The sequence below is a fragment of the Variovorax sp. 10N432 genome (genome assembly GCF_056394465.1).
The window spans coordinates 166,972-221,316 of sequence record NZ_JBFTHX010000009.1 but is presented as its reverse complement, the minus strand read 5'-3'; the positions used below and the strand labels follow the sequence as shown (position 1 = coordinate 221,316).

The window sequence follows — 54,345 nt, the reverse complement described above, 5'->3', positions numbered from 1 at the left end:
GTCGCCGGCGCCCACGGTGTCGATCACCTTCACCTGCGGCGTCGGCACGTCGGCTCGCGCGCTTCGGGTCCAGGCGCTGGCGCCCTGGCCGCCGCGGGTCACCGCGACCAGCACCGCGCCCTGCGCCAGCCAGCGCGCCGCGACCTGCTCGGGCGCCTCGGCCGGATAGAGCAGGCCCAGGTCCTCGTCGCTGACCTTGACCAGGTGCGCGATCGAGACCATCCGGTCGACCAGCGCGCGCCATCGCGCCACGTCGGGCTCGACATTGAGACGCACGTTCGGGTCGTAGGCGACCAGCCGCTGGCCGCGCTCGCGGGCGGCGAGTGCCAGCAACGCGCTGCCGACCGGCTCGACCGCCAGCGCGTAGGAGCCGAACTGCAGCACGCGCACGGTCGGCGGCAGCGCCGGAAGCGTGTCGTGGCTGAGCTGCCGGTCGGCCGCGCCGGTGCCGTGGAAGGCATAGCGCGGCACGCCGCGGGCGTCGACGCTGACCACGCTGAGCGTGCTGGGCGCATCGCTGCGCACGATCAGCGAAGTGTCGACCCCTTCGGCCGCGAGCGAGGCCAGCAGCCGCTCGCCAAAGGCGTCGGTCGACAGCCCGGCCAGGAAGGCCACCGGCCGCCCGAGCCGGGCCAGGCCCTGGGCCACGTTGAGCGGCGAGCCGCCGATGCGGGCATCCAGCGCCAGGCCGGTGGGGGTGGCTTCGCCCGTGTAGACATCCATCAGGGCTTCGCCGCAGACCACGAACATGGGGATCCTTGAAAGTGAGGATCAGGAGATTACAGGCTGGCGCCGGTTCGAACCAGTCCGCCAGCACCGGGCGCCGATACGCGCTTGCAAACAGCTTCTCAGATGATCGGCCGCAGCGCCTCGGCCACTTCGCGCAGCACCGGCAGCAGCTTGTCGACCAGCTGCGTGTCGGGGTAGACCTGCCGCTGCACCGTGACGCTGAGCGCGTACTGGCAGTGGCCCTTGCGGTCCTTGAGGGGCAGCGCGAGGCCGCTGAGCCCGAAGTCGAGGTACTGGTCGGCATGCGCGTAGCCGAGCCGGCGCGCCACCCCCACGTTCTCGCGGAAACGGGCCGGGTCGACCACCGTGAAGCCGGTGAAGCTGGCGAAGTCGTGGGCGGCGAGCCAGGCATCGAGGCCGGCATCGTCCAGGGTCGAGAGCAGCGCCAGCCCCGGCGCCACCACGTGGGCCGGCACCCGGGCCCCCGGGTGGAAGCCGATCGACACCACGCGCGGCGAATTGCTGCGCGACAGGTAGACCACCTCGTGCCCGTCCAGGGTGGCGACGTTGAGCGATTCGCCGCATTGCATCGACGCCCGCTGGATGAAGGGCTGGGCGATGCGCGGCACCCGCGCCACCTCCATGAAGGCCTGGCCGAGCCGCAGCACGCGCGGCAGCAGCCAGTAGTACTTGCCGTCGGTCGCCGCATAGCCGTAGTGCACCAGGCTGAGCAGGTAGCGGCGGGCCGCGGTGCGGGTCAGCAGGGCGCGCTCGCCGGCCTCGGTGGCGGTCAGGCGGGGCCGGTCCTCCGAGAAGGCCTCGATCACGCGAAGTCCCTTGCCGAGGCCTTCGATGAGGAGCTTGCGGTCGATGGGCGGTGGCTCGGCAGGTGGGAGCATGGTTGGGGGAAACCCGGTTTTCGTGCGCGTGGTGCACGGGTGCGGTCGATCATCGCTCGCGACATGCGGCTTCGGCGTTGTGGAGAACCCTGAGGCGGTCCAAAGTCGCCGCCTCGGCCCGCGAAGCGCCAGCCGACCCCCCGAACCCCCAAGGAGAGACAAATGAGCAACCCCAACGACCACGAGCCGCAAGGCAGGCACCAGTCGAGGAAGGCCGCCGCCAGCGGCTGGATCGGCTCGGCGCTCGAGTACTACGACTTCTTCATCTACGCCACCGCGGCGTCGCTGATCTTCCCGCAGATCTTCTTTCCCTCGGGCAATCCGAGGATCGCGATCATCGCCTCGCTCGCGACCTACGGCGTGGGTTACGTGGCGCGGCCGATCGGCGCCTTCGTGCTCGGCCACTGGGGCGACACGCGCGGGCGCAAGCACGTGCTGCTGGTCTGCATGTTCCTGATGGGCTTCTCGACCATCGCCGTCGGGCTGCTGCCGACCTACGCCCAGGTCGGCCTGCTGGCACCGGCGCTGCTGGTGGTGCTGCGCCTGATCCAGGGCTTCGCGGTGGCCGGCGAGATCGCCGGCGCCAGCTCGATGATCCTCGAGCATGCGCCGTTCGGGCGCCGCGGCTTCTTCGCCAGCTTCAGCCTGCAGGGCGTCCAGGCCGGGCAGATCCTGGCGGCCGCCGTGTTCCTTCCGCTCGCGCACTTCATGCCCGAGGAGGCCTTCCTGTCGTGGGGCTGGCGCATTCCGTTCCTGTTGAGCTTCATCGTGATCGTGGCCGGCTACATCATCCGCCGCGAAGTCGACGAGACGCCGGCTTTCGCCGAGGTCGACAAGGCGCATGCGGCACCCAAGGCGCCGATCATCGAGGCCTTCACCAACAGCTGGCGCGACATGCTCCGCGTGGTCTGCGCGGCCCTGATGAACGTCATCCCGGTGGTGGCCACGGTGTTCGGTGCCGCCTACGCGGTGCAGCCGGCCTACGGCATCGGCTTCCAGAAAGACATCTTCCTGTGGATCCCGGTGCTCGGCAACATCCTGGCCGTGATCGTGATCCCGATGGTCGGCAACCTGTCCGACAAGGTCGGACGCAAGCCGCCGATCGTGATCGGTGCGCTCGGCGCCGGCCTGCTTTCCTTCGGCTACCTCTACGCGATCAGCATCCACAACGTGCCGCTGGCGATCGTCATGTCGCTGCTGATGTGGGGCATCGTGTACCAGGGCTACAACGCCGTGTTCCCGAGCTTCTACCCGGAGCTGTTCCCGACCCGCACCCGCTGCTCGGCGATGGCCATCTCGCAGAACATCGGCACCACCATCACGGCCCTGCTGCCGGCGCTGTTCGTCGCCGTCGCGCCGCCCGGCGCGGCCAACATCCCGCTGACCATCGGCGCGCTGACCTTCGGCATCACCATCGTCTCGGCCCTGGCGGTGCTGAGTGCCCGCGAAACCTACCGGGTCCACCTGAACGACCTCGGCAATGCCAATGCGGTGCCGGTCCCGAAGCCGGACTACGAGCGCATGCGGGCCCAGACGCTGGCCGATGCGAAGCTGGCCCGGGCCGCGGCCTGAGCTCGGCCGCGCACGGAAAGTCCCGGACCGGCCCAGGGGGTTTTTGAGAGAGCCGGCGACAGGCGCATACTGGCGCGCCATCGCCTGCAGGAGCGCGCCATGCTCGAATCGCTGCGAACCGATCCCACTTTCCACGCCTCGCCGCGGTTGGCGATGGAGGCTGAAGCCGAGCGCATCGCCTACACCGCGCTGCTGTCGCCCGATGCCTCCCGGCCAGATGCGCTGGCGGTGGTGGATGTCGACCCCGCTTCAGCCACTTATGGCCGCGTGCTGCACCGCCTGGACATGCCGAACCGGGGCGACGAATTCCATCACTTCGGCTGGAACGCCTGCAGCTCGGTGCTGTCGCCGATGTCCGGCCATGCCTTCCTGAAGCGGCGCTACCTGGTCATCCCGGGCATCCGGTCGTCGCGCATCTACGTGGTCGACACGCAGCCCGATCCCGTGCGGCCGACCATCGCCCGCGTGGTCGAGCCGGAGGAGGTGCTGCGCAAGACCGGCTACTCGCGGCCCCACACGGTGCATTGCGGTCCAGAAGGCCTGTACATCAGCACCCTCGGCGGCGCCGGTGCCGACGGGACCGAAGGGCCGCCGGGCGTGTTCCTGATGGACTGCGAGAGCTTCGAGGTCCTCGGCAAGTGGGAGATCGAGCGCGGGCCGCAGAAGCTGCACTACGACTTCTGGTGGAACCTGCCGCGCGACTACATGGTGTCGAGCGAGTGGGGCCTGCCGCCGCAGTTCGAGGGCGGGATCGTGGCCGAAGACCTGCTGGCCAACCGCTACGGGCACCAGCTTCATTTCTGGGACCTGCGCGGGCGCCGCCATGTCCAGAGCATCGACCTGGGCGCCAATCACCAGATGGCGCTGGAGGTCCGGCCGGCGCACGAGCCGACGCGCGAATACGGCTTCGTCGGGGTGGTGGTCGACACCACCAACCTCGAAGCCTCGATCTGGACCTGGTGGCGCGAGGGCGGCAAGTTCCAGGCGAAGAAGACGGCGGTGATCCCGCCCGAACCGGCCGATGCGGCGCTGCTGCCGCCGCTGCTGAAGGGCTTCGGCGCCGTGCCGCCGCTGGTCAGCGACATCGACCTGTCGCTGGACGACCGCTTCCTCTATGTGGCCTGCTGGGGCACCGGCGAGCTGCGCCAGTACGAGGTGTCCGACCCGATGAACCCGCGCCTGGCCGGCAGCGTCCACGTCGGCGGCATCGCGCGGCGCACGCCGCACCCGAACGGAACGGTTTTCGGCGGCGGACCGCAGATGACCGAGATCAGCCGCGACGGCAAGCGCGTCTATTTCACCAACTCGCTCTACAGCCGCTGGGACGCCCAGTTCTATCCCGACGGCGTGCCGGGCCGGCAGGCGATGTGCCACGTCGGTGCCGACGGGGGCCTCACGCTGGACCCGGGCTTCCTGGTCGATTTCGGCAACGACTACGGTGCCCACCAGATCCGGCTGCAGGGGGGCGACTGCTCGACCGATTCCTTCTGCTATTCGTCGGCCTGAAGCGAGGCCTCCGAGTCGCCGTGAGCCCCCTCGCTGCAGCCTCGCTCTGGGCCGGCGTGGTGGCGATCGGCCTCTACCATGGACTGAATCCCGCGATGGGCTGGCCCCTGGCCGTGGCCAACGGCCTCGAGCGCCAGCGCGGCGCGGCCGTCTTCGCCACCTGGCTGCCGCTGGGGGCGGGCCACCTGCTGGCCATGGCGCTGGTGCTGCTGCCCTTCGCGCTGCTGGCGAACCTGCTGCCTTGGGGCCGCGAGATCCGCATCGGCGTCGGGCTGCTGGTGCTGGTCTTCGGCGCCTGGCGCCTGGTCCGGCCGGGCCGCCACCGGTGGAGCCGGCGCCTTCGGCCGACACAGCTGACCCTGTGGTCCTTCCTGATGGCCAGTGCGCACGGCGCCGGGCTGATGCTGCTGCCGATCCTGGTGGGGCTGTGCGGCGTCCCGGCGGACCCGGCGCTCGATCCGCCGTCCACCCTGGCCCTGATGCGCGCGAGCGCCGCCACGGCGGTCGCGGTGTCGCTGGTCCACTCGGCCGCGATGATCGGCTCGGGGCTCTGCGTCGCCTGGCTGGTCTACCGCTACCTGGGTTTGAAGGCGCTGCGCAGCGCCTGGCTCGACCTCGACACGCTCTGGTCGGCCGGCCTGATGCTGTCGGGGGCGGCGGCCATCGCCACCGCCTGGGGCGGGGCGGCCGGGCATTGACGACGAAGGCTCAGAGCAGCCCGCGCATCGCCTGCGCCGTCTCGCGCAGCACCGGCAGCACCCGCGCCACGGCGTCCTCGCTGCCTTCGTGGCCCATCGGCATCGTGATGTTGAGCGCCCCCACGAGGTCGCCGTGGCGGTCGCGCAGCGGCACCGCGATGCCGCGCGAGTTGAGGTCCAGCTGCTGCTCCGACAGCGCCCAGCCCTGGGCCCGGATGCGCGCCAGCTCCAGCTTCATGCGCTCCTTGCTGGCGATGGTGTGCGGCGTGAAGACCGCGAGCTCATGGGTGTCGAGCCAGTGGCTGCGCTCGGCGTCGCTGCGCAGGGCGATCATCAGCATGCCCGAGGCCGTGACCTGGGCCGGGACCCGCGCGCCCAGCACGTAGCCGGTGCTCATGCTGCGGTTCGGCCCGTTGCGCGCGATGTAGACCACCTCGTCGCCGTCCATCACGCTCAGGTAGGCGATCTCGTGCGTGCCTGCCGCCACGCGCTGAAGAAAGGGCTGGACGATGCGCGGCAGCCGCGCCGATTCGAGGTAGGACTGGCCCAGCCGCAGCACCCGCGGCGTCAGCCAGAACAGCTTGCCGTCGCCGGCCACGTAGCCCATGTGCTGCAAGGTCAGCAGGTAGCGCCGGGCCGCGGTCCGCGTCATGCCGGTGCGCTGGCCGGCCTCGCTGGCCGTCATGCGCGGGTGCGCGTCGTCGAAGGCTTCGATGACGGCCACGCCGCGTTCCAGGCCGGCGATCCAGTCGCGTTTGTCGAGCTCTGGCGGGGTGGCGTCGTCGGTGGTCATCGTTCTCGGGGGAAACCCTGAATGCGTGCGATTATCGAACATTTGCGTTCGATGATCGATTTCTGCGCGACGGACGAACGATCGCGCCGGGCGCGTGGCGGCCTACATTAGCGCCGCTTCTTCGAAATCGCGCGATATTCGAACAATTTGAAGCGAGACACCACCCATGTTCCCCTCCATCGTCGGCAGCACCTCCGTCTACCTGCTCCCCGGTGACCCGGTCACGAACGTCCGCTTGCCGCGGATGTTCAACGCGGTCTTCGAGCGCTGCGGCATCGATGCCGTGATGGTGCCGGTCCAGGTGGCCAAGCGCGACCTGGCGGTGTTCGTCAAGGCCGCCTTCCTGGCCAAGAACGTGCGCGGCATGGCGATCGCGCCGCCGCACAAGCCGCTGCTGGTGGACCTGCTCGACGGCTGCGGCCTGTTCGGCCGCGTGGCCGGCTCGGTCAACGTGGTGCGGCGCATCGCCAACGGCGAACTCGAGGGCGACCTGTTCGACGGCGAGGGCCTGCTGGGCGCGCTCGACCACTACAACATCCCGTTCCGGGGCAAGCGCGTGCTGATCCTCGGCGCCGGCGTCAGCGCGGCGGCGATCGGCGTCGCGCTGGCCGAGGGCGGCACGGTCAACGGCGCCGAGCACATCGCCTTCCACGACATCGTGGCCGGCAAGGCGGCCGGCGTCGCGGCCCAGCTCGACGCCTTCTTCGATGCCACCACGGTGGCGGTCGACAGCAGCGACCCGGCCGGCTACGACCTGGTGGTCAATGCGACGGCGCTCGGGCTCAAGCCCGACGACCCGCTGCCGGTCGACGTCGCCCGCATGGAACCGCATGCGGCGCTGTTCGACATCCTGCTGCGCAACCAGCCGACGCCGCTGGTGCGCGCCGCCCGCGAGCGCGGCCTCCATGCCCAGGCCGGCTTCGAGATGCTGGTGCAGCAGATGCCGCACTACTTCGAGTTCTTCGGCCACCGCGATGCCGCCCATGCGCTGCGCCACGATGCCGATTTCCTGCGCGAGCTGATCTACCCCCCGGCCATGGCCGACGAGATCCGCCACCCCCTGCGCTACCACTCGGCGAGCGTGGCCTGAGCCAGCGCCCGACCATTCCAGCACTTCCCAAGGAGACAAGCACGATGGCCATCACCCTCAACGCGGCGGACGCGCGCGCGACGCAGCCGGAGCCCGAAGGGCTCAAGACGCCGCGCAAGGCCGCCTTCGCGAGCTGGATCGGCAGCGCGGTCGAGTACTACGACTTCTTCATCTACGGCACGGCGGCGGCGCTGGTGTTCGGCAAGATCTTCTTTCCGTCGATCGACCCGAAGCTGGCCACCGTGGCCGCCTTCGCGACCTTCGGCGTCGGCTACATCACGCGTCCGATCGGCGCCTTCTTCATGGGCCACGTGGGCGACAAGTTCGGCCGCAAGAAGGTGCTGACCTTCACCTTGCTGCTGATGGGCATCTCGACCTTCCTGATCGGCCTGCTGCCGACCTACAACCAGGTCGGCATGGCGGCGCCGATCATGCTGGTCATCCTGCGCCTGCTGCAGGGACTGTCGGCGGCCGGCGAGCAGGCCGGGGCCAACTCGATGACGCTCGAACATGCACCGGCGCACCGGCGCGCGTTCTACACCAGCTTCACCTTGAGCGGCACCCAGATGGGCTTCATCCTGGCGACCATCGTGTTCCTGCCGATCTCGGCCCTGCCCGAGGACCAGCTGCTCTCGTGGGGCTGGCGTATTCCGTTCTTCCTGAGCGCGATCGTGGTGGCGGTGGGTTTCTGGGTCCGCCGCACGCTGCCCGAGACACCGGCCTTCAAGGAAGAGGCCGATGCCAAGGAGACCGTCAAGCTGCCCGCGGCCGTTCTGTTCCGCGACCACACGCCGGCCGTGCTGCGCGTGATCTTCGGCGCCCTGGTGTCGGTGGTGAGCACCATCTTCGGACTCTTCGTGCTGTCCTACGCGGTCAACACCGTGCACATCCCGCGCGCCACCATGCTGACGCTGCTGGTCTGCAGCAACGTGGTGGCGCTGGCCGCGATCCCGTTGTGGGCGATCCTGGCCGACCGGATCGGCCGCCGGCCGGTCTTCATCTTCGGCGCGCTGGGCTGCGCGGTGCTGATCTGGCCGACCTTGTGGGCCATCAGCCGCGGCGACCTGACGCTGATCTTCATCTTCGGCCTGCTCACCTCGGGGATCGTCTACAGCGCCTCGAACGCGATCTGGCCCTCGCTCTACGGCGAGATGTTCGACACCCGCGTGCGCCTCTCGGGCATGGCCATCGGCACCCAGATCGGCTTCGCGCTCGGCGGCTTCGCGCCCACCATCAGCGCCGCGATCATGGGCGAAGGCCCGAACGGCTGGATGCCGGTGGCCGCCCTGGTGACGGCGTCCTGCGTGATCGCAGCGATCTCGATCTTCACGGCGCGCGAGACCTACCAGGTGCCGATGCACGAACTCGGCAAGAACGCGAGGGCCTTCGCCTGATGCGCAACGATCCGCAACAGCCGATGCAGCCTGCCGCCGCCGCGCCCGTGCCCGGCGCCGAGACGGTGCGCGTCGACGGCGGCCTGCTGGCCGGCGTGCGCGACGCCGCCACCGGCGTGCGGGCCTACCTGGGCGTGCCCTTCGCGGCGCCGCCGGTGGGCGACCTGCGCTGGCGCCCGCCGGCGCCCGTGGTGCCCTGGGACGGCGTGCGCCGGGCCGACCGCTTCGCGCCGCAGTGCGTGCAGCCGGGCCGTGCCGCCGATTCGGTCTACGCGGAATTCTCGGGCGTGCAGCCGATGAGCGAGGACTGCCTCTGCCTGAACCTGTGGACCCCCGCGGCAGCGGCCGACGAGGCGCTGCCGGTCATGGTCTGGATCCATGGCGGTGCCTTCCAGCAGGGCTCGGCCGCCAACCCGGTCTTCGTGCGCGGCGATCTCGCCCGGCAGGGCGTGGTGCTGGTCACGATCAACTACCGCCTCGGGCCCTTCGGCTTCATGGCGCATCCGGAACTGAGCGCGGAGGCGGGCGGCAGCTCGGGCAACTACGGCTTGCTCGACATGGCGGCGGCCCTGCGCTGGGTCCAGCGCAATGTCGCGGCCTTCGGCGGCGACCCCGCCAAGGTCACGGTGTTCGGGCAGTCCGCCGGCGGCCACGGGGTCGTGGCCCTGATGGCCTCGCCCGAGGCGCGCGGCCTGTTCAGGCACGCCATCGCGCAGAGCTTCGGCATCAGCCCGACCGAGGACCTGGCGGCCGGCGAAGCGAAGGGGCTGGCCTTCGCGGACGGCGACGCCATCGCCTCGCTGCGCGCGTTGACCGCGGACCAGCTGCTGCAGCGCTACCTGGCGCAGGGCACGCGCTTCATGCCGATCGTCGACGGCCGCTTCCTGACCCGCACCCTGGCCGAGACCTTCGGCGCCGGCGAGCAGCAGGCCGTGCCCTTTCTCACCGGCTGGAACCGCGACGAAGGCACGGCCTTCCCGGCGGCGGCCAGTGCCGAGGCATTCCGGGCCCAGCTGAAGCGGCGCTTCGGCGAGCGCGCCGGCGAGGCTGAAGCCTTCTACCCCGCCAACGACGACGCCCAGGCGGCGGCGTCGAGCCGGGCGCTGTTCGGCGACGGCCTCTTCGCCGGCGGCGTGCATGCGGCCGCGCGTGCCCAGGCCCTGCGGGCGCCGACCTATGTCTATCACTTCGCGCACCTGCAGCCCTTCCGGCCGGGCCAGCGCTATCGCGAGGCCGATCCGGCCATGGCGCTCGGCGTCTTCCACAGCTCGGAGTACCCGTACGTCTTCGGCACCACGCGCGAACTCACGCGCGACTGGGGGGCCGAGGACGACCGCATGACAGCCCTCATGCAGGGCTGCTGGATCCGGTTCGCCAGGACCGGCAACCCCAACGGCGAGGGCCTGCCGCACTGGCCCTTGTTCGATGACGGCCGGCCCACCGTGCTGGAGCTCAAGCCCGAGCCCGAACTCGTCGATGTGCCCCGGCGCGCCCAGCTGCGCTTCGTGGCCTGACAACCGAATCTTCCGAACCAGGGACTGCCATGGCCATCGCCCTCGACCGCTTCGGCTTCAACACTGTCACGATGGGCGGTGAGCTCGGCCACAAGCTCGAATGCATGAAGGCGGCCGGCTTCGCCGGCGTCGAGCTGTGGGCGCGCGACCTGATCAACCATCCGGCCGGGGTCGAGAAGGCGGCTCAGCTCGTCAAGCAGAGCGGGCTGAAGGTCACCGACTTCCAGCCGCTGCGCGACTTCGAGTGCGCGCCTGACGCGATGCGCCCGCACCGGCTCGAGATGGCGCGCGAGCAGCTGCGCCAGATGGCGCTGGTCGACACCGACCTGCTGCTGTGCTGCTCGACCACCTCGCCGCTGGCGATCGACGATCCGGAGCGCGCCGCCGAGGACCTGCGCACGCTCGCCACGCTGGCGACGCCGCTGGGCATCCGCATCTGCTACGAGGCGCTTTCGTGGGGCCGCCACGTGAACCGCTGGCACCAGGCCTGGGACATCGTGCGCCGCTGCGACCGCGAGAATGTCGGTCTCAATCTCGACTTCTTCCACATGTCGGTGCATGGCGACGACGGCGCCGAGATGCTGGCGCAACTGGCCGAGGTGCCGGTCGAGAAGATCTTCCTGGTGCAGCTGGCGGACTACTTCTTCGAGTACAGCGACCGCCAGGCCGACATGATCGAGCTGGCCCGCCACCAGCGCCTGTTCCCGGGCGAGGGCCTGCACGACGTGCGCGACCTGGTGCAGCTGCTCGAGGACAAGGGCTATCGCGGCCACTACACCTTCGAGGTCTTCAACGACGACTACGTCAACTCCGACCCGATGGTCATCGGCCAGCGCGCGATGAAGAGCGCGCGCTGGATCAGCGAATCGCATGTGGCTGGCGCGAGGCCGGCCGACCGAAGGACGACATCCCCATGATTTCCGGCAAGACCACCCTGATCGCCCACCTGGGCTACCCGACCGAGAGCTTCAAGGCTCCGATGATCTACAACCCCTGGTTCGACCGGCAGGGCATCGACGCCGTCGTGATGCCGATGGGCGTCAAGACCGAGGATTACGCCGGCGTGCTGGCCTCGCTGTTCAAGCTGACCAATATCCGCGGCGCGCTGGTCACCATGCCGCACAAGATCACGACCTTGTCGCTGGTCGACGAGGCGACCCCGACCGCGAAGATCGCCGGCGCCTGCAACGCGATCCTGAAGCGGCCCGACGGCAGCTTGCTGGGCGACCAGTTCGATGGCGCCGGCTTCGTGCGCGGCGTGCAGCGCAAGGGCCGAGCGCTGGAAGGTGCGCGGGTGCTGGTGTCCGGCAGCGGCGGCGTCGGTTCGGCGATCGCCGCCTCGCTGGCCGCGGCCGGCGTGGCGCAGATGGCGCTCTATGACAGCAGCGCCGCCTCGTCGGAGGCGCTCGCCGGCCGCCTGCGCGCGCACTACCCGCAACTGGTGGTCACGACCGGCTCCAACGACCCGGCCGGCTTCGACCTGGTGGTCAACGCCACGCCGCTCGGCATGAAGGAGGGCGATCCGCTCCCCTTCGACGTCGCGCGCATCGCGCCGTCCACCTTCGTTGGCGAAGTGGTCATGAAGAGCGAATACACGCCGCTCTTGCGCGCAGTGCGCGACAAGGGCTGCGCAGTGCAGGTCGGCACCGACATGCTGTTCGAGATGATTCCGGCCTACCTGGAGTTCTTCGGTTTCGGCAGCGCCACGCCGGAAGATTTGCGGGCGGTGGCGACGCTGGCTTACTGAACGTCATGAGCCTCTTCGAGGCGGTGCTTTCCACGTCCGAGATGCGCGGCGTCTTCGGCGATCGCAGCGTGGTCGACGCGATGCTGCGCTTCGAGGCCGCGCTGGCACGCGCCCAGGCCCGGCTCGGGCTGATCCCGGCCTCGGCCGCCGCGTCGATCGCCGGCAGCTGCAAGGTCGAGCTGTTCGACGTCGCCAAGATCGTTCGAGACAGCGGCCGCGCCGGCAGCATCGCGGACCCGCTGGTCCACAGCCTCAAGGAGGCAGTCGGCCTCTTCAACGCCGACGCGGTGCCTTTCGTGCATTTCGGCTGCGGCGCCCAGGAACTGGTCGACAGTGCGATGGCGCTGCTGACGCGCGAGGCCGTGGCGCTGGTCGATGCCGATCTGGCCCGCGCCGTGCAGGCGCTGCTCGCGCAAGCCGAGCGCCATGCCACCACGCCGATGCTCGCGCGCCCGCTGGGGCAGCCGGACACGGTCACGAGTTTCGGGCGGGTGTGCGTCGACTGGGCGGCGCCGCTCGCCCGCCGCCGCGAGCGGCTGGCCGGGGCCGCGCGCCGGGCGCTGCAGGTGCGGTTCGGCGCCGGCGACGGTGCGGACGACCGGATGCAGGGGCAGGGCGCGGCGGTGCGCCGGCAGTTGGCCGAGGCGCTCGGCCTGCGCGACCCGGGGGCTGACGGGCGCAGCGAGCGCGACGACTGGATCGCACTCGGCTGCGAACTGGGGCTCTTGATCGGCAGCCTGGGCCGGGTCGCCAGCGACATCGCGCTGCTGGCCCGATCCGAGATCGCCGAGTTGGCGGAGGCCGGCGATCCCGCCCGCGGCCAGCGACCGGCGTCGGTGGTCGCGCTGGCGGCCGCGCAGCGCGCGCCGCAGCGCGTGGCGGCGCTGCTGGCCGGGATGCCGCAGGCGCATTCGCCGGGCAGCTGGCAGGCGGAGCTGGCCGAATGGCCCCAGCTCCTGATGTCGGCGCACGGCAGCGCGCGGGCGCTGGCGGACGCCTTGCCCGGCCTGCAGGTCGATGCCGCGCGGATGCTGTCGAATATCGAACAGCTGCGCCTCGACCCGGCGCAAGCCGAGGCCGCCGGTGTGCAGGCACTGGCGCAGGTGCTGGTCCTTCAGTCAGCCCCCGAACCCGTCGATCCAAGCGACATTGCGGGATGACTTCCGCCGCAGCCCGCCGCGGCATCTCGTTCGCCCTGCTGCTGCCGCTGCTGCTGGCGGCGCAGCCGGTCGCCACCGACAGCTACCTGCCGGCACTGCCGGCGATCACGCGCGACCTGGGCCCGGCCAGCGCCAGCCTGACGGTTTTCGTGCTTGCCTTCGGCTTCGGCCAGCTGCCCTGCGGCCCGCTGTCGGACCGCTTCGGGCGCCGCCCGGTGCTGCTGGTCGGCCTCGCCAGCTATGCGCTGGCGGCATTGGGCTGCGCGCTGTCGAGCGGGATCCCGATGCTGGTGGCCTGCCGGGCGCTGCAGGGCTTCTCGATGGCGGCGATCCTGGTCTGCGCGCGGGCCGCGGTGCGCGACCTCTATCCGGCCCACGAGGGGCCGCACGTGATGGCGCGCGGCCTCACCGGACTCGGCGTGGTGGGCCTGCTGGCGCCGCTCATGGGGGCCTGGACGGTGCAGTCCGCGGGCTGGCGCTGGGTGCTGGGAGGGATGGCGGCATATGCATTCCTGCTCTGGCTTCTATGCTGGCGCGGCTTCGACGAAACGCGCGCCGACAGCGCCGGCCCCTCCGCGCCCAAGGGCAGCCTGCGCGAAGTCTTCGCCAGCGCGAGCTTTCGCGCCTGGGCCTCGCTGGCCGCCGCCACCTACGGGGGAATCTTCTGCTTCCTGCTGCTGTCGCCTATGGTCTACATCAGCTACCTGGGCTTCTCTCCCGCCTGGTACGGATGGATCCCGGCCGGCGGCTCGCTGGTCTACATCTTCAGCACCACGCTGTGCCGTCGCCTGCTGCGGCGCGTGGGGGCGGTGCGCGCGGTGCAGATGGGTTCGCTGCTGAGCCTCGCCGGGCCGCTGGTGCAGGCGCTGGGCTGCTGGCTGCTGCCGCGCACGGCCTGGCCGCTGCTGCTGGGCCATGCGATCTACTGCATCGGCCACGGCATCCACCAGCCCTGCGGCCAGGCCGGCGCGGTCGGCGACCTGCCGCATCTGGCGGGCCGCGCGGTGTCGTGGTCCGGATTTGCGATGATGGCGGTGGCCTTCGTTGTCGGCCAGGTGGCCGCCGGCTTCGTCGATCCCGAACTCAGCCACGGCGCCTGGCCCATGGTGGTGCCGATGGCGCTGGCCGGCGCCGCGCTGGTGCTGATCGCCCATGTCTGGCTGCCTCGTCTGCCGCTGTCGCATCCTCGAAAGGAAAGCCCATGATCCGCTTGAACCTGGTCCGCGAGGGCGGTGGCCCGATCGTCGTGCTCAGCCATGCGCTGGGCTGCGACCTCCACATGTGGGACGGCGCGGCGGCGCTGCTGGCGCGGGCCCACACGGTGCTGCGCTACGACCACCGCAACCACGGGGCCTCCGAGTCGCTGGCCGGGCCGGTCACGATGCAGGACCTGGCGGACGACGCGGCCGCGCTGATCGAGCGCGAGGCCGAGGGCGAGCCGGTGCATTTCGTCGGGCTGTCGATGGGCGGCATGGTGGCCCAGGCGCTGGCGGCCCGTCGTCCCGAGTTGCTGAAGACCGTGGTGATCGCCAATTCGGCGTCCCACTATCCGGATGCAGCCCCTTGGCGCACCCGCATCGAGACCGTGCGGGCGCAAGGCGTGGCGGGCATCGCGGAGGGCGCCGTGGCACGCTGGCTCACACCCGGCTACGTGGCGACGCCCGAAGGCGCCGCGGCGGCCCGGCAGTTGCGCGACATGCTCTTGCGCACCGATGCGGCCGGCTACATCGCGAGCTGCGAAGCCGTGGCGGCGATCGACTTCCGCGAGAGCAACCGGCGCATCCCCGTGCCGACGCTGGTGATCGCCGGCACGCGCGACGAGGCCACGCCGCCCTCGATGTCCGAGGCGATGGTGGCGGCGATTCCGGGGTCGCGTCTGGCCACCATAGCAGCCGCTCACTTGAGCGCGGTCGAGCGGCCGGAGGCGTTCACCCAACTGCTGGTGGATTTCTGGCGCAGTCTTTGATGCACTGCGGCGCTATCGCTCAGCTGCCGCGGTAGGTCGAGCAGCTCCACGGCGTGCACAGCATCGGCACGTGATAGTGCTGCTGCGTGTCGAAGATCGCGAAGCGCACGGGCACCGTGTCGAGAAAGGGCATGTCGTTCCCGGCGCCAGGCTGGCGCCGGAAGAAGTCGCCGACGTGGAACAGCAGCTCGTACTGCCCGACCTTCGCCGCGTCGGGCGCGAGCACCGGCTGGTCGGTGCGGCCGTCGGCGTTGGTGGTGAGGGTCTTCACCAGCTTCCAGCCGTCGCCGTCGCGCACCGAGAAATCGATGCGCATGCCGGCGCCGGGGCGGCCCGTGCCGCTGTTCAGGACATGCGTGGAAATGCCTGCCATGTGCTTGTCTCCTTGTCGGCGGATCAGCTGCCGCGGTAGTACGAGTAGCCCCAGGGGGTGAACAAGATCGCGAGGTGGATGCGCTCCGCCGGGTTCGTGATGCGGAAGCGCACCGGCACCTGCGAAAGGAAGTTCGGCTTCGGCAGCGGCGTGCCGCGCGCGGCGAAGTAGTCCTCCAGCTGCAGCAGCAGTTCGTAGCGGCCGGGCTGGTAGGCGGCGTCGAGCAGCAAGGGCTCGTCGGTGCGGCCGCCCTTGTTGGTCTCGAAGCGGCGCAGCAGGTGCAGGTCGTCGCCGTCGTATCTGGAGAGCTGCACCTTCATGCCGGCACCCGGCGAACCGTTGTGCGTGTCGATCGCATGCATCGTGAGGCGCGGGCTCAGGTCGACCTGCGACACCGGCGCGGTCGCGAGCGCGGTCGGCGCGTTCTGTGCGACAGCACCGCCGGCTGCGAGGCTGCCGAGTGCGAGACCCGCGGGCAGGAAGGCGCGGCGGGTGAGGGCGGGCGAAGTCATGGCGCGGCTGCTCCGTTCAATGGGCCAGCAGCCTGCCGAGGCGGAGGCGCGTGATGATCGAGATCTGCTCGAGGGCGGCATCGAGCTCGGTGTCGGTGTCGCGCTCGAGGCGCGTGCGAAGCGCCTCGAAGATCTGCCAGCGTGTGTTCTTGAGCACCGCGATGATGAAAGGGAAGCCATGCTTCGCCGCGTACGCCGCGTTGAGCCGCCGAAGCGTCTGCAGCTCGCTGCGCGTCAAGGCATTGAGGCCGGCCTGCTCGGCGGTCGAGTGGCCGGTCATGGTGCCGGCCTGGGCCTCCTTGCCGGCCAGCTCCGGGTGCATGCGCAGGAAGTCGATGCGCACCTCGCGCGACGTCGCCCGCACCACGTCGATCATCGCGCGGTGCAGATCGTCGATGCTCGCGAACGGCCGCTCGGCCCAGGCCTGGGTCGCGACCCAGGGCGAGTGCTCGAACACCCCGCCCAGTGCGGCGACGAAGCGCACGCGGTCGAGCTGGTTGATGTCCGACAGCGTCAGCGGGAGCGCTTCGGCGGTGTGCATGACGGCGCTCATCGCGTCACCGCCTTCTTCGCGAAACGCGGCACGAAGGCGATGATGAGGATCGCGGCGCAGACCTCGACCGCCGCCACGATGTAGAGCCCCGGCGAGAGCAGGCCGGTCGACGTCTTGATGGCGCCCAGCATCGAAGGGGCGCCGAAGCCGGCGAGGTTGGCGATCGAGTTGATCAGTGCCACGCCGCCCGCCGCGGCCGCACCGGCGAGGAAGCGGCCCGGCAGTTGCCAGAACACCGGGATCGCGCTCATGGTGCCGACGATCGCCAGCGTCTGCGCGGCCAGCGCGATCATCGGGCTCTGCTTCATGAAGAGCGCCGTGAGCGCGAGGCCGACCGCGCCGAGTGCCGCCGCGAAGGCGCAATGCAGCCGGCTTTCCTGCTGCCGGTCGGAGTGCAGGCCGTTGCAGATCATGCCGACGGCGCCGCAGAGGTACGAGGCGGCCATGATCCAGCCCACCGTCGCCGGGTTGGTGAAGCCCACTTCCTTGACCACGGAGGGGCCGAAGAAAGTCAGCGACGAATTGGCCGCGATGATGCAGAAGAAGATCAGGATCAGCAGCCACACGCGGCGGTCCTTCAGCGAGGCGATCAGGCTCTCTTCGCGATGGCCGAGCGCCTTGTTGTCGCGTGCCATGTCTTCGTGCACGAGGCGGCGCTGCTCGGCCGTGAGCCATTGGGCCTGCTCGGGCCGGTCGGTCAGGTAGAACCAGGTCACGAAGCCGGCCAGGACGGAGGGGATGCCCTCGATCAGGAACACCCATTGCCAGCCCGACCAGCCGTTCAGGCCGTGCAGGTTGTTCATGATGCCGCCGGCCAGCGGCCCGCCGATGACGCCGGCGATGGCCGAGGCCGACATGAAGATGCCGAAGGCCTTGGCGCGCCGCTCGCTCGGATACCAGTAGGTGAGGTACAGGATGATGCCGGGATAGAAGCCGGCCTCGAACACGCCCATGAGGAAGCGCAGGAAATAGAACATCGCCGGCGTCTTCACGAACATCGTGGCGACGCAGACGATGCCCCAGCCGATGGTGATGCGCATGATGGTCTTCTTGGCGCCGATCCTTTGCAGCAGCAGGTTCGACGGCACTTCGAAGAAGAAGTAGCCGAGGAAGAAGATGCCGGCGCCCAGCCCGTAGACCGCTTCGCTCCAGCCCAGCTCGTCGAGCATGGTGAGCTTGACGAAGCCGACATTGACGCGGTCGACCCAGGCCAGGACCCAGAGCGCGAAGATGAACGGAATGATGCGCCAGGTGATGCGGCTGTAGGCCGCGTCGAGCGCGCTGGCCGGCGCGGTGGGCACGGCATGTTGGGGAACTTCCAGGGTGGCCATGAACAACTCCTTGACGGGATGCGGGTGGGGCGTCGGATGCGTCCATGGATTGGGCCAGCGCACCCCCCCGGCTGTCGATACCGTGCCGGCATGCGAATCGCTATAGACTGCATCGGACATATCGATAGACGGGTAGGGCGTGTGCATACTATTTCCAGGGTCGCGAAGGCATGCCTTCCCTTCGGGTTGCCCGGCCAAGGGGCCGTCTGCGGCGTTGCCCGCGCTTGCAAGGCGTCAGCCTTGCTGCGCGCGGGCGCCTTGCATCCAGCCCCTCGGCCGGGCAACGCGATCCCTGGAAATAGTATGAACACGCCCTAAGGGAAAACACCATGCAACGCGGCGTCGATCTACTCGACGGCCATCTGCTGCGCGTGCTCGCCACGGTGGTGGAGGAGCGCAGCGTGTCGCGTGCCGCGGCCCGGCTGCGCCAGACGCAGCCCGCCGTGAGCGGCTCGCTCAAGCGCCTGCGCGAGATCTTCGGCGACGCCCTGCTGGTGCGCGACGGCACCGCGATGGTGCCGACCGCCCGCGCCGCCGGCCTCGCCGTGCAGGCGCGGCGTGCGCTCGGCGAACTCGAAGCTTTGCTGGTCGAGCCCGAAGCCTTCGTCCCGTCCGACGCCGAGCAGCGTTTCCGGATCGCCTCGCCGGACTACATCGCGCCCTCATGGATCGCGCGGCTGGCGCAGCACGTGGGCGCCGAGGCGCCGCGCTGCCGCATCGAGTTGCGCGCGCTCGGCCCGACCTTCGACTTCGAGCGTGCGCTGGGCGACGACGAACTCGACCTAGTGATCGGCAACTGGCCGTCGCCGCCCGAGCACCTGCACATCTCGCTGCTGCTGGAGGACGAGCTCGTCTGCCTGATGGCCCGCGACCATCCGCTGGCACAGGGCGCCACGCAGGTCAGCGAGGCCGATTACCTGGCGGCAGGGCATGTGGTGCCGGTGCCCTATGCGATGGCGCAGCGCGGCGTGGTCGAGACCTACCTCGGCGAGCGCCGCCTCGGGCGCGACGCCCGCGTGCAGGTGCCTTACTTCGGGCTGGCGCCGTCGATCGCGGCCAGCACGCGGCTCGTGTTCACCACCGCGCGGCACTTCGCCGAGTACCACGCGCGGCTGCTGCCGCTGGCGCTGCTCGAAGCACCGGCGGGCTTCCCGCGCATGCGCTTCTACCAGCTGTGGCACGACCGGGTCCACCATTCGGCGGCCCATCGCTGGCTGCGCGGCCTGGTGGCGCAGTTCGGGCGCGAGCTGGTCGCCCCGGCGACGCCGCAACGAGGGCAGGGGAATCCGTCGCCCGGCGCTTGAAAAAAGCGTTGCCGGCCCCATCATCGCAACCATGCCTACCACCCGACTCCACATCGATTTCGTGTCCGACGTCTCGTGCCCCTGGTGCGCCGTCGGACTCGGCGCGCTCGAAGCCGCGCTGCGCAACGTCGCCCCCGAGGTCACCGCCGAACTGCGCTTCCAGCCTTTCGAGCTGAATCCGCAGATGCCGCCCGAAGGCCAGGACACCTTCGAGCACCTGAACCAGAAGTACGGGTCGAGCCGGGAGCAGCAGGCCCAGGCCCGTGCCGCGATCCGTGCCCGCGGCGCCGACGTCGGCTTTGCCTTCAGCGAGGGCGGGCGCCCGCGCATCTACAACACCTTCGATGCCCACCGGCTGCTGCACTGGGCGGAGCTGGAAGACCTGGCCAAACAGGCGGCGCTCAAGAAGGCGCTGCTCAAAGCGTGCCACACCGATGGCGAGAATCCGTCCGACCCCGAGGTGCTGGTGCGCCTGGCCACCGAATCGGGGCTCGATCCGGAGCGCGCACGGAGCATCCTGGCGAGCGACGAATACGCCGCCGAGACCCGCGAGCGCGAGCGGCTCTACACCGATGCGGGCATCCATTCGGTGCCGGCGATCATCATCGACAACAAGCACCTGATCTCCGGCGGCCAGCCGGTCGAAGTGTTCGAGCGCGCGCTGCGGCAGATCGCGGGCGCCGAGCCGGCCCGCACGGCCGAAGCCTGAGGCTTCAAGCCCTGCAACCGAGGCTCAGGGCTTCTGCAGCATCTCGATGAGCCGGGCCAGCGCCACCGATGGCGTGCCCTGCCAGACCAGGTGCGTGCGGTTGCCGCGGATGCGCTCCGGCAGCGGGTGCTGGCGGACATCGGCGGTGGCGCGCAGCGCCTTCAGCACCGACACCGGCACGATCGCGAAGCCGGTGCCGGCGGCGACGCAGGCGATCATCGCCTGGTAGGAAGAAAACTCCAGCGAGCGCGACGCCGAGACGCCGCCCTTGACCAGCCATTGCTCGAGCAAGCGGCGGTACGAGCAGCCCGGCGCGAAGGCGATCAGGGTCGCATCGGCCAGGTCGCCGGCGCGGCTCACGGCGGCCACGCTGCGCGCCGTGATGAGCACCAGCTCCTCGTCGAACACGGGCATCGATTCGAGCTCCGGCGCGGCAAAGGGCTCGGACACGAACGCGGCCTCCAGCTCGAAGGCCCTGACCCGCTTGAGCAATGCGCCCGTGGTGCCGGTCGCCAGCTCGACCACCACCCCCGGATAGAGCCTGTGGAAACGTGACAGCACCGGCGCCAGCCGGCTGCCCGCCGTGCTTTCGAGCGAGCCGAGCCTGAAGGTGCCGAAGGGGAGGTCGCTGCGCAATTCGCTTTCGGCCTCGTCGGCCAGGCGCAGCAGGCGCTCGGCATAGGGCAGCAGCTTGTGGCCGGCCGGTGCCAGCGCGAGCGAGCGGCCCTGTCGATGGAACAGCTTCTGCCCCAGGCGCTCCTCCAGCTGCTGGATGCGGGTCGTGACGTTGGACTGCACGCGGTTGAGCTTGTCGGCGGCCCGGATCACGCCGCCTTCGGCCACGACGGTGCGGAAGATCTCCAGGGAGTCGAGGTCGATGGTTCTCATAACAAGAATGAATGTTCAGAATAATTCATTTGTCGAATGAGGCGATTTTGCGTCCAATCTGGAGCCATGTCGAACCCTTCCATCGCCTTCGGCCGGCCCTCCTTGTTCGCAGTCTGCGGCGCTGGCCTGCTGGCGCTGGCGATCGCGATGGGCATCGGCCGCTTCGCCTTCACCCCGATGCTGCCGCTGATGATCCGCGCCGGCAGCGCCGACGTCGGCGCCGGCGGCTGGCTGGCGGCGGCCAACTATGCGGGCTACCTGCTGGGTGCGCTCACGGCGGCGCGGCTGCCGCTGTCGCCGCAACGCACGGGCCTGCTGTCGCTGGCCGTGATCGTCGGGTCGACGGCGGCGATGGGGCTGGTCGATTCGCTCGCGGCCTGGCTGCTGCTGCGCGGCATCGCCGGCGTCGCCAGCGCCTGGGCGCTGGTAAGCACCAGCGTCTGGTGCCTGTCGTGGCTGGCGCGCCTGGGCCGGCCGAACGGCGCCGGCATGGTCTATGCGGGTGTCGGGGCCGGCATCGCGCTGGCGGGGCTGTACTGCTGGCGTGCCGGCGCGGCCGACATTGCGCCCGATCGCCTGTGGCTGCATCTCGGCCTGCTGGCACTCGTCGGATCGATCATCGTGGCGGCGCTGATGCCTCGCGAGGCCGGCCCCCTGGCCGTGGCGGCCGCTGCGCCGGGCACCGGACCCGCAAGCGCAGCGCCGGGCGATTCGCAGTGGGACCTGGTCATCTGCTACGGCATGCTCGGCTTCGGCTACATCCTGCCGGCCACTTTCCTGCCGGTGCTGGCGCGGGCGGTGGTCGACAATCCTGCGGTGTTCGGTGCCGCTTGGCCGGTCTTCGGCGCCGCGGCCGCGTTGTCGACGCTGTTGGCGGGCGCTCTGCTGTCGGGCCTGTCGCGCCGCCATGTGCTGGCGGGCAGCCATCTGCTGATGGCGCTGGGCTGCCTGCTGCCGGTGCTGCACCTGTCCGCGGGCACGGTGCTCGCGGCGGCGCTGCTGGTGGGCGGGACCTTCATGGTCGCCACCATGGCGGGCATCCAGGCGGCGCGGGCCGGCGCCACGGGCGATCCCGCGCGAGCGCTCGGACGCATGACGGCGTCCTTCGCGATCGGCCAGATGGCCGGGCCGGTGCTGTCCTCCGCCCTGAGCGGCGGCGCAGCGGGCTTCGGTGGCCTCTTCATCGCACTGGCGACGGGCGCCGTCACCTTGCTGGCGAGTGCCGCATGGCTGTTGCGCGCGCCGCGCAGCGCCCGACCCTCACCGAACTGAAAGGACTCCGCATGCTCATCCCTCAAGGCCACACCGAACCCTGGGCCGAGCGCCTGCCACTGCCTGCCGCCGAAGCCATGACAGAGGCCCAGCGCGCGGCCGCGCAAGCGCTGATCGACGGGCCGCGCAAGGCCGTCTTCGGCCCCTTCGTTCCCTTGCTGCAAAGCCCGGCGCTGATGGAGCGCATCGGCAGCCTGGGCGAGTACCTGCGCTTCGACAGCGCGCTCGATGCGCGCGTGCGCGAGCTGGTGATCTGCGCGGTCGCGCGTCATGTCGGCAACCAGTTCGAATGGGTGCTGCATGCGGGCGCGGCGGTCAAGGCCGGGGTCGATGCGGGCGCGGTCGAGGCGCTTCGCCTGGGCCGCCGCGCGGCACCGCTGGCCGAGGATGAGCAGCTGGCCCTCGACTTCGCCCTCGAGCTGCTGCGGCACCATGGCGTCAGCGAGCCGACCTACGCAGCGGCCGAGGCCCGCTTCGGCAAGGCGGCGGTGGTCGAGCTGTCGGCCCTGGTCGGGTACTTCGCGATGGTCTGCTGGATCATGAACGCGGCCCACACGCCGGTGCAGGGTGCCGAGGGCCAGCCGGGGCTGCAGGCCTTCCCGCTGTAGCTTTTCCGCTGCACCGCGAGGCGGGGCGCGAGCGGTCAGGCTGGGGTCCGTTGGCGAAGGCACAATGGCGCCGCGCGCGGACCGGGTCCGTGAACCGAACCCCTTCCGCCTCCGCTCATGCTCGACAAACGCTTTTTTCCGCGCCAGGCCGTCGCGTCCGGCGGCAACCGCTGGGATTGGGCGCTGCTGCCACTGGTGCTGGCCACGCTGTTCGCGCTGGCCTACGGCGGCGCCCAGATGGCGCGGCCCTACGAGCTCGGCCAGCCGCTGCCGATCAGCCTCGACCCGTGGCAGCTGCCGTACTACCTGCTGCGCACCACGCTGCGCATGTTCCTGGCGCTCGGGGCCTCGCTGCTGTTCAGCTGCGCCTTCGCGGTGCTCGCGACCCGCTATCGCGCGGCGGAAAAGGTGCTGGTGCCGATGCTCGACATCCTGCAGTCGATCCCGATCCTCGGCTTCCTGTCGATCACGGTGACCGGCTTCATCGCGCTGTTCCCGGGCAACCTGCTGGGGGTCGAGTGCGCGGCGATCTTCGCCATCTTCACCTCGCAGGCCTGGAACATGGCCTTCAGCCTCTACCAGTCGCTGCGCACCGTGCCGTCCGAGCTGCGCGAGGCCGCCTCGGTGTTCCAGCTCTCGGCCTGGCACCGCTTCTGGCGTCTCGAGCTCCCGTTCGCGATGCCCGGCTTGCTGTGGAACATGATGATGTCGATGTCGGGCGGCTGGTTCTTCGTGGTCGCCTCGGAGGCGATCTCGGTGTCCAACCAGAGCATCATGCTGCCGGGCGTGGGCTCCTACATCGCGATGGCGATCCAGGCCCGCGACCTCGGCGCCATCGGCTGGGCCATCGGCGGCATGCTGATCGGGATCACGCTCTACGACCAGCTCTTCTTCCGGCCGCTGATCGCCTGGGCCGACAAGTTCCGTTTCGAGGAGGGCAGCAGCGAAGACGCGCCGCGCTCCTGGCTGCTGACCTGGCTGCGGCGCACCGAACGCATCCGCCAAGGCATGGCCGCCGCGGCGCGGCTGCTCGAACGCTCGCTGCTGCTGTTCCGGCGCGACCACGACGGCACCTCGATCAAGGCTCGGCCGAGCACGCCGAACCCGGCCGTCGGCCGTGCCTGGGACGCGGTGCTGGCCGCTGCGGTGCTGCTCGCCGTGGTCTGGCTGGTGCGCTTCATCCACGCCGAGGTTGGATGGTCCGAGGTGGCCCACGTGTTCGTGCTCGGGCTCTACACCATGATCCGGGTGGTGGTGCTGATCGCGCTGGCGGCGCTGGTGTGGGTGCCGATCGGCATCTGGATCGGCATGAATCCGCGCTGGGCCGGACGGCTGCAGGGCGTGGCGCAGTTCATGGCCGCCTTCCCGGCCAACCTGATGTTCCCGGTGGCGGTGCTGTTCATCGTGCGCTGGCAGCTCAACCCCAACATCTGGCTGGCGCCGCTGATGGTGCTGGGCACGCAGTGGTACCTGCTGTTCAACGTGATCGCGGGCGCCTCCACCGTCCCGACCGAGCTGCGCTATGCGGCCAGCAACCTCGGGCTCACGGGTTGGCTCAAATGGCGGCGCTACCTGCTGCCGGCGGTGTTCCCGAGCTTCGTCACCGGCGCCATCACGGCCAGCGGCGGCTCCTGGAACGCCAGCATCGTGGCCGAGTACGTCACCTGGGGCGACACCACGCTGCAGGCGGCGGGCCTGGGCAGCTACATCGCCCACATGACGGCCATCGGCGACTTCCCGCGCATCGCGCTGGGCATCGGCGTGATGTGCGTGTTCGTCATGGGCATGAACCACTTCGTCTGGCGCCGGCTCTATGAATTGGCCGAGAACCGGATGCATTTCTGATGACCAACGCGCGAGGAGGGCCCATGGCCGAAGCCATCGTTGAACTCAAGGGCGTGGGCAAGTCCTTTCGCTCGGCCGACGGCTCCGCCCGCTCGGTGCTCGAAGGCGTCGACTTCCGCCTGGCCGAAGGCGAGATCGTGGCGCTGCTGGGCCAGTCGGGATCCGGCAAGTCGACCCTGCTGCGGATCCTCGCGGGCCTGATCGGCGCCGACGCCGGCAGCGCGCGCTACCGTGGCCAGCCGCTCTACGGGCCGGCGCGCGGCATCGCGATGGTGTTCCAGTCGTTCGCGCTCTTTCCCTGGCTCACGGTGCAGCAGAACGTCGAGCTCGGGCTCGAGGCGCGCGGCGTCGAGCCGGCCGAACGCGCCCGGCGCGCCAATGCCGCGATCGAGCTCATCGGCCTCGCGGGTTTCGAGGGCGCCTTGCCGCGCGAGTTGTCGGGCGGCATGCGCCAGCGGGTGGGCATCGCGCGGGCGCTGGTGATCGAGCCCGAGGTGCTGCTCATGGACGAGGCCTTCTCGGCCCTCGACGTGCTCACGGGCGAGCGCCTGCGCGACGACATCCTGCGCTTGTGGAGCGGGGGCGAGATGCCGACCAAGGCGATGCTGATCGTCTCCCACAACATCGAGGAAGCGGTGCTGATGGCCGACCGGGTGCTGATCTTCGCCGCCGACCCGGGCCGCGTGCGCGCCGAGCTGCCGATCCGGCTGGCACGGCCGCGCGACGTCGACAGCCTCGAAGTGAGGGCGCTGATCGACGAGGCCTACGCGCTGATGACGGCCAGTGCGCCGGTGGCCGGCCGCGCAACCGAGGAGCCGGTGCGCATGCACCTGGGCGACCGGCTGCCCGATGCCGACATCGGCCGCATGGAAGCCCTGCTCGAAATGCTGGTGGAAGACGGCCGCGAAGGCCGTGCCGACCTGCCGCAGCTGGCCGAAGAGGCCGAGCTCACCGACCACGACCTGCTGCCGCTGGCGCAGGCGCTGGCGCTGCTGGGTTTCGCGCAACTGGCGGATGGCGACCTGCACTTGACCGAACTGGGCCGCCACTACGTCGCGGGTGCGCACACGCTGCGTCAGCAGCTGCTGGGCCAGCAGCTGCTGGCCCACGTGCCGCTCGCGGCCCACATCCGCCACAGCCTGGAGCAGGCGCCCGCGGGCGAATTGCCGCAGGAGCCTTTCCTCGATCTGCTGGAAGAAAGCCTGGACCGCGCGACCGCCGAACGGGTGCTGCGGACCGCGATCGAATGGGGCCGCTACGGCGAGGTGTTCGAGTTCGATCTGCGGACCGGACAAATTCATTTGCCGGCTGGTGAAGAACAGGAAAAAAATGCTCTATAATCGAAGGCTTCGCGGGAGTAGCTCAGTTGGTAGAGCGCAACCTTGCCAAGGTTGAGGTCGAGAGTTCGAGACTCTTCTCCCGCTCCAGATTTTTGGAAATTTTGAGAATTTTGGATACGCGAAGCATCACAGCCGGTCAACCGGTTTGTTCGATGCAGGAAGCCACCCGACGGGTGGCTTTTTTTTCGTCTGGCGAACGTCAGCTCCGCTGCGCGGCCACGCTGCGCCACGCGATCTCGTCCATCTCGGCGACCCACGCCGCATCGTCGGGCGTGCCGCTGCCCAAGCCCCGCAGAAGGCGATAGCGCCGCCCGCCCCAGGCGGCGGTCAAGAGGGCGTGGACGGTCGCGTCCGTGGGTGGATCGGGCAACCCGCAGGCGGCGAAGGCCTGCAGCCAGCGGGTCGCCAGTTCGTCGTACACGCGCAGGTGATGCTTGGGCTCGGCCACGCGGTGTTCGAGCAGCAGCATGCCCTGATCGAAGGCCGGCAGGCCGTCGAGCCGGCTGTCGCAAGTGATGCGCACCAGTCGCGCGATGCGCTCGCGCGCAGCCAGTGCGGCCGTGGGCGGCGCGACGACGTCGGCGTCGAGCCGCCGCAGCAGGGCTTCGACGCAGTGGCGAACGTAGCCGGAGAGCAGCGCCTCCTTATCCGGGAAGTAGTCGTACAGCGTGCCGACCGCGATGCCGGTTTCGAGGGCCACGGCGCGGGTCGTCACGCCATCCCAGCCCTCGGCCTCCCAAATCCGAACAAAGGCGTCGTAGATGGCCTGCACGGTGAACTTGCCGCGGGCCTGCGTCGGGCGTTTCAGGGGCTTGGAGCGAGGTGCGGCGGCCGGCGCCTTTTTTCCGAACCCGCGGCTGGAGGGAGGGCGATACATTTTTCGGCAAGGGGATCGGCCCCGAATCACCTGAGGCCAGACATGAACGACGCTTTCACTTTAACCCGTCTCGAAACCCGCAAGGACGCGCTCGGCACCACCCGCCTGCGCAGCGCTCCGGACGCCGGCACGCTGGCGCCCGGCGAGGTGCTGCTGCGCATCGACCGCTTCTCGCTCACCACCAACAACATCACCTATGCGGCCTTCGGCGACGCCATGATGAAGTACTGGTCGTTCTTTCCGACCGGTGACGAGGCCTGGGGCCACATGCCGGCCTGGGGCTTTGCCGACGTGGTGGCCTCGACGGTCGAAGGCGTCGCGGTCGGCGAACGCTTCTACGGCTACTTCCCGATCGCCAGCCACCTGCGCATGACGCCGGTGCGGGTGACCGGGCGCGGCTTCTACGACGGCGCGCCGCACCGCAGCGAACTGGTCTCCGCCTACAACCAGTACATGCGCTGCAGCCACGATGCCGGCTACGACCGGGCGCTCGAGGACTACCAGATGCTGGTGCGGCCGCTGTTCATCACCTCGTTCATGCTGGCGGATTTCCTCGAGGACAACGCCTTCTTCGGCGCCCGGCAGGTGGTCGTGTCCAGCGCCTCGAGCAAGACCGCCTACGGCACGGCCTTCTGTCTGCGCCGGAACGAAGGGCGCAGCCTGGTCGCGCTGACTTCGCCGCGCAACCGCGGCTTCGTCGAGAACCTCGGCTGCTACGACCAGGTGCTTTCCTATGACAGCGCGGTGCGTCTGCCCGCCGAGGTGCCGACGCTTTATGTCGACTTCGCCGGCGACGACGACCTGCGCGCCACGGTCCACCACCATTTCGGTGCGGCCCTGGTCTACGACTGCTATGCGGGCTCGGCGCAGAAGACCGCCTTCCTGGCCGAATCGCCATTGCCGGGCCCGAAACCCTTGCTCTACTTCGCGCCGGTGCAGATCCGCAAGCGCAACGCCGACTGGGGCCCGCAGGAAGTGAACCGGCGCTTCAACGAGGCGCAGGGCCGCTTCATCGCCGAGCTGAGCCGGCCGGGCAATCGCTGGATGACGCTGGCGCAGAGCCAGGGCTTCGAGGCCGCGCAGCAGGTGATCGCCGACCTGCACGCGGGCCGCGTCGACCCGCGCACTGCGCACGTGGTGCGGCTGGGCTGAGGCGCGACACGCCTACATCTCGTCGATCTGCGTGCTGCGCGTCTGCTCCTGCGCCGCCAGCGAGTAGCGCTCGCGCGTCTTCACGTAGAAGCTGGCCCCGAAGCGGCCGACCGGAAAGTAGTGCTGCAGCCGCACGCGCCAGGCGTCGGTATCGATCAGCTCGTCGCGCGCGTGCATCCAGCGCACCTGGCCGATGAAGATCTGCCGACTGGCGGTCTCCAGCGTCTCCCAGAGCGTGCACTCGAACGCCACCGGCGCCTCGGCGATGCGCGGTGGCTTCACGGCCCGGCTCGGCAGCGGCGTGAAGCCCACCACATCGAGCTCGCTCACGTGCGGCGGGTGGCGGTCGCCGCAGCGGTGCATCTGCTCGGCGATGTCCTCGTCGGCCAGGTGGACCACGAACTCGCCGGTGCGCACGATGTTGGCGGCCGTGTCCTTGAGCGCGTTGTCCTGCAGCCGGTTGACGCTGATCATGACGATGGGCGGCTCCTCGCCGAGCATGTTGAACATGCTGAAGGGCGCGGCGTTGACGACGCCGTCGGCGCCGAGGGTGGTGACCAGGGCGATCGGGCGTGGCACGATCAGGCTCGCCATGAGCTTGTAGCGCTGGTATTCGGTGAGAGCGGAAAAGTCGATGTCCATTCGGATTCCTTGACGGTCACAGGGCGTTACGGCACGAGGCGCCGGCGTGGTTTCCAATGGACCGCATGCAACGCCCGTGATTCAAAGGAGGATTCGACCATGCCCGAAAGGGACCCAGCAGATTTCAGGCCAGCGCGCGAGTCCTCGGTCTGGACCTTGGTCGTCGTCGTGGTGGTGATTCTCGCCGCTGCCTTCGGCTGGTGGCGATGGTCCCTGCAGAAGGAGCCGCCGCCGGCGCCACCTGCCGCCAGCGCACCGCCCCCGCCCGACCGGCCCGCCGACGCGCCAGCCCCGGCCCCGGTCGCGACCGGCCCGCAGAACCTGGTCGATGCCCTGGCCCAGCCCGATGCGGCACTGCCGGCCCTGAACGACGCCGACGGCCGCGTCGCTGCGGCGCTCAACGAGCTGCTGGGGAAGAAGGCGGTGGCCTCCTTCCTCGACACCAGCGGCTTCGTGCGCCACTTCGTCGCCACCGTCGACAACCTGCCGCGCGCACAGGCCTCGTCGCGCATGTGGCCGACCCAGCGCGCGCCCAAGGCCTTCGAGGTCCAGGGCAACGGCGAGGTCAAGACCATCGGGATCGACAACGCCAGCCGCTACACGCCATTCGTGCTGTTCGCCGAATCGGTCGACAGCGCCCGGGCGGCGGCGCTCTATGCCCGGCTCTATCCGCTGTTCCAGCAGGCCTACGAAGAGCTGGGTTACCCGAACCGATATTTCAACGACCGCCTCGTCGCCGTGATCGACCACCTGCTGCAGGCCCCGGAACCCCAGGGCCCGGTGCAGGTGAAGCTGACCGAAGTGAAGGGCGAGATGGCGGGCGGGCAGCCCTGGGTCAGCTACGAATTCGTCGATCCGAAGCTCGAATCGCTCTCGGCCGGCCAGAAGATGCTGGTGCGCATGGGTCCAGTCAACGAGCGCCGCATGAAGGCCAAGCTCAAGGAACTGCGGGCCCAGGTCGCGACCGGGGCGGTGGCGAAGAAGTAGCGCGTCAGCCGTCCGCGGCGCTCCGCGCGCGCGCCAGCAGCAGCTTGCGCTCGCGCGCGTTGCGCGTGAGTTCAGCGGCCCGCTTGAATTCCTCGCAGGCCTCGGCATGCCGTCCCAGCCTGGCCAGCAGGTCGCCGCGCACGCTCGGCAGCAGGTGGTAGCCCTGCAGCTGCGGCGCCGATCGCAGCGCGTCGACGTGCTCGAGCCCGACCGCCGGGCCGAAGGCCATCGACAGCGCGACCGCCCGGTTCAGTTCGACGATCGGCGACGGCGCGAGCTGGGCCAATGCCTCGTAGAGCGCCGCGATGCGAGGCCAATCGGTCTGCGCTGCCTCCTGCGCGCGAGCGTGGCAGGCGGCGATGGCGGCCTGCAGGGCGTAGGGGCCGAGCGCGCCGCCGAGCTGCTCCGCCCGTGCCAGCGCCGCCAGTCCGCGACCGATCAGCAGCCGATCCCAGCGGGCGCGGTTCTGCGCCAGCAGCAGCACCGGTTCGCCATCGGCATCGACCCGCGCGGCGGCCCGCGAGGCCTGGATCTCCATCAGCGCGACCAGGCCATGCACCTCCGGCGCGTCGGGCATCAGTTCGGCCAGGATGCGCCCCAGGCGCAAGGCTTCGTCGCACAGCGCGGGCCGCATCCAGTCCTCGCCGGCGGTGGCTGCGTAGCCTTCGTTGAACACCAGGTAGATGACTTCGAGCACCGAGGACAGGCGGGCGCCGAGCTCTGGCCCGCGCGGCGCCTCGAAGGGCACGCGGGCGGCGGCCAGCGTCCGCTTGGCGCGCACGATGCGCTGTGCGATCGTGGATTCGGGCACCAGGAAGGAGCGCGCGATCTCGTCGGTGGTGAGCCCGCCCAGCAGGCGCAGGGTCAGGGCGACCCGGGCTTCCGGCGACAGCACCGGATGGCAGGCCGTGAACACCAGCCGCAGCAGGTCGTCGCCGACCTGGTCGTCGAGGGCGGCGTCGACCGCGTCGGCGAAGTCCGCGGCGGCGATGGCGTGCCTGGCATCGATCTCGCGGGCGATCTCGCCTTCCTTGTGGGCGTGCAGCGTGCGCTTGCGCAGGAGGTCGATCGCGCGGTGCTTGGCGGCCGCCGTCAGCCAGGCGGCGGGATTCTCGGGGATGCCTTCGCGCGGCCATTGCTCGAGGGCCGCGAGCAGCGCGTCCTGCGCCAGTTCCTCGGCCAGGCCGACGTCGCGCACCCGGCGCGCCAGCGCGCCGATGATGCGGGCCGACTCGATGCGCCAGACGGCGTTGATCGTGCGGTGCGTCTCGGTCGCGTCCATGCGCCGTCGTCTCAATCGCGGGCCGCGGCGCGTTCGCGCAGATGCGCTTCCTGCTCGCGGATCTCGGGCGCGAACTCGGCACCGAAGTCTTCCGCCTCGTAGACCTGGCGCAGCTCCAGCGCGACCTTGCCGTGGCCGTCGATCGGCGGCCAGCGCTTGACCCATTCGAGCGCCTCCTCGCGTGATCCGACCTGGATCAGGGTGAAGCCGGCAACCAGTTCCTTGGTCTCGGCGAAGGGCCCGTCGACCACCGTCGGCTTGCCGCCTGCGAACTGGATGCGGGCGCCGCCGCTGGCACTGGGCTTGAGGCCCATGCCGTCGAGCATCACGCCGGCATCGATCATCGCCTTGTTGTAGGCCATCATGTCGCTGACCAGTTGTGCGGTCGGCATGGCGCCGGCCTCGGTCTCGGCGTCGGCCTTGCGGATGATCATGAACTTCATGGTCGTGCCTCCATCGGTGCGTTCAAGGCCGCTTCGAGCGGGCCGCGTCGAACACCCGCTTTTCCTGCTCGCGCAGCTCGGGCGTGAGCGCGGCGCCGAAATCGTCCATCTCGAACACCTGGCGCAGCTCGAGTTCGACGCCATCGTCGAAGGGAGCGCGGCGCAGCCATTCGAGTGCTTCCTCTTTCGATCGCACCTGCCAGAGCCAGAAGCCGGCGATCAGCTCCTTGGTCTCGCTGAAGGGGCCGTCGATGACGGTGCGCTCCTTGCCGGAGAAGCGCATGCGCGCGCCCTTCGAGCTCGGGTGCAGGCCTTCGCCGGCGAGCAGCACGCCGGCCTTGACCAGCGCCTCGTTGTAGTTGCCCATGTCGGTCAGCAGCTGCTGGCTCGGCATCACGCCGGCTTCGGATTCCTTGCTGGCCTTGACGATCACCATGAATCGCATGTCCTTGCTCCTTCGGTTGCGAGGCCGGCGGGCTGCCGGGCTCTCCAGGACGTCGAAGCAGCGGAGGCGAAATCGACAGCCCGCAGGCCGTCGATTGAAAAAATATGTATCTCGCCTCAGCCGTTGGCGTAGGCGTCCACCGGCACGCAGCTGCAGAACAGGTTGCGATCGCCGTGGACGTTGTCGACCCGCCCGATCGGCGGCCAGTACTTGGTCTGCCGGAGGCTGGCCAGCGGGAAGGCGCCGAGCTCGCGCGAGTAGGGGCGCGTCCATTCGCTGCCGAGCAGGCTGGCCGCGGTGTGCGGGGCGTTGCGCAGCGGGTTGTCCTCCTTCGGCCAGATGCCTTCCTCGATGCGGCGGATCTCGCCCCGGATCGCGATCATGGCGTCGATGAAGCGGTCGAGCTCGGCCAGCGGTTCGCTTTCGGTCGGCTCGACCATCAGCGTGCCGGGCACCGGGAAGCTCAAGGTCGGCGCATGGAAGCCGTAGTCGATCAGCCGCTTGGCGACATCCTCGGCGCTGACGCCGCTGGCGTCCTTGAGCGGACGCAGGTCGAGGATGCACTCGTGCGCCACGTGGCCATTGGGGCTCGCGTAGAGGGTCGGGAAGTGGTCCTTGAGCCGGGCGCTGATGTAGTTGGCGCTCAGGATCGCGGTCTCGGTCGCGGCCTGCAGGCCCTTGGCGCCCATCATGCGGCAATACATCCAGCTGATCGGCAGCACCGCGGCATTGCCCAGCGGCGCCGCCGACACCGCGCCGACCGCGCCGTTGGACGCCAGTCCGCCGGTCGCATGGCCCGGCAGGTAGGGCACCAGGTCCTCGACCACGCAGACCGGGCCGACACCCGGCCCGCCGCCGCCGTGCGGGATGCAGAAGGTCTTGTGCAGGTTCAGGTGGCTCACGTCGCCGCCGAACTCGCCCGGCGCCGCCACGCCGACCAGCGCATTCATGTTGGCGCCGTCGACATAGACCCGGCCGCCGTGCGCGTGCACGATCTCGCAGAGCTCCTTGACGCGGGTCTCGAAGACGCCGTGGGTGCTGGGGTAGGTGATCATCACGGCGGCCAGCGTGTCGCGATGCTGCTCGCAGGCGCGCGCCAGGTCGTCGATGTCGACATTGCCTTCGGCGTCGCAGCCGGTCACCACCACCTTCATGCCCACCATGTGGGCGCTGGCCGGATTGGTGCCGTGGGCGGAAGACGGGATCAGGCAGACGTTGCGGTGCGCTTCGCCCCGGGCCTCGTGGAAGGCCTTGATCGCGAGCAGGCCCGCGTACTCGCCCTGCGATCCGGCGTTGGGCTGCAGGCTGATGCCCGCATAGCCGGTCGCCTCGCAGAGCCAGGCGCGCAGCTGGGCATCGAGCTGCGCATAGCCCAGCAGCTGGTCGGCCGGCGCGAACGGATGGATGTTCGCGAACTCGGGCCAGGTGATCGGGATCATCTCGCTGGTCGCGTTGAGCTTCATGGTGCAGCTGCCGAGCGGGATCATGCTGCGGTCGAGCGCCAGGTCCTTGTCGCTCAGGCTGCGGATGTAGCGCAGCATCGCGGTCTCGCTCTTGTGGGTGTTGAACACCGGATGCGCCAGGAAGCCGCTGGTGCGGCGCAGGCCCTCGGGAATGCGGATGCTCACCGTGGCGGCGATGGCGTCGAAGTCGGGTCCGCGCGTGCCTTCGGTCGCGAACAGGCCCCACAGCATCTCGACGTCGGCGCGCGTGGTGGTCTCGTCGAGCGACAGGCCCAGATGCTGCTGCAGGCGACAGCGCAGGTTGACGCCCGCCGCCTCGGCGCGTTCGTGGATGGCTTGGGTGTCCTCGCCGGTGCGGATGGTGAGCGAATCGAAGGCGGTGTCGTTGACCAGTTCGCGGCCCATCTGCTCCAGGCCCTGTGCGAGCACCGCCGTCAGCAGGCTCACCCGCTGCGCGATGCGGCGCAGCCCTTCGGGTCCGTGGTAGACCGCGTACATGCTGGCGACCACCGCCGGCAGCACCTGCGCGGTGCAGATGTTCGAGGTTGCCTTCTCGCGCCGGATGTGCTGCTCGCGCGTCTGCAGCGCGAGCCGATAGGCCGGCTGGCCGTGGGCGTCGACGCTGACGCCGACCAGCCGGCCGGGCAGCGAGCGCTTGAACTCGTCGCGGCAGGCCAGGTAGGCCGCATGCGGGCCGCCGTTGCACATCGGCATGCCGAAGCGCTGCGTGGTGCCGCAGACGATGTCGGCGTCCCACTCGCCGGGCGGCGCCAGCAGGGTCAGGGCCAGCAGGTCGGCGGCGACGCAGAAGGCCGCCTGGCACTGGTGGGCGTGGCCTGCCAGCGGACGCAGATCGTGCACGTGGCCGGTGGTGGAAGGGTATTGCGCCAGGGCGCCGAAGAAGCCGCCGCTGGCCATCAGCAGCGGCAGCGGCTCGGTGGCGGTGCTGACCTTGACCACGATGCCGAGCGGCGCTGCCCGGGTGCGCAGCACCTCGATGGTCTGAGGATGGCAGTCGCCCGAGACCAGGAACACGTTGCTCTTGCTCTTGACGCTGCGCCGCGCCAGCGTCATCGCCTCGGCCGCGGCGGTGGCCTCGTCGAGCATCGAGGCGTTGGCGATCGCCATGCCCGTCAGGTCGCAGACCATGGTCTGGAAATTGACCAGCGCCTCCATGCGGCCCTGCGAGATCTCGGCCTGGTAGGGCGTATAGGCGGTGTACCAGGCGGGGTTCTCGAGTACGTTGCGCAGGATCACGCCCGGCGTGTGGGTGCCGTAGTAGCCCTGGCCGATGAAGCTCTTCGCCACCTTGTTCTTCGCCGCGATCGCCTTGAGTTCGGCCAGCGCGTCGGCCTCGGTGATCGGCGCCGGCAGCCGCATCGGCCGGCTGCGGCGGATCGCCGGGGGCACGATGCCGTCGATCAGTTCGGCGCGCGTGGTCGAACCGATGGCCGCGAGCATCGCCGGCTCGTCTTCGGCCTCGATGCCGATGTGGCGGGCGATGAATTCTTCGGCGTTCTGCAGTTCGCGCAGCGAGGGATGGGAAGGCACGGGCGTCGGCATGGAGGGCTCGGGTGGTGGGCGTGGGAATCAGTTGTCGGCGGAGAACTTCTCGTAGGCGGTTTCATCGAGCAGCGGCTCGAGCTGGGCCGGCTCGCTCACCCGCACCTTGAAGAACCAGCCTCCGTCCATCGGCGCACTGTTGGCCAGCGAGGGATCGGCGCGCAGGTCTTCGTTGACTTCGATGATTTCGCCGGAGACCGGCATGAAGACGTCGGCCGCGGCCTTGACCGATTCGACGACACCCGCGACCTCGCCCTGGGCAAATTTCTTGCCGACTTCGGGCAGGTCGACGAAGACCACGTCGCCGAGCGCGTCCTGTGCATGCACCGTGATGCCGACGGTGACCAGTGCCGCGTCGGCTTCCTGCCGCACCCACTCGTGGTCCTTGGTGTATTTGATGGTCATGGGGAAAACTCCTTGGAAAAAAGGCTGGCTTGGAGAAATTGGGGAAATTGGAGAAGAGGGGCGTCAGCCGCGGTAGTACCGGGCCGGCACGAAGGGCAGCGTGCTGACTTCCATCGGCACCGGCTTGCCCCGCACCATGGCCTGCAGCCGGGTGCCCGGTTCGGCATAGGCCAGCGCGACGTAGCCCATGGCGACCGGCCGGTCGACGCTGGGGCCCAGCAGGCCGCTGGTGACCTGGCCGATGGGCAGGCCCTCGAAGGATTCCAGCACCGTGCCCTCGCGCACCGGCACGCGCTCCAGCGCGACCAGGCCGACGCGCTGGCGCTTCAGCGTCTCGTGGTCGAGGTGGCCGGCGGTGCCGCTGGCGGCCGTGAGTTGGGCCAGCACCCTGGCCGCGCCCGGAAAACCGCCTTCGCGTGCGCCGCCGCTGCGCCGGACCTTCTGGATCGCCCAGTTCAGCGCCGCTTCGACCGGCGTCGTGCTTTCGTCGATGTCGTTGCCGTAGAGGCAGAGGCCGGCCTCGAGCCGCAGCGAATTGCGGGCCCCCAGGCCGATCGGCTGGACCTCGGGCTGGGCCAGCAGCAGCCGGGCCAGTGCCTCGGCGTCCTTGGCCGCGACCGAAATCTCGAAACCATCTTCGCCGGTGTAGCCGCTGCGCGTGGCGAAGGCCTCGATGCCGCCGATGCGGACCGGGCCGCCGGTCATGAAGACGAAGCGCTCGATGCCCGGCGACAGCCGCGCCAGCACGGCCGCGGCCTGCGGACCCTGGAGCGCGAGCAGCGCGTGGTCGGGCATCGGCTGGACCTGGCAGCGCTGCCCGATCCGGGCCTTGATATGGGCGATGTCGGCCGCCTTGCAGGCGCCGTTGACGATCACGAACAGCGAGTCGTTGCCTTCGTTGAAGAACATCAGGTCGTCGAGGATGCCGCCCTGGTCGTTCAGCAGCAGGCCGTAGCGCTGCTTGCCCGGCGCCAGGCCGATCACGTCGACCGGCATCAGGCTCTCGAAGGCGGCGGCCGCATCGGGCCCCACCAGGCGCAGCTGGCCCATGTGGGAGATGTCGAACAGGCCGGCGGCTGCGCGGGTGTGCTTGTGCTCGGCCATCAGGCCGGCGGGGTATTGCACCGGCATGGTGTAGCCCGCAAAGGGCACCATGCGGGCGCCGAGCTCCAGGTGCAGGCCGTGGAGCGGGGTCTTCAGCAGTACGTCGGATGCGGCGGCCAAGGGCGGTTCTCCAAAGGGGCAGTGCTTGTTCCATGACGAGAAGCCATGGGCCACCCCTGCTGTCCGCTTTACCTGAGAGATTCGCCCCACGATCGGGGTTTGCTCCTTCGGTGGGCGGCACGGCACGCCTGGCGCGCCGAACCACCTCTCTCCAGCAAGGAAACGCCCGGATCCGGGCGTCTTGTCAGTCCTTTTGCCTGAGCGTTCGGGCCCTTGTTTGGGGGGACCTGCGCCTTCGGCGGCCCCACCGCGGCGGGACGCTCTCCTGACCGGGGAAGTGTAAGGGAATCGGGAGCCGGCCGGCGACTTCAGTGCACCGGCGATGCCGGAAGCAGTTTCTCGATGCGCTCGCGGATCGCCTCGGCGCGCGCGGCGCCCGCCGCCTGCTCGATCTCGCCGAGCATCGCGCGGGCGGTGACCAGCATCGAATCGCGGTCGCGCGCCTCGCGCAGCGCTTCGCGGAAGCGCTCGGCCAGCACCGGGTCGCGGCGCACGAACATGCGCTCGCAGAGGTCGAACAGGAACATGCGGGTGGTGGCCAGCGAGGGCTTGCCGTCGAAGATGTCGGCCGCGACCGGTGCCGCTTCGATCACTTCGACCGGTTCGACCGCTTCGACCTGGCGCCCCTGCAGGAAGCCCTCCTGCAGCAGGTGGCGCGCCACCCGGCCGGCTTCCTCGCGGCCGCCGAACAGGGCGCCGAAATCGGTCAGCGAGCGCTGGCCGTCGGCCATCAGCAGCAGGGCGCGCTCGCGCTGCCCCAGCGTGCGGCGGCCGGGCTGGAGTTCGTGGCGCGCCTTGTCGGTCTTGGTGAGGAACATGGGATGCTGCGGCGTTGCGGTGGGCAAGCGCCGCAGCATGGGCCCTGCGCGTGACGGCTTCGTGAAACCGCCCGCGCCGGCGCTACTTGGCGTAGACCAGGTCGCGCAATCCGAGCGAGATGCCGGGCACGTACGTGACCACCATCAGGCAGGCCAGGATCACCAGCACGAAGGGGATCAGGTAGGGAACGATCCGGTCCAGCGAGATGCGCGCCACCGTGCAGGCCGCGAACAGGTTGACGCCGAAGGGCGGGGTGATCATGCCCAGTGCCAGGTTGACCACCATCACCAGCCCGAAGTGCACCGGATCGATGCCGAAGTGCTGCGCCACCGGCGCCAGGATCGGCGCCAGCACGATGATCGCCGCGCTGGTCTCGATGAACATGCCGATCACGAACAGCGCCGCATTGACGCCGAGCAGGAACATCGCCGGCGACTGCAGCACCTCCTGCAGCCAGCGGCCGATCGCGTCGGGCACGCCGGCACGCGTGATCAGGAAGGCGAACAGGCCGGCGTTGGCGATGATGAACATGATCACCGACGAGGACACCACCGACTTGCGCAGCACCGCATAGAGCTCGGCCGGCCGGATCTCGCGATAGATCAGCGTGCCGACGATCAGCGCGTAGAGCACCGCCACCGCCGACGCCTCGGTGGGCGTGAAGATGCCGCCGTAGATGCCGCCGAGGATGATCACCGGCATCAGCAAGGCCCAGCCCGCACGCCAGGTGGCGGTGCCGACGCTGAGCCGGCCTTCGCCGTCGTTCTTGCCCAGCCCCTTGAACTTGCAATAGACATAGACGAAGGCCATCAGCGCCAGGCTGATCAGGATGCCCGGGCCGAAACCGGCGATGAACAGCTCGCCGATCGAGACCTCGGCGCTGACGCCGTACAGGATCATCGGGATCGAGGGCGGGATGATCACGCCCAGCTCGGCGCTGGTGGCCTGCAGCGCGGCCGCGTAGCCGACCGGGTAGCCGTGCTTGATAAGCGCCGGGATCAGGATCGCGCCGATGGCGAAGGTGGTCGCCACCGAGGAGCCCGACACCGCGGCGAAGATCATGCAGGTCAGCACGCAGGTCATCGGCAGGCCGCCCTGCACCCCACCCACGAGGCTCTTGGCGAAGTCGACGAGCCGGCGCGAGATGCCGCCGGTTTCCATCAGGTTGCCGGCCAGGATGAAGAAGGGGATGGCGGCGAGCGGAAACTTGTTGATCGCGTTGAACATCTCCTTGACGGAGATCAGCATGTTCGCGTTGGAGGCCTGGATGCCGAGGATCGAAGCCAGGCCGATCGAGACGGCGACGGAGATGGTGAGTGCGAAGCACACCACCATCGTGATGATCATGACGGGCGTCATTGGGCGGTTTCCAGTTCGTTGCGCTTCGGGTCGATCAGGTTGGCGACGATGCCGATCACGCAGAACAGGCCGCCCACGGGGAGCGCCACGTAGGCCCAGAACATCGAGATCGATTCGAGGCCGGCCATCGACTGCACGCTGCCGCGCTGCGCGTAGTCCCAGCCCCACCAGATGATGACTGCGATCAGGCTCAGCGCGGCCAGGCACACGACCCAGTCGAGCACCCGGCGGACCTTCGGCGGGCTCCAGCGGTAGAGCACGTCGACGCTGACCATCGCACCCTGGCGAAAGGCCGTCGGGATGCCCATGAAGACCATCCAGATCAGGCTGATGCGGATCAGGATCTCGGACCATTCGGCCGGTTGTTCGAGCACGAAGCGGGTGATGATCTGGAACACGCCGAGCGATGAGGCGACCACCAGCATGAAGCAGGCGATCGCCATCGCCAGGCCGGTGGTCCAGCGGTCGAGTGCGAGGAAAGCGGATTTCATAGGGGAATCAGGGAATCGAACGAAAAAGCGCCCGCCAGTGAGACTGAGCGGGCGCGCGCTGCCGCGACCACGTCGCGGCCGCGGATGGCATCACTTGACGTCGCGGATCTTGTCGAGGTTGGCCTTGCCGAACTGCTTCTCGAAGTCGGCGTTGACCGGCGCCAGCGCGGCGACGAACTTGGCCTTGTCGACGTTGTCGATCACGGTCATGCCCTTGGCGCGCAGGTCGGCCACGCCCTTGGCGTCGTCCTCGTCGACACGGGCCCGGTTGGCCTTGATGGCTTCCTTGGCGGCGTCCAGGAAGGCCTGCTTGTCGGCGGCGCTCAGCTTGTCGAAGGCGGCCTTGTTCATCACGAAGATGCAGGGCGAGTAGACGTGGCCGGTCAAGGTGAGGTGCTTCTGCACCTGGTCGAACTTGGCCGAGATGATGACCGGCAGCGGGTTCTCCTGGCCATCGACCGTGCCTTGCTGGAGCGCGGTGAAGACCTCGGGGAAGGCCATCGGCGTGGTGATGATGCCGAAGCCCTTGTAGGCCGCGATGTGCACCGGGTTCTCCATGGTGCGCATCTTCAGGCCCTTCAGGTCTTCGGGCGCCTTGACGTCGCGCTTGCTGTTGGTCATGTGGCGGAAGCCGTTCTCGCCCCAGCCCAGCGCCTTGAAGCCCTTGGCGTCGAACTTGCCCAGCATCTCCTGGCCGATCGGACCGTCGAGCACGGCGCGCGCATGCGCCTTGTCGCGGAACAGGAAGGGGACGTCGAGGATCTTGGTCTCGGGCACGAAGTTGGGCACCGGGCCGGTCGACGAGAAGGCGAGTTCCTGGGTGCCCAGCTGCACCGCCTCGATCGATTCGCGTTCGCCGCCGAGCGAGCCGTTGTAGAAGGTCTCGACCTTGTAGCGGCCGTTGGTGCGCGCGGCGACTTCCTTTGCGAAGGTGTCGATGGCGACGCCCTGGTGCGAGTTCTGCGAGGTCGAGATGCTGATCTTCATCGTCGTCTGCGCAAGGGCCGCGCTCGCGATGCCAAAGCCGAGGATCAGGCCTGCGGCCAGTTGGCTCAATTTCATGGGGAAGTCTCCTGAGTGGGAAGGTGTGCGGGCTCGCCCGCGAAGCAACCCTCGACTATGCGGCAAATACCGGACTCGCCACGTCGGGACTTTCACGGACATCACATGTTCAGGGCGCCCGCGCCGCGCGGCGGCGCCGCATGAAATGTTCGAGCGCCTCGAACAAGGCCTCGCTCAGAAGCGCCAGCGCAGCGGCGGGCACCGCGCCCGCGACCAGCAGTTCGCGGTCGTTCAGCGCGAGACCGGTCACGATGCGTTCGCCGAAGCCGCCGGCACCGATGAAGGCGGCGATGGTGGCGGTGCCGATCGCGATGGTGGTCGCGGTGCGCACGCCGGCCAGCAAGGTCGGCATGGCCAGCGGCAGCAGCACCGCGCGCAGGTTCTGGCCGCCGGTCATGCCGAGCGCGGTGCCGGCGTCGCGCAGGCCGGTGGGCACCTCGGCCAGGCCGGTCACGGTGTTGCGCATGATCGGCAGCAGCGAATAGAGCGTCAGCGCGATCAGCGCCGGCAAGGTGCCGATCGCGCCGAGCAGAGAGATCAGCACGGCCAGCAGCGCCAGCGAGGGAATGGTCTGCAGCAGCCCGGTCAGGCCCAGGACCAGCGCGCGCAATCGCAGGTGGCCGAACACCGCGACCCCGACCGGCACCGCGATCAGGATCGCGACACCGACCGAGATCGCGACCAGCATCAGGTGCTGGCGCGCGAGCCGGCCGAGGTCGGGCCCGAACAGCTTGGCCATGAAGCCGCGGGCGCCTTCGCCGCTTCTCGGCGCAGCCCCCGCACCCGGTTGCGCCGCGGCCAGGAAATCGCGTGCGATGACGTCGAAGGCCACGCCCTGCAGCTCGGCGCGCGCGTTCATCGCGATCATGGCGTGCTCGTCGATCCGGCCCTCCAGCTGTTGCAGCGCCGCCCAGGCCGCCGGCAGCCGCGCCGGCAGGTCGAGGCGGTACAGCAGCACGGCGTCGTAGCGGGGAAAGTAGTGCCGGTCGTCCTCGAGCACGCGCAGGCCGAGGTGGTCGATCTTGGCGTCGGTGGTGTAGATGTCGATGACGTCGATCTGCTTGGCGGCGATCGCTTCATAGGCGAGGCCGTGGTCGAGTCCGGTCGGCGCCTGAGTGAAGCCATAGCGGGCCGCCAGGCCCTGCCAGCCGTCCGCGCGGCCGATGAATTCGTTCGAAAGGCCGAAGCGCAGTTCGCGCCGGCCGGCCAGGTCGCTCAGGGTGCGGATGCCGAGCCGCTCGGCGTCGGCGGCCCGCATCGCGAGCGCATAGCCGTCGTTGAAACCGAGCGGCACCGCCGCGCCGAGCCCGAGCGGGCGCAGCGCGGCGTTCATGGCCTCGCGCGACATCGAGGCCTGGCCCTTGAGGATCTCGAGCGCGATGGTGCCGGTGTATTCGGCGTAGACATCGATGCCGCCGGATCTCAGCGCCTCGTAGACGATCGCCGTGTTGCCCAGCCCTTGCCGCACCACCGGGGCGACGGCGGTATGCGGCGCCGCGGTCTGCGCCAGCACCTCGGCCAGGATGTAGGACTCGGTGAAGCGTTTGGAGCCTGCGCGCAGCGGTTGCTCCTGGGCGGCCGCGGCCAGGGCGGTGCCGAGCAGGAAGATGAAAGCCAGGGCGGCGAGCCCGGTGCGGCGCAGCAGTTGCATCGCGGCCAGTGTATCGGCGCCGGCACCCGCGCGCCGCCCTGGTGTCGACGGTTGGGGTCCTTCTCCTACAGCCGATGGTGCGCGCCTCTGATTCGAGCACGCGCATTCGGCCAGAATAGTGAGTGGTGCTCATCAACTATGTCCGTCGCGGCCAGGGAAAGCCTTTGTTGCTCGTGCACGGGCTGGGCAGCAACTGGCGGACCTGGCAGACCATCCTCGACCCCCTGGCCGCCGAGCGCGCGGTGGTGGCGATCGACCTGCCCGGCTTCGGCAAGAGCCCGCCGCTTGAAGGCGAGGTCACGTTGCGCAAGCTGGCGAGTGCGGTGGCCCGCTTCCTGGACGAACACGATCTGTGCGGTGCCGACGCGGTCGGCAGCTCGATGGGTGCGCGCCTGGTGCTCGAGCTGGCGCGCCGCGGCCAGGTGCTCGGCACCGTCGTGTCGCTGGGACCGGGCGGCTTCTGGGCCGGCCGTGAGCACCTGGCCTATCAAATCTCGGTCTGCCTGTCGATGCGGCTGGCGCGCGGCTTCGAATCCGCCATGCCCGCCCTGGTCGGCCATGCGTGGGCGCGCACCCTGCTGCTGGCGCGGTTCTCGGCGCAGCGCCACCGGCTGTCGCCGGCGCTGGTGCTGGAGGAGATGCACGGCTACGCCGCGGCGAAATCCTTCCAGCTCATGYTGCACGATTTCGTTCGCGGATCGCCGCCGCTGGAAGGCGCGGCCCTCGGCACGCTCGCCAAGCCCGTCGTGATCGGCTGGGGCCGGCTCGACAAGGTGTGCCTCCCGCGACAGGCGGCGCGCGCGCAGGCGCAGTTCCCCGACGCCCGGCTGCACTGGTTCGAGCGCTGCGGCCACTATCCGCACTGGGACCAGCCCGAAGAAACCACCCGCCTGATCCTCGACACCACCGCTGATTGAAATGCACCTGCCGCAATGAAGAAACACCACCCGCACGACCACCCGCACGGCGCCCGCGAACTCCCTTCGGTCATGGTCGACGGCTACAGCCTGCAGCTGCGCGGCAAGGATGGCTTCATCGGCGACCAGGCCAGCCAGACCGCGTTCAGGCAGCTGCTGGAGCGCTGGCGCCAGCGTCGCCGCCGCAAGGGCAATGATCCGCTGGGCGGCATGCATTCGAAGGATCTCAGCAAGCGTGAACTCGACGAGGCACTGGGAGAGACGAAGACCTCCGAGGCCGCCGACATGCTGCACGGCGCGATCGAGGAATTCGCGGAAGAACTGGCCTGGGTGATCGATCGCTTCATGCGCCAGCCTTCGTGGAAAGGCGTGCAGCGGATCGTGATCGGCGGCGGCTTTCCGGGCAGCGACGTCGGCGAGCGCGCGGTGCTGCAGGCGGCGGCGATCCTGCAGCACATGAAGGTTTCGGTCGAACTGGCGCGGATCTGCCACGAGCCCGACGACGGCGGCCTGCTGGGCTGGGTTCACCTTTTGCCGCCGCCGATGCGGAAGGGGCACGATGCCATCGTCGCGCTCGACATCGGCGGCACCAACGTGCGCTGCGGCATCGTCAAGCTGCGAAAGAAGCGGGCGCCGGACCTGTCGAAGGCCAAGGTGGTGCGGCGCGAGAAATGGCGGCATGCGGACGACGGTCCGAGCCGCAAGGTGCTGATCGACCGGCTGGCGGAGATGGTCGAGTCGCAGATCCGCTACAGCAAGAAGCAGGGGATCCGGCTGGCGCCTTTCATCGGCATCGCCTGTCCGGGATTGATCCGCAAGGACGGCTCGATCTCGCGCGGCGCACAGAACCTGCCGGGCGATTGGGAGAGCGACAACTTCCACCTGCCGAGCGAACTCGTCAAGCGGCTGCCGCAGATCGCCGGCGAGCCGACCGTGGCGCTGATGCACAACGACGCCGTGGTGCAGGGCCTGAGCGAATTGCCGTTCATGCAGGACGTGAAGCACTGGGCGGTGCTGACCATCGGCACCGGGCTGGGCAATGCCAGCTACACCAACAAGACCGGGTCTGGCAAGAAAGGCAAGAAGGCTAAAGCTGGAAAGCGATCGTGAGCAGCAGGCCTTCGGCAACGTCGCGGACGAGGCCCGGCCTGCGCGCCCGGTAGGTCTCGCCGGCCGAGGCCGTGGTCTCGATCCATTGCGCCAGCCAGTCGACCTCGGCACGGCCGTAGAACACCACCGCCGCCTCGTGGTTGAGCAGCAGGCTGCGCAGGTCGAGGTTGATCGAACCGCACAATGCCAGGTCCTCGTCCATGACCACCGCCTTGGCATGCGCCATGAAGGGCAGCATCTTGAACATCACGCCGGCGCGGGCCAGGTCGCGCATGGTGCGGGCGCGCACGAAGTCGGCGAGGCGGTGGTTCGACCGGGCCGGGATCGCGATCGTGACCTGTACGCCGCGCCGGGCGGCGAGCCGCAGCGCATCGCGCAGCCCGTCGCCGGGGACGAAGTAGGGCGTCACCGCGAGCAGCCGGTGCTCGGCGCGGAAACAGGCATCGATCAGCAGCGCCTGCGCCGTGTCCTCGGTCTGGTCGGGGCCGCTGGGCAGGAACTGCGCCGGGCCGCCGTGGTCCTGCGGGCCCGCATCGGCCGCGATGGGGCGCGACTGGCGTCCGCGCACCGATGTCCAGTCGTGGTCGAACTGGCGCGCCGCCGCGGCCGCCGCGTCGCCGCGCAGGTCGAAGGACAGGTCGCGCCAGGCCACTGGATGGGCGTCGTTGCCGGTGAAGTATTCGCCCGCCAGGTTGCGGCCGCCGGACCAGAGCCAGTGGTCGTCGGCGATCGTGAGCTTGCGATGGTTGCGGAGGTTGCGCGGGCCGCTGCGCCGCAGGCTGAAGATCGGCCGGAACACCGCGACCTCGGCGCCGGCATCGCGCAGCGAATCGAAATGCGTGCGCGGCAGCGAAAGGGCGCCGAAGCCGTCGAGCAGCACCCGCACCTTGACCCCGCCGCGGGCCCGGCGCGACAGGCGGTTGATCACCTCGTGGCCGAGCGCGTCGTCGCCGATGATGAAGGTCGAGACGTCGAGCGAATGCCGGGCGCTTTCGATCACCTCGAACAGCGCGTCGCGCGCGCCCGCGCCGTCGGAATGCAGCCGCGTGTCGCAGCGGCTCGGCGCCGCGAGGCCGAAGCTCTCGACCAGCTCGGCGGCCCAATGTCCCGCCGGCGCCGAGCGCGGCGGCCGGGGAAGGCCCACCGGCCGGAGCTTGCGCTGGCCGAACACCAGGTACATCGGCAGGATCACATAGGGCAGCAGCGCCAGGCCCATGACCCAGGCGATGGCGGTGGTGGGCGCGCGCTGCTCGCGTCGCGCCCGGGTCGTCAGCACGTAGACCAGCAGGGCGAAGGTGACGACCAGCAGATGCTGCGACGGCGAGGGCAGCCAGTCGAGCAGGTCGTCGATCTGGTTCACGGGCGGGCCAGCGCCTGCAGGTGCGGTGGCACCGGACGGCCCTCGGAAGCCAGGAACCGCATCATCGCGCCGACCACCTCGCGCACCGGCGGCCGCGCGCCCACGCGTTCGCGCCAGGCCAGCAGGCGCGGCGTGGCCTGCGTCATCGGCGCGCCCTTGCGCTCGGCGAACACCTGCGCCATGTAGAAGGCGATGTCGACGAAGGAGTAGCCGCCCGCAAGGTACTCGCGCGCGGCGAGCAGCGGCTCGAGCCTGGCGTAGAAGGCGGCGCAGCCGGCGCAGGCCGCGACCGCGGCCGGGCTCTGCATGTCGTCCTGCAGCCCGAACAGCTTGATCACGTGCGGGAAGAACACCTCGTCGGATTCGAGCTCGAGCCGGCGCGCGTGGGCTCGGGCCGCCACGTCGCCGGGCCAGAGGGCGGGCTCGGGGAAGCGGTCTTCGAGGTACTCGAAGATCTGGGTCGAGTCGAACAGTTCGACCTCGCCGTCGATCAGCACCGGCACCTGCCGTTTCGGATTGACCCGCAGCACCTCCGGGTGCCTGGGCTCGTAGCGGTCGTCGCGGTCGAAGGGCACCATGATGCACTCGAAGGCGAGGCCCTTTTCGAGCGCCGCGATCTGCACCTTGGCGCCGAACATGCTGAGGGGGCCGGAATAGAGCTTCATGGCCCCCGAGCCTACTTCACACCGGCCCGGAGTCCAACCGGGCGGCGTTGCGGCGGGCTACGCGCCCCAGACTTCCTGGGCGGTCTCGACCACCAGCCGCAGCTTGGCGCGCTGCGCCTCGACCGCGATGTTGTTGCCGTGCACCGTGCTGGAGAAGCCGCACTGCGGCGACAGCGCGAGCTGGTCGAGCGACACGTACTTGGCGGCGGCCTCGATGCGGGCCTTGAGTTCGTCCTTGTCTTCCATCTCGCCGAACTTGGTGGTCACCAGGCCCAGCACCACGGTCTTGCCCTTGGGCAGGAAGCGCAGCGGCCGGAAGTCGCCCGAGCGGGCGTCGTCGTATTCGAGGAAGTAGGCGTCGAGGTCCATCTCCTTCAGCAGCGCCTCGGCCACCGGCTCGTAGTTGCCGGCCGCCGCGTGCGTGCTCTTGAAGTTGCCGCGGCACAGGTGCATCGCCAGGATCATGCCCTCGGGCTTCTGCGCCACCACCTTGTTGATGAAGGCGGCGTAGCGGTGCGGCAGCTCGTTCGGGTCGTCGCCGCGCTGGCGCGCCGCTTCGCGCATCTTCTCGTCGCAGAGGTAGGCGAGGTTGGTGTCGTCCATCTGCACGTAGGTGCAGCCGGCGGCCGCGAGCGAGCGCAGCTCGTCGCCATAGGCCTTGGCGACGTCGTCGTAGAACACCGGGTCGAGTTCGGGGTACGCCTCCCGGCTGATGCCGGCGCGCCCGCCGCGGAAGTGCAGCATGGTGGGCGAGGGGATGGTCACCTTGGGCGTGTTGCCCGCCGACACCTGGCTCTTGAGGTACTCGAAGTCGGCCAGCTGGATGTTCTTGGCGTGGCGCACCTTGTCGATCACGCGCATCACCGGGGGCGCGAGTTCCTCGGTGCCGTCCGGCTTGCGGATGGTGACCGGGATGTCGGTCTTGACGCCGCCGAGCTGCTCGAGGAAGTCGATGTGGAAGTAGGTGCGGCGGAATTCGCCGTCGGTGATGCTCTTCAGGCCGATGTCTTCCTGGAACTTGACGATCTCGGTGATCGCCTTGTCTTCGACCTTGCGCAGTTGCTCGGGCGTGATCTCGCCCTTGGCTTTCTGCTCGCGGGCTTCGAGCAGGTATTTCGGGCGAAGGAAGCTGCCGACGTGGTCGTAGCGGGCAGGCAGGGAAGCGTGCTGGGACATGGGATGGCTCCGTCGTAACTGGAAAAGAACGGTCGATCGTATCCGCACAGGGAATCCCTGCAATGGATACCGAAAGATCGGTATTTACCCTGGATTTGGCTGAAAACGATGGACTTTAGCGCATCACTGTATACATTGCGTATCCCATGAAAGCCGAAACCCGCCCCTTTCCGCTCGACGCCTGGTACGCCGCCGCCTATGACGTCGAGGTCGCGCATGCGCTGCTGCCGCGCACGATCTGCAACCAGAAGCTGGTGCTCTACCGCCGCACCGACGGGCAGGTCGCGGTGCTCGAAGACGCCTGCTGGCATCGGTTGATGCCGCTGTCGCTCGGGCGGCTCGAGGGCGACGAGGTGGTCTGCGGCTACCACGGCCTGGTCTACAACAGCCAGGGGCGCTGCACCTTCATGCCGAGCCAGGAGACGCTCAATCCCTCGGCCTGCGTGCGGGCCTATCCGGTGGTCGAGAAGCACCGCTTCGTCTGGGTCTGGCCCGGCGACCCGGCCAAGGCCGATCCGGCGCTGGTGCCCGACATGCACTGGAACGACGACCCCGAATGGGCCGGCGACGGCAAGATGATCCGGGTGGCGTGCGACTACCGTCTGGTGGTCGACAACCTCATGGACCTGACCCACGAGACCTTCGTCCACGGCTCGTCGATCGGCAACCGCGCGGTCGCCGAGGCGCCCTTCGTCGCCACCCACGGCGACCGCTCGGCGACGGTGACGCGCTGGATGGAGGGCATCGAGGCGCCGCCGTTCTGGGCCGGCCAGATCCACCACGCACGCGGCTACCGGGGCCCGGTCGACCGCTGGCAGATCATTCGCTTCGAGGGCCCGTGCACGGTCAACATCGACGTCGGCGTGGCCGAGGCGGGCAGCGGAGCGGTGCCGCGCGACGGGCGGCCCGGCGACCGCAGCAAGGGCGTCAACGGCTACGTGCTCAACACCATCACGCCCGAGACCGACAAGAGCTGCCTCTACTTCTGGGCCTTCGCGCGCAACTACTGCATCGGCGAGCAGCGCCTCACGCACCAGTTGCGCGAGGGCGTGGCCGGCATCTTCCGCGAGGACGAGCTGGTGCTCGAGGCCCAGCAGCGGGCGATCGACGATCGGCCGGACTACACCTTCTACAACCTCAACATCGACGCCGGCGCGATGTGGGCGCGGCGCCTGATCGACCAGATGGTGGCGCGCGAGAAGCCGCGCGCGCCGACGATCCCGATCCAGCCGGCGGGGATTTCTGCATGAGCGCTATCGCGACCCCCGAGCCCGTCGAGGCCGGCGGTTCCCACGCGGTCAAGGCCCAGCTGCGCCTGCGCGAGATGATCCTGGCCGGCGAGCTGGCCGGCGGCGCCCGCATCGCCGAGGTGGCGGTGTCGGAGCTGCTGGGCGTCTCGCGCACCCCGGTGCGCAGCGCGCTGATGCGGCTCGAACAGGAAGGGCTGCTCGAAAGCCTGCCCAACGGCGGCTATGCCGTGCGGACCTTCTCGGAGCGTGACGTGGCCGACGCCATCGAGCTGCGCGGCACCCTCGAAGGCCTGTCGGCGCGGCTGGCGGCCGAGCGCGGCGCGCCGCCGGTGGTGCTGCGCGAGGCCAGGGCCTGCCTGCGGCGCATCGACGAGCTGCTGCGCCAGCCGGCGCTCGACGATGCCGCCTTCTCGCGCTACGTCGCCTTCAACGAGGAGTTCCACCGGCTGCTCTCGGAGATGTCGGGCAGCGCGCTGATCGCCAAGCAGATGGAGCGCGTCATCAACCTGCCGTTCGCCTCGCCTTCGGGCTTTGTGGTGGTGCAGGCCAATTCGCCCGCCGCCCGCGACATGCTGCTGATCGCGCAGGACCAGCACGGCCAGGTGCTCGACGCGATCGAGAACCGCGAAGGTTCGCGTGCCGAGGCGCTGATGCGCGAGCACAGCCGGATCGCCCAGCGCAACTTGCGGGAGGCCTTGCACGGTGTCCAGAACCATCCGCTGCCGGGCGTGCAGCTGATACGCCGCAGAGCATGAAGTCATTCGCGATGAAACTGCGCTTGGAGGGGCGGGGGCGGGCTCACGCCGACGGCGTACTCTGCTCCGCGAATGTCCCCCGCCCTTCGGGCTCCTCCTTTATTTCGCTGCGCAGAGCACGCCATCGGCGTGAGCCATCACGGCCGTTGTTCATCGGCTGGAACGACCTCCTGCTACCCGTGCCGAGGGCACCGGGTGGCCCCCGCAGCGAAGTAAAGGAGGAGCCGAAGGCGGGGGACATGAGCGGAGGGGGCCACCCGGTGCCCTCGGCACGCGCCCCCCGAGTTCCGCCCCCCAAGCCCGCAGGCGCATACCGCCATGGACCCCGAAGATGAAAAGCGATATCCACTGGATGCCGGCGCGCATCAGCGCCATCAAGGACCTCAGCCCCACCGTGCGCGAATTCGTGATCACGCCCGAGTCGGGCGAGGTCGCCGGGCACGAGCCCGGTGCCCACCTGCAGGTCCAAGTACTGGTCGGCGCGCCCGGCGCGGGACGCATGCAGAACCGTTCCTACTCGGTGGTCGGCGCGCCCGACGGCCGCAGCTGGCGGATCGCGGTCAAGCGCCTCGATGACGGCCGCGGCGGCTCGCTCGCGATGTGGCGGCTGGCCATCGGCGACCGGCTGCTGGTCAGCGAACCGCAGAGCCACTTCGGCCTCGACCTGACGGCGCCCGGCTACCTGCTGGTGGCGGGCGGGATCGGCATCACGCCGCTGGTCTACATGGCGCAGCGCCTGGCGGCGCTGGCCGAGCGCGGCGGGGTCCCGGTGCGCATGCTCTACGGCGCGCGCAACGAATCCGAGCTGGCCTACCTGCCGGAGCTGCGTGCGGCGCTGGCGCCGCACCCGAGCGCCAGCGTGCAGGCCCACACCGGCGCGGCGCCGATCGACTTCGCCGCCGAGATCGCCGCGCTGCCCGCCGGCGGCCAGCTCTACACCTGCGGACCGGTGCCGATGCTCGAGGCGGTCAAGCGGGCCTGGGCCGCCGCCGGCCGGCCGCAGGCCGACCTGCGCTTCGAGACCTTCGGCAGCAGCGGCCGGCTGCCGACCCAGGCCTTCGAGGTGCGGATTCCGCGCCACGGCCTCGCCATCACCGTGCCGGCCGGCAGCACGCTGCTCGAAGCGCTCGAGGGCGCCGGCGTCCAGACGCTCTGGGACTGCCGCCGCGGCGAGTGCGGCCTGTGCGCGATGGACGTGCTGGCGGTCGACGGCGAGATCGACCACCGCGACGTGTTCCTGAGCGAACACGAAAAAGCATCCGGGCGCCGCATCTGCGCCTGCGTCTCGCGCGCGGTCGGCACCATCACGCTCGACTCCGCCTGGCGACCCGACAATCCCTGAGACCCCGCATGCGTTGCGCGATGATCGCGCAGCCGTTTTACTGATCGCGCAGAATTCGCAGCCCGGGCTTGAAGCCTAGGTATTTGCCGGCGTCCGGGCCTGCTTGCATCTGGTCACAATATCCACCGTCACGCTTCCACTGAAATAGGAGAGTTCCCATGCTTCGTCGCCATCTCGTCCAGGCCGCCAGCCTGACCGCCATCGCGCTGGCCTTGCCGCTGGCCGCCCAGGCACAGGACAACACCTTCAAGATCGGGATGATCCTGCCGATGACCGGCCAGTCGGCCTCGACCGGCCGCCAGATCGAGGCCGCCGCCAAGCTCTACATGGCCCAGCATGGCGACACGGTCGCCGGCAAGAAGGTCCAGCTGATCGTCAAGGACGACACCGGCCTGCCCGACGTCACCAAGCGCATCGCCCAGGAGATGGTGGTGAACGACAAGGTCAACGTGCTGGCCGGCTTCGGCCTGACGCCGCTGGCGCTCGCCGTGGCGCCGATCGCGACCCAGTCCAAGACCCCCGAGATCGTCATGGCCGCGGCCACCTCGAGCATCACCCAGGCCTCGCCCTACATCGTGCGTTCCAGCTTCACGCTGCCGCAGGCCGCGGTCGCGATGGGCGACTGGGCACCCAAGAACGGCATCAAGTCGGTGGTCACGCTGGTGGCCGACTACGGTCCGGGCAACGACGCCGAGAAGTTCTTCGCCGAGCGCTTCGAGCTCAATGGCGGCAAGGTGATCGAGAAGCTGCGGGTGCCGCTGCGCAACCCCGACTTCGCCCCCTTCCTGCAGAAGGTGCGCGACGCCAAGCCCGATGCCCTGTTCGTCTTCGTGCCCTCGGGCGCCGGCGCGGCAGTGATGAAGCAGTTCCTGGAGCGCGGCATGGACAAGGCCGGCATCAAGATGATCGGCACCGGCGACGTGACCGACGACGACCAGCTCAACGACATGGGCGAAGGCGCGCTCGGCGTGGTCACCTCGCACCACTACTCGACGGCCCATCCCTCGGCGATGAACAAGAAGTTCGTGGCCGACTTCGAAGCCGCCAACAAGAACATGCGGCCGAACTTCATGGCCGTCGGCGGCTACGACGGCATGCGCATCATCTACGAGGCGCTCAAGACCACCAAGGGCCAGGGCGGCGGCGATGCGCTGCTGGCCGCGATGAAGGGCCAGGTCTTCGAGAGCCCGCGCGGCCCGGTGCTGATCGATGCCCAGACCCGCGACATCACGCAGGACATCTACCTGCGCAAGGTCGAGAAGAAGGACGGCCAGCTCTACAACATCGAGTTCGACGTCATCAAGTCCGTCAAGGACCCGGGCAAGTCCAAGTAAGCCAGACGAAGGATTCCGGACAGCCGCATGTTGACCATTCTCTTTGACGGCATTGCCTACGGCATGCTGCTGTTCGTGCTCGCGGTCGGCCTGGCCGTGACGCTGGGGCTGATGAACTTCATCAACCTCGCGCACGGCGCCTTCGCGATGGCCGGCGGCTATCTCACGGTGTTCGCGATGCAGAAGCTCGGGGTGCCGTTCCTGCTGTGCCTGCCGCTGGCCTTCCTGGTGGTCGGCGCAGCGGGGGCGCTGCTCGAGCGCACGCTCTACCGGCCGATGTACGGCAAGTCGCACCTCGACCAGGTGCTGTTCTCGATCGGGCTGGCCTTCATGGCGGTGGCGGCGGTCGACTACTTCGTCGGCTCCTCGCAGCAGAACATCCACCTGCCCGAGTGGCTGCGCGGGCGCACCGAACTCGGCGATGGCGCCTTGCTGCTGGGCATGGGCCACTACCGCATCTTCATCATCGCGGTCTGCACCTTGCTCACCGTGGTGCTGCAGCTGATCCTGTCCAAGACCCGCTTCGGCAGCCGGCTGCGCGCGGCGGTCGACGATCCGCGCGTGGCGGCCGGGCTGGGCATCAACGTCAACGTGGTGTTCCTGCTGACCTTCGCGGTGGGCTCGGGTCTGGCGGGGCTGGGCGGTGCGCTGGGCGCCGAGATCCTCGGGCTCGATCCGACCTTCCCGCTCAAGTACATGATCTATTTCCTCATCGTGGTCTCGGTCGGCGGCACCTCGTCGATCACCGGGCCGCTGCTGGCCGCGCTGCTGCTCGGCATCGCCGACGTGGCGGGCAAGTACTTCATCCCGAAGATGGGCGCCTTCACGGTCTACCTGCTGATGATCCTGATCCTGATGTGGCGACCACAGGGCCTGTTCACGCGCAAGGGGGGCAAGTGATGGACTTCCGCCAACCCTTGCTGGAGAAGGCGCGCTGGCGGCCGTGGGAATACGCGCTGTGGGTGGTGGCCTTCGCGCTGCCGCTGCTGGTGCCGTCGCATGCGCTGATGATCAATGAGATCGCCATCGTCGCGCTGTTCGCGATGTCGCTCGACCTGATCCTCGGCTACACCGGCATCGTGTCGCTGGGCCACGCGGCCTTCTTCGGCTTCGGCGCCTATACGGCGGCGTTGTTCGCCAAGCATGTGATGCCCGATCCGACGATCGGCTTGGTGGTGGCCATCGCGCTGTCGGCGGCGCTGGGCGCCGTGGCCAGCGTCACGATCCTGCGCGGCAGCGACCTGACGCGCCTGATGGTCACCCTGGGCACCGCGCTGCTGCTGCTCGAGCTGGCCAACAAGCTCGACTGGCTCACCGGCGGCGCCGACGGGCTGCAGGGCGTGGTGATGGGGCCGGTGCTGGGCGTCTTCGACTTCGACCTGTTCGGCCGCACCGCCGCCTGGTATTCGCTCTCGGTGCTGCTGCTGCTGTTCCTCTTGATGCGCCGGCTGGTGCATTCGCCTTTCGGCGCCACGCTCAAGGCGATCCGCGACAACCGGCTGCGGGCGATGGCGATCGGCATCCCCGTGGTGTCGCGGCTGGCCGTGATCTACACCGTGGCGGCGGCCGTGGCGGGCGGCGCGGGCGCGCTGCTGGCCCAGACCACCGGCTTCGCCTCGCTCGACGTGCTGGCCTTCGACCGTTCGGCCGACGTGGTGCTGATGCTGGTCATCGGCGGTGTCGGCTGGCTCTACGGCGGCATTGCCGGCGCGATCGTCTTCAAGCTGCTGCAGGACACGCTGTCGACCGTCACGCCGCAGTACTGGATGTTCTGGATCGGCCTGATCCTGGTGCTGCTGGTGCTGGTCGGGCGCGACCGGCTGCTCAAGCCCTGGACCTGGTTCGGCGCTCGCAAGGCGGTGAAGCCATGAGCGACATCGTGCTGTCCGCCACCGGCCTCGTGATGCGCTTTGGCGGCATCACGGCCACCAACAACGTCACGCTGAACCTGCGGCGCGGTGCCCGCCATGCCCTGATCGGCCCCAACGGCGCCGGCAAGACGACCTTGATCAACCTGCTGACCGGCGTGCTCACGCCCACCGAGGGCCGCATCGTGCTGGAGGGCGAGGACATCACGCGGCTGGCGCCGCACCGCCGGGTCGCGCGCGGCATGGTGCGCACCTTCCAGATCAACCAGCTGTTCGATTCGATGACGCCGCTGGAGACGCTGGCGCTGGTGGTCTCGCAGCACAGCGGCGTGGGCGCCCAGTGGTGGCGCCCGCTCGGGTCTTCGACGGCGGTGGCCGAACGGGCCTGGCAGCTGCTGGAGCAGTTCCGCCTGGCCGACGTCGCCGGGCAGCAGACCCGCCATCTGGCCTACGGCAAGCGGCGGCTGCTCGAGATCGCGATCGCGCTGGCTTGCGAGCCGCGCGTGCTGCTGCTCGACGAGCCGGTTGCAGGGGTGCCGGCCGGTGAACGCGAAGAGCTGCTCGAGACCGTGGCGGCGCTGCCGGCCGACGTCTCGGTGCTGCTGATCGAGCACGACATGGACCTGGTCTTCAGCTTCGCCGACCGCATGACCGTGCTGGTCAACGGCACGCTGCTGACCGAAGGCGATCCGGACACGATCGCCAACGACCCGAAGGTGAAAGAGGTCTACCTGGGCCATGGAGCCGCGCATGTCTGAACTGCTGCGCATCGAGAACCTGAGCGCCGGCTACGGCGAGGCCGTGGTGCTGCACGACGTCGGGCTCGCGCTCGGCGAGGGCCAGACGCTGGCGCTGCTGGGCCGCAACGGCACCGGCAAGACCACGCTGATCAACACGCTG

At 69.5% G+C, this 54,345-nt stretch carries 53 protein-coding genes, 1 tRNA gene and 2 riboswitches (2 of these 56 cut by a window edge); of the genes, 30 read left to right on the top strand and 24 right to left on the bottom strand.

What is annotated here, in order from left to right:
* Together AC1DF3_RS13765 and AC1DF3_RS13760 are read right to left on the bottom strand one after the other, a co-directional pair.
* On the bottom strand, positions 1–750 hold the 5' portion of the coding sequence (locus AC1DF3_RS13765; RefSeq protein ID WP_286532478.1) for a carbohydrate kinase family protein. The gene continues 177 nt to the left of window position 1, outside the view; 750 of the gene's 927 nt are visible here — the first part of the coding sequence; it begins with the start codon at positions 748–750; its stop codon lies off the left edge, out of view.
* A 98-nt stretch (positions 751–848) separates the two neighbouring features.
* Positions 849–1,628, bottom strand: a complete 780-nt coding sequence (locus tag AC1DF3_RS13760; RefSeq protein ID WP_286532481.1) for an IclR family transcriptional regulator domain-containing protein — start codon at positions 1,626–1,628, stop codon at positions 849–851.
* A 162-nt stretch (positions 1,629–1,790) separates the two neighbouring features.
* On the opposite strand from AC1DF3_RS13760, the gene AC1DF3_RS13755 reads away from it, so the two are divergent.
* The 3 genes from AC1DF3_RS13755 (at position 1,791) to AC1DF3_RS13745 (ending at position 5,404) form a co-directional block, all read left to right on the top strand.
* Complete coding sequence (locus tag AC1DF3_RS13755) at positions 1,791–3,200, top strand: MFS transporter (RefSeq protein ID WP_478139903.1); 1,410 nt, start codon at positions 1,791–1,793, stop codon at positions 3,198–3,200.
* A 99-nt stretch (positions 3,201–3,299) separates the two neighbouring features.
* Positions 3,300–4,706 (top strand): selenium-binding protein SBP56-related protein, encoded by a 1,407-nt coding sequence (locus tag AC1DF3_RS13750; RefSeq protein WP_478139902.1) that lies wholly within the window; start codon positions 3,300–3,302, stop codon positions 4,704–4,706.
* Between the two features lie 20 nt (positions 4,707–4,726).
* Positions 4,727–5,404 (top strand): hypothetical protein, encoded by a 678-nt coding sequence (locus tag AC1DF3_RS13745; protein WP_286524657.1) that lies wholly within the window; start codon positions 4,727–4,729, stop codon positions 5,402–5,404.
* Positions 5,405–5,414: 10 nt separating this feature from the next.
* On the opposite strand, the gene AC1DF3_RS13740 is transcribed toward AC1DF3_RS13745, so the two are convergent.
* Positions 5,415–6,197, bottom strand: coding sequence for an IclR family transcriptional regulator domain-containing protein (locus tag AC1DF3_RS13740; RefSeq protein WP_286532488.1), 783 nt, complete (start codon positions 6,195–6,197; stop codon positions 5,415–5,417).
* 166 nt (positions 6,198–6,363) lie between these two features.
* Here AC1DF3_RS13740 and AC1DF3_RS13735 point away from each other — a divergent pair, with 166 nt between their 5' ends.
* The 8 genes from AC1DF3_RS13735 to pcaD are packed head-to-tail and all read left to right on the top strand — an operon-like array spanning position 6,364 to position 15,068.
* The gene (locus tag AC1DF3_RS13735) at positions 6,364–7,287 is read left to right on the top strand and encodes a shikimate dehydrogenase family protein (RefSeq protein ID WP_286532490.1); all 924 of its coding nucleotides are present in this window, start codon (positions 6,364–6,366) and stop codon (positions 7,285–7,287) included.
* A 44-nt stretch (positions 7,288–7,331) separates the two neighbouring features.
* Entirely contained in the window at positions 7,332–8,681 is a 1,350-nt protein-coding gene (locus tag AC1DF3_RS13730) for an MFS transporter (RefSeq protein ID WP_286532492.1), read from the top strand.
* Between the two features lie 23 nt (positions 8,682–8,704).
* Complete coding sequence (locus AC1DF3_RS13725) at positions 8,705–10,195, top strand: carboxylesterase/lipase family protein (protein ID WP_478139901.1); 1,491 nt, start codon at positions 8,705–8,707, stop codon at positions 10,193–10,195.
* Positions 10,196–10,224: 29 nt separating this feature from the next.
* Entirely contained in the window at positions 10,225–11,112 is an 888-nt protein-coding gene (locus tag AC1DF3_RS13720; protein ID WP_478139900.1) for a sugar phosphate isomerase/epimerase family protein, read from the top strand.
* Positions 11,109–11,942 (top strand): shikimate dehydrogenase family protein, encoded by an 834-nt coding sequence (locus AC1DF3_RS13715; RefSeq protein WP_301815025.1) that lies wholly within the window; start codon positions 11,109–11,111, stop codon positions 11,940–11,942. The genes AC1DF3_RS13720 and AC1DF3_RS13715 overlap by 4 nt, the downstream gene beginning before the upstream one ends.
* 5 nt (positions 11,943–11,947) lie before the next feature.
* Positions 11,948–13,102 carry a lyase family protein gene (locus AC1DF3_RS13710; protein ID WP_478139899.1) on the top strand — a complete coding sequence of 385 codons (1,155 nt, stop codon included), beginning with the start codon at positions 11,948–11,950 and terminating at the stop codon, positions 13,100–13,102.
* Positions 13,099–14,307, top strand: coding sequence for a multidrug effflux MFS transporter (locus tag AC1DF3_RS13705; RefSeq protein WP_478139898.1), 1,209 nt, complete (start codon positions 13,099–13,101; stop codon positions 14,305–14,307). Before AC1DF3_RS13710 ends, AC1DF3_RS13705 begins: the two co-directional genes overlap by 4 nt.
* Entirely contained in the window at positions 14,304–15,068 is a 765-nt protein-coding gene (gene pcaD / locus AC1DF3_RS13700) for a 3-oxoadipate enol-lactonase (RefSeq protein WP_286532507.1), read from the top strand. The genes AC1DF3_RS13705 and pcaD overlap by 4 nt, the downstream gene beginning before the upstream one ends.
* Before the next feature lie 19 nt (positions 15,069–15,087).
* Here the strand turns inward: pcaD and uraH (AC1DF3_RS13695) are convergent, their stop codons facing one another.
* From uraH (AC1DF3_RS13695) to AC1DF3_RS13680, 4 genes are read right to left on the bottom strand one after another with little or no spacing between them, the layout of a single operon-like run.
* A complete protein-coding gene (uraH, locus tag AC1DF3_RS13695; protein WP_301815030.1) occupies positions 15,088–15,441 on the bottom strand; it encodes a hydroxyisourate hydrolase in 354 nt (117 codons plus the stop codon).
* Positions 15,442–15,464: 23 nt separating this feature from the next.
* The gene (uraH, locus tag AC1DF3_RS13690) at positions 15,465–15,953 is read right to left on the bottom strand and encodes a hydroxyisourate hydrolase (protein WP_478139897.1); all 489 of its coding nucleotides are present in this window, start codon (positions 15,951–15,953) and stop codon (positions 15,465–15,467) included.
* Between the two features lie 16 nt (positions 15,954–15,969).
* Positions 15,970–16,506 carry a 2-oxo-4-hydroxy-4-carboxy-5-ureidoimidazoline decarboxylase gene (gene uraD, locus AC1DF3_RS13685; protein ID WP_478139896.1) on the bottom strand — a complete coding sequence of 179 codons (537 nt, stop codon included), beginning with the start codon at positions 16,504–16,506 and terminating at the stop codon, positions 15,970–15,972.
* Positions 16,503–17,837 (bottom strand): MFS transporter, encoded by a 1,335-nt coding sequence (locus tag AC1DF3_RS13680; RefSeq protein WP_478139895.1) that lies wholly within the window; start codon positions 17,835–17,837, stop codon positions 16,503–16,505. Before AC1DF3_RS13680 ends, uraD begins: the two co-directional genes overlap by 4 nt.
* Before the next feature lie 329 nt (positions 17,838–18,166).
* On the opposite strand from AC1DF3_RS13680, the gene AC1DF3_RS13675 reads away from it, so the two are divergent.
* Both AC1DF3_RS13675 and AC1DF3_RS13670 read left to right on the top strand, forming a co-directional pair.
* Positions 18,167–19,141 (top strand): LysR family transcriptional regulator, encoded by a 975-nt coding sequence (locus AC1DF3_RS13675; RefSeq protein WP_286532517.1) that lies wholly within the window; start codon positions 18,167–18,169, stop codon positions 19,139–19,141.
* A 31-nt stretch (positions 19,142–19,172) separates the two neighbouring features.
* Positions 19,173–19,850, top strand: coding sequence for a DsbA family oxidoreductase (locus AC1DF3_RS13670; RefSeq protein WP_301815036.1), 678 nt, complete (start codon positions 19,173–19,175; stop codon positions 19,848–19,850).
* 24 nt (positions 19,851–19,874) lie between these two features.
* Here AC1DF3_RS13670 and AC1DF3_RS13665 read toward each other — a convergent pair whose 3' ends face one another.
* Positions 19,875–20,738, bottom strand: coding sequence for a LysR family transcriptional regulator (locus tag AC1DF3_RS13665; protein ID WP_286532523.1), 864 nt, complete (start codon positions 20,736–20,738; stop codon positions 19,875–19,877).
* A gap of 66 nt (positions 20,739–20,804) precedes the next feature.
* Between AC1DF3_RS13665 and AC1DF3_RS13660 the strand changes: the two genes are divergently transcribed.
* From AC1DF3_RS13660 to AC1DF3_RS13640, 5 genes are all read left to right on the top strand, one after another.
* Positions 20,805–22,010: a YbfB/YjiJ family MFS transporter gene (locus AC1DF3_RS13660; protein ID WP_478139894.1), complete on the top strand. Its 1,206-nt coding sequence runs from the start codon at positions 20,805–20,807 to the stop codon at positions 22,008–22,010.
* An 11-nt stretch (positions 22,011–22,021) separates the two neighbouring features.
* Positions 22,022–22,618, top strand: a complete 597-nt coding sequence (locus AC1DF3_RS13655; RefSeq protein ID WP_478139893.1) for a carboxymuconolactone decarboxylase family protein — start codon at positions 22,022–22,024, stop codon at positions 22,616–22,618.
* 117 nt (positions 22,619–22,735) lie between these two features.
* Positions 22,736–24,463 carry an ABC transporter permease gene (locus AC1DF3_RS13650; RefSeq protein WP_478139892.1) on the top strand — a complete coding sequence of 576 codons (1,728 nt, stop codon included), beginning with the start codon at positions 22,736–22,738 and terminating at the stop codon, positions 24,461–24,463.
* A 23-nt stretch (positions 24,464–24,486) separates the two neighbouring features.
* Positions 24,487–25,803 carry an ABC transporter ATP-binding protein gene (locus AC1DF3_RS13645; protein ID WP_478139891.1) on the top strand — a complete coding sequence of 439 codons (1,317 nt, stop codon included), beginning with the start codon at positions 24,487–24,489 and terminating at the stop codon, positions 25,801–25,803.
* 11 nt (positions 25,804–25,814) lie between these two features.
* Positions 25,815–25,890: transfer RNA gene (locus AC1DF3_RS13640), tRNA-Gly, on the top strand.
* A 112-nt stretch (positions 25,891–26,002) separates the two neighbouring features.
* On the opposite strand, the gene AC1DF3_RS13635 is transcribed toward AC1DF3_RS13640, so the two are convergent.
* Entirely contained in the window at positions 26,003–26,680 is a 678-nt protein-coding gene (locus tag AC1DF3_RS13635) for a TetR/AcrR family transcriptional regulator (RefSeq protein ID WP_478139890.1), read from the bottom strand.
* Positions 26,681–26,722: 42 nt separating this feature from the next.
* On the opposite strand from AC1DF3_RS13635, the gene AC1DF3_RS13630 reads away from it, so the two are divergent.
* Positions 26,723–27,832, top strand: coding sequence for a DUF2855 family protein (locus tag AC1DF3_RS13630; RefSeq protein WP_478139889.1), 1,110 nt, complete (start codon positions 26,723–26,725; stop codon positions 27,830–27,832).
* A 12-nt stretch (positions 27,833–27,844) separates the two neighbouring features.
* Here AC1DF3_RS13630 and AC1DF3_RS13625 read toward each other — a convergent pair whose 3' ends face one another.
* Positions 27,845–28,474 (bottom strand): flavin reductase family protein, encoded by a 630-nt coding sequence (locus AC1DF3_RS13625; protein ID WP_478139888.1) that lies wholly within the window; start codon positions 28,472–28,474, stop codon positions 27,845–27,847.
* 99 nt (positions 28,475–28,573) lie between these two features.
* Here AC1DF3_RS13625 and AC1DF3_RS13620 point away from each other — a divergent pair, with 99 nt between their 5' ends.
* Positions 28,574–29,461 (top strand): DUF3014 domain-containing protein, encoded by an 888-nt coding sequence (locus tag AC1DF3_RS13620; RefSeq protein WP_286524603.1) that lies wholly within the window; start codon positions 28,574–28,576, stop codon positions 29,459–29,461.
* A 4-nt stretch (positions 29,462–29,465) separates the two neighbouring features.
* Here AC1DF3_RS13620 and AC1DF3_RS13615 read toward each other — a convergent pair whose 3' ends face one another.
* From AC1DF3_RS13615 to AC1DF3_RS13565, 11 genes are all read right to left on the bottom strand, one after another.
* Positions 29,466–30,743, bottom strand: coding sequence for an RNA polymerase sigma factor (locus tag AC1DF3_RS13615; protein ID WP_286532538.1), 1,278 nt, complete (start codon positions 30,741–30,743; stop codon positions 29,466–29,468).
* Between the two features lie 11 nt (positions 30,744–30,754).
* Complete coding sequence (locus tag AC1DF3_RS13610) at positions 30,755–31,186, bottom strand: YciI family protein (protein ID WP_286524597.1); 432 nt, start codon at positions 31,184–31,186, stop codon at positions 30,755–30,757.
* A gap of 22 nt (positions 31,187–31,208) precedes the next feature.
* On the bottom strand, positions 31,209–31,631 hold the full coding sequence (locus AC1DF3_RS13605) for a YciI family protein (protein ID WP_301815050.1): 423 nt from the start codon (positions 31,629–31,631) through the stop codon (positions 31,209–31,211).
* A gap of 116 nt (positions 31,632–31,747) precedes the next feature.
* Positions 31,748–34,657, bottom strand: a complete 2,910-nt coding sequence (gene gcvP, locus AC1DF3_RS13600; RefSeq protein ID WP_478139887.1) for an aminomethyl-transferring glycine dehydrogenase — start codon at positions 34,655–34,657, stop codon at positions 31,748–31,750.
* Positions 34,658–34,684: 27 nt separating this feature from the next.
* Positions 34,685–35,062, bottom strand: a complete 378-nt coding sequence (gene gcvH, locus AC1DF3_RS13595) for a glycine cleavage system protein GcvH (protein WP_286524594.1) — start codon at positions 35,060–35,062, stop codon at positions 34,685–34,687.
* A 63-nt stretch (positions 35,063–35,125) separates the two neighbouring features.
* Entirely contained in the window at positions 35,126–36,286 is a 1,161-nt protein-coding gene (gcvT, locus tag AC1DF3_RS13590) for a glycine cleavage system aminomethyltransferase GcvT (protein ID WP_478139886.1), read from the bottom strand.
* 49 nt (positions 36,287–36,335) lie between these two features.
* A riboswitch (glycine riboswitch) is annotated at positions 36,336–36,451 on the bottom strand.
* A 10-nt stretch (positions 36,452–36,461) separates the two neighbouring features.
* Positions 36,462–36,564: riboswitch (glycine riboswitch) on the bottom strand.
* Positions 36,565–36,594: 30 nt separating this feature from the next.
* Entirely contained in the window at positions 36,595–37,104 is a 510-nt protein-coding gene (locus tag AC1DF3_RS13585) for a hypothetical protein (RefSeq protein ID WP_301815055.1), read from the bottom strand.
* Between the two features lie 82 nt (positions 37,105–37,186).
* Entirely contained in the window at positions 37,187–38,464 is a 1,278-nt protein-coding gene (locus AC1DF3_RS13580; RefSeq protein ID WP_478139885.1) for a TRAP transporter large permease, read from the bottom strand.
* The gene (locus tag AC1DF3_RS13575) at positions 38,461–38,955 is read right to left on the bottom strand and encodes a TRAP transporter small permease (RefSeq protein WP_478139884.1); all 495 of its coding nucleotides are present in this window, start codon (positions 38,953–38,955) and stop codon (positions 38,461–38,463) included. The genes AC1DF3_RS13580 and AC1DF3_RS13575 overlap by 4 nt, the downstream gene beginning before the upstream one ends.
* Positions 38,956–39,045: 90 nt before the next feature.
* Positions 39,046–40,017, bottom strand: a complete 972-nt coding sequence (locus AC1DF3_RS13570; protein WP_286532552.1) for a TRAP transporter substrate-binding protein — start codon at positions 40,015–40,017, stop codon at positions 39,046–39,048.
* A gap of 109 nt (positions 40,018–40,126) precedes the next feature.
* Positions 40,127–41,668 carry an ABC transporter permease/substrate-binding protein gene (locus AC1DF3_RS13565; RefSeq protein ID WP_478139883.1) on the bottom strand — a complete coding sequence of 514 codons (1,542 nt, stop codon included), beginning with the start codon at positions 41,666–41,668 and terminating at the stop codon, positions 40,127–40,129.
* A gap of 122 nt (positions 41,669–41,790) precedes the next feature.
* On the opposite strand from AC1DF3_RS13565, the gene AC1DF3_RS13560 reads away from it, so the two are divergent.
* Positions 41,791–42,585, top strand: a complete 795-nt coding sequence (locus AC1DF3_RS13560; protein ID WP_478139882.1) for an alpha/beta fold hydrolase — start codon at positions 41,791–41,793, stop codon at positions 42,583–42,585.
* A 15-nt stretch (positions 42,586–42,600) separates the two neighbouring features.
* Positions 42,601–43,695, top strand: a complete 1,095-nt coding sequence (locus AC1DF3_RS13555) for an ROK family protein (protein ID WP_478139881.1) — start codon at positions 42,601–42,603, stop codon at positions 43,693–43,695.
* Here the strand turns inward: AC1DF3_RS13555 and AC1DF3_RS13550 are convergent.
* From AC1DF3_RS13550 to AC1DF3_RS13540, 3 genes are read right to left on the bottom strand one after another with little or no spacing between them, the layout of a single operon-like run.
* On the bottom strand, positions 43,673–45,055 hold the full coding sequence (locus tag AC1DF3_RS13550) for a phospholipase D-like domain-containing protein (RefSeq protein WP_286532560.1): 1,383 nt from the start codon (positions 45,053–45,055) through the stop codon (positions 43,673–43,675). The two genes, AC1DF3_RS13555 and AC1DF3_RS13550, sit on opposite strands and share 23 nt — an antisense overlap.
* Positions 45,052–45,720, bottom strand: coding sequence for a glutathione S-transferase family protein (locus AC1DF3_RS13545; protein WP_286532562.1), 669 nt, complete (start codon positions 45,718–45,720; stop codon positions 45,052–45,054). The genes AC1DF3_RS13550 and AC1DF3_RS13545 overlap by 4 nt, the downstream gene beginning before the upstream one ends.
* A gap of 57 nt (positions 45,721–45,777) precedes the next feature.
* Positions 45,778–46,896 carry a 5-methyltetrahydropteroyltriglutamate--homocysteine S-methyltransferase gene (locus AC1DF3_RS13540; RefSeq protein WP_286532564.1) on the bottom strand — a complete coding sequence of 373 codons (1,119 nt, stop codon included), beginning with the start codon at positions 46,894–46,896 and terminating at the stop codon, positions 45,778–45,780.
* Between the two features lie 146 nt (positions 46,897–47,042).
* On the opposite strand from AC1DF3_RS13540, the gene AC1DF3_RS13535 reads away from it, so the two are divergent.
* The 8 genes from AC1DF3_RS13535 to AC1DF3_RS13500 all read left to right on the top strand — a co-directional run.
* Positions 47,043–48,146: an aromatic ring-hydroxylating dioxygenase subunit alpha gene (locus AC1DF3_RS13535; RefSeq protein ID WP_286532567.1), complete on the top strand. Its 1,104-nt coding sequence runs from the start codon at positions 47,043–47,045 to the stop codon at positions 48,144–48,146.
* Positions 48,143–48,901, top strand: coding sequence for a GntR family transcriptional regulator (locus AC1DF3_RS13530; protein ID WP_286532569.1), 759 nt, complete (start codon positions 48,143–48,145; stop codon positions 48,899–48,901). Before AC1DF3_RS13535 ends, AC1DF3_RS13530 begins: the two co-directional genes overlap by 4 nt.
* Before the next feature lie 331 nt (positions 48,902–49,232).
* The gene (locus AC1DF3_RS13525; RefSeq protein ID WP_286532571.1) at positions 49,233–50,243 is read left to right on the top strand and encodes a PDR/VanB family oxidoreductase; all 1,011 of its coding nucleotides are present in this window, start codon (positions 49,233–49,235) and stop codon (positions 50,241–50,243) included.
* Between the two features lie 158 nt (positions 50,244–50,401).
* Positions 50,402–51,577, top strand: coding sequence for an ABC transporter substrate-binding protein (locus tag AC1DF3_RS13520; protein ID WP_286532573.1), 1,176 nt, complete (start codon positions 50,402–50,404; stop codon positions 51,575–51,577).
* A gap of 27 nt (positions 51,578–51,604) precedes the next feature.
* Complete coding sequence (locus AC1DF3_RS13515) at positions 51,605–52,477, top strand: branched-chain amino acid ABC transporter permease (protein ID WP_286532576.1); 873 nt, start codon at positions 51,605–51,607, stop codon at positions 52,475–52,477.
* A complete protein-coding gene (locus AC1DF3_RS13510) occupies positions 52,477–53,448 on the top strand; it encodes a branched-chain amino acid ABC transporter permease (protein WP_286532578.1) in 972 nt (323 codons plus the stop codon). The genes AC1DF3_RS13515 and AC1DF3_RS13510 overlap by 1 nt, the downstream gene beginning before the upstream one ends.
* Positions 53,445–54,203: an ABC transporter ATP-binding protein gene (locus AC1DF3_RS13505; RefSeq protein ID WP_478139880.1), complete on the top strand. Its 759-nt coding sequence runs from the start codon at positions 53,445–53,447 to the stop codon at positions 54,201–54,203. Before AC1DF3_RS13510 ends, AC1DF3_RS13505 begins: the two co-directional genes overlap by 4 nt.
* Positions 54,196–54,345: the beginning of an ABC transporter ATP-binding protein gene (locus tag AC1DF3_RS13500; RefSeq protein ID WP_286532582.1), read on the top strand. 555 nt of this gene lie beyond the right edge of the window; 150 of the gene's 705 nt are visible here — the first part of the coding sequence; its start codon is at positions 54,196–54,198; the stop codon falls past the right edge of the window. Before AC1DF3_RS13505 ends, AC1DF3_RS13500 begins: the two co-directional genes overlap by 8 nt.

Excerpts from the sequence above, each read along its gene's own strand:
- AC1DF3_RS13610 (WP_286524597.1), bottom strand. The coding sequence starts at position 31,186 with ATGAAGTTCATGATCATCCGCAAGGCCGACGCCGAGACCGAGGCCGGC.
- AC1DF3_RS13680 (WP_478139895.1), bottom strand. The coding sequence starts at position 17,837 with ATGGCCACCCTGGAAGTTCCCCAACATGCCGTGCCCACCGCGCCGGCC.
- AC1DF3_RS13615 (WP_286532538.1), bottom strand. The coding sequence starts at position 30,743 with ATGGACGCGACCGAGACGCACCGCACGATCAACGCCGTCTGGCGCATC.
- AC1DF3_RS13755 (WP_478139903.1), top strand. The coding sequence starts at position 1,791 with ATGAGCAACCCCAACGACCACGAGCCGCAAGGCAGGCACCAGTCGAGG.
- uraH (WP_478139897.1), bottom strand. The coding sequence starts at position 15,953 with ATGACTTCGCCCGCCCTCACCCGCCGCGCCTTCCTGCCCGCGGGTCTC.
- AC1DF3_RS13650 (WP_478139892.1), top strand. The coding sequence starts at position 22,736 with ATGCTCGACAAACGCTTTTTTCCGCGCCAGGCCGTCGCGTCCGGCGGC.
- AC1DF3_RS13585 (WP_301815055.1), bottom strand. The coding sequence starts at position 37,104 with ATGTTCCTCACCAAGACCGACAAGGCGCGCCACGAACTCCAGCCCGGC.
- AC1DF3_RS13645 (WP_478139891.1), top strand. The coding sequence starts at position 24,487 with ATGGCCGAAGCCATCGTTGAACTCAAGGGCGTGGGCAAGTCCTTTCGC.
- AC1DF3_RS13730 (WP_286532492.1), top strand. The coding sequence starts at position 7,332 with ATGGCCATCACCCTCAACGCGGCGGACGCGCGCGCGACGCAGCCGGAG.
- AC1DF3_RS13740 (WP_286532488.1), bottom strand. The coding sequence starts at position 6,197 with ATGACCACCGACGACGCCACCCCGCCAGAGCTCGACAAACGCGACTGG.
- AC1DF3_RS13580 (WP_478139885.1), bottom strand. The coding sequence starts at position 38,464 with ATGACGCCCGTCATGATCATCACGATGGTGGTGTGCTTCGCACTCACC.
- AC1DF3_RS13605 (WP_301815050.1), bottom strand. The coding sequence starts at position 31,631 with ATGCGATTCATGGTGATCGTCAAGGCCAGCAAGGAATCCGAAGCCGGC.
- AC1DF3_RS13710 (WP_478139899.1), top strand. The coding sequence starts at position 11,948 with ATGAGCCTCTTCGAGGCGGTGCTTTCCACGTCCGAGATGCGCGGCGTC.
- pcaD (WP_286532507.1), top strand. The coding sequence starts at position 14,304 with ATGATCCGCTTGAACCTGGTCCGCGAGGGCGGTGGCCCGATCGTCGTG.
- AC1DF3_RS13540 (WP_286532564.1), bottom strand. The coding sequence starts at position 46,896 with ATGTCCCAGCACGCTTCCCTGCCTGCCCGCTACGACCACGTCGGCAGC.
- AC1DF3_RS13545 (WP_286532562.1), bottom strand. The coding sequence starts at position 45,720 with ATGAAGCTCTATTCCGGCCCCCTCAGCATGTTCGGCGCCAAGGTGCAG.
- AC1DF3_RS13635 (WP_478139890.1), bottom strand. The coding sequence starts at position 26,680 with ATGTATCGCCCTCCCTCCAGCCGCGGGTTCGGAAAAAAGGCGCCGGCC.
- AC1DF3_RS13510 (WP_286532578.1), top strand. The coding sequence starts at position 52,477 with ATGGACTTCCGCCAACCCTTGCTGGAGAAGGCGCGCTGGCGGCCGTGG.
- AC1DF3_RS13515 (WP_286532576.1), top strand. The coding sequence starts at position 51,605 with ATGTTGACCATTCTCTTTGACGGCATTGCCTACGGCATGCTGCTGTTC.
- AC1DF3_RS13505 (WP_478139880.1), top strand. The coding sequence starts at position 53,445 with ATGAGCGACATCGTGCTGTCCGCCACCGGCCTCGTGATGCGCTTTGGC.
- AC1DF3_RS13620 (WP_286524603.1), top strand. The coding sequence starts at position 28,574 with ATGCCCGAAAGGGACCCAGCAGATTTCAGGCCAGCGCGCGAGTCCTCG.
- AC1DF3_RS13705 (WP_478139898.1), top strand. The coding sequence starts at position 13,099 with ATGACTTCCGCCGCAGCCCGCCGCGGCATCTCGTTCGCCCTGCTGCTG.
- AC1DF3_RS13535 (WP_286532567.1), top strand. The coding sequence starts at position 47,043 with ATGAAAGCCGAAACCCGCCCCTTTCCGCTCGACGCCTGGTACGCCGCC.
- AC1DF3_RS13525 (WP_286532571.1), top strand. The coding sequence starts at position 49,233 with ATGAAAAGCGATATCCACTGGATGCCGGCGCGCATCAGCGCCATCAAG.
- gcvH (WP_286524594.1), bottom strand. The coding sequence starts at position 35,062 with ATGACCATCAAATACACCAAGGACCACGAGTGGGTGCGGCAGGAAGCC.
- uraD (WP_478139896.1), bottom strand. The coding sequence starts at position 16,506 with ATGAGCGCCGTCATGCACACCGCCGAAGCGCTCCCGCTGACGCTGTCG.
- AC1DF3_RS13660 (WP_478139894.1), top strand. The coding sequence starts at position 20,805 with ATGTCGAACCCTTCCATCGCCTTCGGCCGGCCCTCCTTGTTCGCAGTC.
- AC1DF3_RS13720 (WP_478139900.1), top strand. The coding sequence starts at position 10,225 with ATGGCCATCGCCCTCGACCGCTTCGGCTTCAACACTGTCACGATGGGC.
- AC1DF3_RS13675 (WP_286532517.1), top strand. The coding sequence starts at position 18,167 with ATGCAACGCGGCGTCGATCTACTCGACGGCCATCTGCTGCGCGTGCTC.
- AC1DF3_RS13565 (WP_478139883.1), bottom strand. The coding sequence starts at position 41,668 with ATGCAACTGCTGCGCCGCACCGGGCTCGCCGCCCTGGCTTTCATCTTC.
- AC1DF3_RS13575 (WP_478139884.1), bottom strand. The coding sequence starts at position 38,955 with ATGAAATCCGCTTTCCTCGCACTCGACCGCTGGACCACCGGCCTGGCG.
- AC1DF3_RS13630 (WP_478139889.1), top strand. The coding sequence starts at position 26,723 with ATGAACGACGCTTTCACTTTAACCCGTCTCGAAACCCGCAAGGACGCG.
- AC1DF3_RS13655 (WP_478139893.1), top strand. The coding sequence starts at position 22,022 with ATGCTCATCCCTCAAGGCCACACCGAACCCTGGGCCGAGCGCCTGCCA.
- AC1DF3_RS13570 (WP_286532552.1), bottom strand. The coding sequence starts at position 40,017 with ATGAAATTGAGCCAACTGGCCGCAGGCCTGATCCTCGGCTTTGGCATC.
- AC1DF3_RS13555 (WP_478139881.1), top strand. The coding sequence starts at position 42,601 with ATGAAGAAACACCACCCGCACGACCACCCGCACGGCGCCCGCGAACTC.
- AC1DF3_RS13520 (WP_286532573.1), top strand. The coding sequence starts at position 50,402 with ATGCTTCGTCGCCATCTCGTCCAGGCCGCCAGCCTGACCGCCATCGCG.
- AC1DF3_RS13625 (WP_478139888.1), bottom strand. The coding sequence starts at position 28,474 with ATGGACATCGACTTTTCCGCTCTCACCGAATACCAGCGCTACAAGCTC.
- AC1DF3_RS13760 (WP_286532481.1), bottom strand. The coding sequence starts at position 1,628 with ATGCTCCCACCTGCCGAGCCACCGCCCATCGACCGCAAGCTCCTCATC.
- AC1DF3_RS13715 (WP_301815025.1), top strand. The coding sequence starts at position 11,109 with ATGATTTCCGGCAAGACCACCCTGATCGCCCACCTGGGCTACCCGACC.
- AC1DF3_RS13670 (WP_301815036.1), top strand. The coding sequence starts at position 19,173 with ATGCCTACCACCCGACTCCACATCGATTTCGTGTCCGACGTCTCGTGC.
- AC1DF3_RS13750 (WP_478139902.1), top strand. The coding sequence starts at position 3,300 with ATGCTCGAATCGCTGCGAACCGATCCCACTTTCCACGCCTCGCCGCGG.
- AC1DF3_RS13735 (WP_286532490.1), top strand. The coding sequence starts at position 6,364 with ATGTTCCCCTCCATCGTCGGCAGCACCTCCGTCTACCTGCTCCCCGGT.
- AC1DF3_RS13725 (WP_478139901.1), top strand. The coding sequence starts at position 8,705 with ATGCAGCCTGCCGCCGCCGCGCCCGTGCCCGGCGCCGAGACGGTGCGC.
- gcvP (WP_478139887.1), bottom strand. The coding sequence starts at position 34,657 with ATGCCGACGCCCGTGCCTTCCCATCCCTCGCTGCGCGAACTGCAGAAC.
- AC1DF3_RS13530 (WP_286532569.1), top strand. The coding sequence starts at position 48,143 with ATGAGCGCTATCGCGACCCCCGAGCCCGTCGAGGCCGGCGGTTCCCAC.
- uraH (WP_301815030.1), bottom strand. The coding sequence starts at position 15,441 with ATGGCAGGCATTTCCACGCATGTCCTGAACAGCGGCACGGGCCGCCCC.
- AC1DF3_RS13665 (WP_286532523.1), bottom strand. The coding sequence starts at position 20,738 with ATGAGAACCATCGACCTCGACTCCCTGGAGATCTTCCGCACCGTCGTG.